Origin of the sequence: Pseudomonas sp. 58 R 3 (assembly GCF_900006605.1) — a bacterium.
Lineage (GTDB): Bacteria > Pseudomonadota > Gammaproteobacteria > Pseudomonadales > Pseudomonadaceae > Aquipseudomonas > Aquipseudomonas salomonii.
This window is the reverse complement of the sequence record NZ_CVTT01000068.1, coordinates 1-56,652: the sequence shown is the minus strand read 5'-3', so window position 1 is coordinate 56,652 and position 56,652 is coordinate 1. Positions and strand designations below refer to the sequence as shown.

Below are 56,652 nucleotides of genomic sequence, written 5' to 3'. Positions count from 1 at the left end.
GTGGTGCGTTGGGGCCATTCCAGATTTCCGGCCAGCCGAAAATCGTCAGGGCCGCGCCCGACAAGCGCCCGCGTGCCGCCTTGGCGAGGTCAAACTGGCCGCTGCCATCCTTGTCGGCTTCGTTGCCGGCCGTGCCGAAATCCATGGGCACGGTGATATGGCTGTCGAACGACAACAAGCGGTCCTGCATTTCATTGGCCTGCTTGATCACCTCCAGCGGGTAGCCGGCATTGCCTTTGAACCAGTGATCCCAGACCAGGAAACCGGCCCCGGCGCCGATGGCCAGTGCCAGCGGCAGGCCGATATACAGCGCCTTTTTCGAACGTGGTTTTGTCATTGCCATCTCAGTCAGTTGAGGCCTTTGCTATCAGGGAAGAACGAGCCATGGCCGGGGAAATTTAGGCCTGGGCGCGGCACCGCTAAATTTCTCGCGGCCGTCAACGTTCTAGCTCTGATCAAGCTGTTTCCTAAGGTAGACAATGACCCTCTCTCGACGTGGCTTCATCGCCGGCCTGGCGCTGACCGGCGCTGCCGTGCCCGCGGCCCTTTATGCCCACCGCGAGCTGACGCGTGAAGCATTCCCGATCACGCCGGGCGAGGCCACGGTGGACCTGGCCGACACCGCCGGCCAACACCTGGCCAATACCCTGCGCGGTGTGTGGAGCCTGCGCCTGGAGGGCCGCGATGCAGGCCTTAAAGGCTTGCCGCTGCAAGGCCTGGAGCTGTTGCTCGACATCGCCCCGCGCGGCCGTGGCTTGCGTGGCTATCTGGACACCGCTGCAAACCTGCGTGCCGAGGGCGAGCCGCGTTACCGCGTGCTCGGTGATCTGCTGACGGGCGAGGGCGCCGTGCTCTACTGGCGCCTGATCGACCGCGACGCCGCGGATGGCGCACCGGCCTATGAGTTCAAGATGACCCTCGACGAAGTCTGGGCCGACTTCGCCAATGCCGGCAGCAGCACCCTGAGCGGGCAGGTTCTCGACCTTGAGCGCCCCCTTGCCCTGACCGAGCGCGACAACCGCTTTATCGCCCACAAGCAGCTGTTCCCCGAAGCGCGCCAGCGTATCGGCCTTGACCCGACCCTGCTGGCGTGGCTGATCGCCCCCGAACACCGGCTGTTTCATCAGCTGTGGCATGCCACCCGCGACCAATGGCACAAGCTGTCCGAGGAAAAACGTGATGCCCTGCGCGGTATCGGCTGGCAACCAGGCCCACGCGGCCAGGAGCGCGACGCACGGGGCAAACGCAAAGACCGCAACGGTTCGGGTATCGACTTCTTTTTCATGCACCGGCATATGCTCGGCACTGCGCGCTCCCTGCAAGAGCTGCCATCCTGGCCGCAATTCCCGGAGCCACAGCCGGCGCTGGAGCGCGACCGCCTGGGGTTTTTGCGTTATTTCGACAACCACGACGGCTTTGCGCTGCCGCCCTGTTGGTCGGCACCCGATGACAGCGACTACACCCAATGGGTCAGCGATATCAAGGCAGCCGAGACCTACCACAGCAACTTCCAGGTGTGGGAGTCGCAGTACCGTGACCCGCGTTACCTGGCCAAGCTGACCTTGGGCCAGTTGGGCTCCGAGATGGAGCTGGGCCTGCACGACTGGTTGCACATGCGCTGGGCATCGGTGCCCCGCGACCCGTCCAACGGCGCGCCGGTGCCGTTCGCCCGTGACCCGGCGGACTTTGCCGCGCGTTGGTACGCGCCGGAGAACGACTTCCTAGGCGACCCGTTCTCATCCCATGTAAACCCGGTGTTCTGGCACTTTCACGGCTGGATCGATGATCGCATCGAGGACTGGTTTCGCGCCCATGAGCGGTTCAATCCAGGCGAGGTCAGCCGGCTGCAGGTCAACGGGGTCAACTGGTTTGCCCAGGGCCGCTGGGTGGAAGTCGCTGACCCGTGGCTGGGGCCGGACACCCACGGTTGCAGCACCACGCCGGGCCTGCAGATGGGGCGGTCGATGGAGATGGACCCGGAGACCATGAAGCTGGCGCTGCGCATCACCTTCGCCGAAGACGAAGGATTGCAGGCCTTGTTCAAGCGCGTGCCGAAACGGCCCTGGTATGCACGCCACTTGAAGCTCAAGTAATGCCCGGGACGTTTGGCCACAGGTCTGCAACGAGGAACAAACGTTCGGCTTCTTCCCAGTCTTCTCCCGTCTGCACCAGTCGCACCAGCAACTGGGCCGGTGCCATCGGGTCCAGGTCTGCCAGCCAGGCTTGCATCTGGTCCGCGCGCCACACTTGATCCGCCGGGTAATGCGCCGGCGCCAGCCAGGCATGCCGAGGCAGGGGTTGCCAGCGCCCCGGCGGGCTCTGGCTGACGAAATCGCGCCAGTCACGCTGATGCAGCCAGCGCCCGCGCAGGTGCTGTGGGTCGACGCCCAGCGGGGATTCGGCGGTGCCGGGCCATGGATAGAGCAAATACCCGCCCAGCCACAAATGTGCATCGAACTGCACAATATCCAGCGCCGCCAGGGCTTCGCGGCTTTCCGGGCGGGCCGAAATCGGCAATTGATGCTGGGCCAGGTGCGCGAGCTTGCGGTCCAGCCGGTCATGGCAGCCGGGGCCGAGCCATTGCGCGGCGTCCTGGCCGTTGCCGTCCTGCGGCCCCAGATACAGTTTGATCGCCAGTTCCAGGTGGTGCACGCCATCGCGGTCGCGTATCAGCATATCCAGCTCACCCAGCGTATGCCCGGCGCGGCGGATCGGCAGGTTGGCGGCCAGCAGCTCCACACCCGGCGCATGCTGCACCGCAAATTGCCACAGGCGTTCGTAGTACAGCCCCAGGCGCCGCGTGCGCGACAGGCTGAGCCAGTGCTGCAAGGCGCTGCTGTCCTGGTCGAGGGTGCGTAACCACTGTTCGAGCCGGTGCGGCGCCTGCACCCAGTCGCTGCCGGCCAGCGGATGGCGCTGGGGCCAGGGCGTTTGCGCAAGCATCGGCGGGGCGAGCATCACCCACGCCAGGTCGCGCACCTCGGGGTGCCGTAATTGGCGGGGCAGGTTGAGCAGGGCGGGGAACACAGTCATGGTCCGAGCATAGCCTTTTAGAGTGCCTACGGGTGGCTGAGAACCATTGTCATCAAGGCCTTGAGGCGACAAAGGGTTTTGCCTGACGCGGCCTTTCGCCCATAATCGTTCTTTTTGCCAGACCCCACATCCCGCAGGAGCCCCATGGAGCAATTTCGCAATATCGGCATTATCGGTCGCCTGGGCAGTACTCAGGTGCTGGACACCGTCCGCCGACTGAAAAAGTTCCTGCTGGAACGCCACCTGCATGTGATCCTCGAAGACACCATCGCCGAAATCCTCCCCGGCCACGGCCTGCAAACTTCCTCGCGCAAGATGCTCGGCGAAGTTTGTGACATGGTGATTGTGGTCGGCGGCGACGGCAGCCTGCTGGGCGCCGCCCGTGCTCTGGCGCGGCACAACGTGCCGGTGCTGGGGATCAACCGTGGCAGTTTGGGGTTCCTCACGGATATCCGTCCGGATGACCTGGAAGTCGAAGTCGCCAAGGTGCTCGACGGCCATTACCTGGTGGAAAACCGCTTCCTGCTGCAAGCCGAAGTGCGCCGCCATGGCGAGGCCATCGGCCAGGGCGACGCGCTCAATGACGTGGTGCTGCACCCCGGCAAATCCACGCGGATGATCGAGTTCGAGTTGTATATCGACGGCCAGTTTGTGTGCAGCCAGAAGGCCGACGGGCTGATCGTGGCCACGCCGACCGGCTCCACTGCGTACGCGCTGTCGGCCGGCGGCCCGATCATGCACCCCAAGCTCGACGCCATTGTGATCGTGCCGATGTACCCCCATATGTTGTCCAGCCGGCCTATTGTGGTCGATGGCAACAGTGAGCTGAAAATTGTGGTGTCCAAAGATATGCAGATCTACCCGCAAGTCTCCTGCGACGGGCAGAACCATTTCACCTGCGCCCCCGGTGACACCATCACCGTGAGCAAAAAGGCACAGAAGTTGCGGTTGATCCACCCGCTGGACCACAACTACTACGAAGTGTGCCGCACCAAGCTGGGCTGGGGCAGCCGCTTGGGGGGTGGAGGCGACTGATGCTCGATCCCGCGCGTAGCTATGACCTGATCGGTGACGTGCACGGTTGCGCTCATACCCTTGAGCACTTGCTCGACCGGCTGGGCTACCAAAAACAGGCTGGAACCTGGCGCCATCCGACGCGTATGGCGGTGTTCCTCGGCGATATCATCGACCGTGGGCCGCGCATCCGCGAAGCGCTGCATATCGTCCACGATATGACCGAGGCCGGCCAGGCGCTGTGCATCATGGGCAACCACGAGTTCAATGCGCTGGGCTGGACCACACCGGCGCCGCCGGGCAGTGGCAAGCAGTTCGTGCGCGAGCACAACCCACGCCATGCGCGGTTGATCCACGAAACCCTGACCCAGTTCGAGCACCATCCGGCTGACTGGCACGACTTCCTCGGCTGGTTCTACGACATGCCGCTGTTTGTCGACGCCGGGCGGTTTCGCGTGGTGCATGCGTGCTGGGACGAAGGCTTTATCCAGCCGCTGCGCGCAACGTTCCCGGATGGCTGCATCGACCAGCACTTTTTGCAGGCGGCCGCCGTGCCGGGCAGCTTTGCCTGTAACGCCTTCGACCGCCTGCTGCGCGGCACCGACATGCGCCTGCCGGACGGCCTGACGCTGACCGGTGGCGATGGCCTGACGCGCTCATTTTTCCGCACCAAGTTCTGGGAAGACGACCCGAAAACCTACGGCGATATCGTGTTTCAACCCGATGCACTGCCGGAGCCGGTGGCGCGCACGCCGTTGTCGTCGACCGAAAAAAATGCCCTGCTGCGTTATGGCGTCGACGAACCGTTGCTGTTCGTCGGCCATTACTGGCGCAGCGGCAAACCGGCGCCGATCCGTGACAACCTGGCCTGCCTGGACTACAGCGCGGTGCTGTACGGCAAGCTGGTGGCGTACCGACTGGACCAGGAAACACGCCTGGATCCGCGTAAATTTGTATGGGTCGACGTTGAGCGGCCTGAGGTGATTGCATGAGTTCCGTAGCTGTATTGCGCTTGCCGCTGAGTGTCGACCTGGGCGGTTTCGTCAAACTGCTGCAACGCATGCAAGTGCCCCATCGCGTCAGTGAAGAAGCAGGCGAGCAAGTATTGTGGGTGCCCGAGAACATCAGTGCCGACGTACAAGTGTTGTATCAACGCTTTCCCGCCGGTGATCCGGACCAGCAACTGGATATTCCCGAGCAGGCGCCGGTTAAGCGGCCAAGCTTTGTTCAGCAAGTGCGTTTCAGCCCGGTGACGGCGCTGGTGCTGCTGGCGAGCATGATTGTCGGCGCAGTGACCTTGCTGGGTGAAAACCTGCAGACCATGAGCTGGCTGACCTTCCTGCCGTTTCACGTGATGGGCGACTACATCCAGTTCACCCCGTTTGCCGAGACCATGGCGTCGGGGCAGTGGTGGCGGCTGGTCACGCCGATGCTGATCCACTTCGGCATCCTGCACCTGGCCATGAACGGCATGTGGTACTGGGAGCTGGGGCGGCGCATTGAAGTGCGCCAGGGCAGTATCAACCTGCTGGGCCTGACCCTGTTGTTCAGCCTGGTGTCCAATTATGCGCAATACGCCTATGGCGGCCCGAGCCTGTTTGGCGGCCTGTCCGGCGTGTTGTATGGCTTGCTCGGACATTGCTGGATCTTCCAATTGTTGTCGCCCAACCCGGCTTATCGCCTGCCGCGCGGCGTGCTGGCGATGATGCTGATATGGCTGGTGCTGTGCATGTCGGGGCTGATCTCGATGATCGGTTTCGGCGAAATCGCCAACGCGGCTCACGTGAGTGGCTTGGTCATCGGTTGCCTGACGGGTTTGCTGGGTGGGTTGTACAACCGCCGCAAAGCCTCTATTTGATAAGGAAGAGCCTTATGTCCTCTTTTGCTGAAATGATCGAAAACATCACCCCGGACATCTACGAGAGCCTCAAGCTGGCCGTGGAAATCGGCAAGTGGTCCGATGGCCGCAAGCTCACCGCCGAACAGCGTGAGCTGTCCTTGCAAGCGGTGATCGCCTGGGAAATCCAGAATCTGCCCGAAGAGCAGCGTACCGGCTACATGGGCCCGCAGGAATGCGCGTCGAAGTCGGCGCCGGTGCCGAACATTCTGTTCAAGTCGGATGCGATCCATTGATTGAAATTGGTCGCGGTGCAGTCAGCAAAATGTCGGCGCAACTCGGTGAGCCGACTGTTCAATATGCGTTTCGCCTGGGCGACACCGAGGTGCCGGTCAACCCGTTGATCGGTACCCACGTGCGCCTGGAGTATCTCGGTGCCATCCATTGCAGCCATTGCGGCCGCAAGACCAAGACCAGTTTCAGCCAGGGTTATTGCTACCCGTGCATGACCAAACTGGCCCAGTGTGACCTGTGCATCATGAGCCCCGAGCGTTGCCATTACGACGCCGGCACCTGCCGTGATCCGGGCTGGGGCGAACAATTCTGCATGACCGACCACGTGGTGTATCTGGCCAATTCGTCGGGCATCAAGGTCGGCATCACCCGCGCTACCCAGTTGCCGACCCGCTGGCTCGACCAGGGCGCCAGCCAGGCGCTGCCGATCATGCGCGTGGCGACCCGTCAGCAATCCGGTTTCGTTGAAGACCTGTTTCGCAGCCAAGTGGCCGATAAAACCAACTGGCGTGCTTTACTCAAGGGCGATGCGCAATCGGTGGACCTCAAGCAGGTACGCGATGAGCTGTTCGCCAGCTGCGCCGACGGCCTGCTGGGGTTGCAGGAACGCTTTGGCTTGCAGGCCATCCAACCGGTAACCGACATCGAGCCGATCGAAATCCGTTACCCGGTCGAGCAATACCCGGCCAAGATCGTCAGCTTCAACCTGGACAAGAACCCGATTGCCGAAGGCACGTTGCTGGGGATCAAGGGCCAATACCTGATCTTCGACACCGGCGTTATCAACATTCGTAAGTACACGGCCTACCAGCTCGCCGTGCATCAGTAAAAAGGATGCTATCCATGCGCACCGAACAACCGAAGATGATCTACCTGAAGGACTATCAGGCGCCGGACTACCTGATCGAAGAGACGCACCTGACCTTCGAGTTGTTCGAGGACCACAGCCTGGTCCATGCGCAGCTGGTGATGCGCCGCAACCCTGAGCGCGGGCCCGGCCTGCCGCCGCTGGTGCTCGATGGCCAGCAGTTGGAGCTGCTGACGGTCAACCTGGGTGACAAGGAGCTGACCGAGGCCGACTACCAGTTGACCGACAGCCACCTGACCCTGCACCCGACCCGCGAAACCTTCACGGTCGACACCAGCGTGCGTATCCACCCGGAAACCAACACGGCCCTGGAAGGCCTGTACAAATCCGGCGGCATGTTCTGCACCCAGTGCGAGGCCGAAGGTTTCCGCAAGATCACGTACTACCTCGACCGCCCGGACGTGATGAGCACCTTCACCACCACGGTGATCGCCGAGCAACACCGCTACCCGGTGCTGCTGTCCAACGGCAACCCGATTGCCAGCGGCCCTGGTGAAGACGGCCGCCACTGGGCGACCTGGGAAGACCCGTTCAAGAAACCGGCCTATCTGTTCGCGTTGGTGGCCGGCGATTTGTGGTGCGTTGAAGACAGCTTCACCACCATGACCAACCGCGAAGTGGCACTGCGCATCTACGTCGAGCCGGAAAACATCGACAAGTGCCAGCACGCCATGACCAGCCTGAAAAAATCCATGCGCTGGGACGAAGAAACCTACGGCCGCGAGTATGACCTCGATATCTTCATGATCGTCGCCGTGAATGACTTCAACATGGGCGCCATGGAGAACAAGGGCCTCAATATCTTCAACTCCAGCGCCGTGCTGGCCCGCGCCGAAACCGCCACCGACGCCGCGCACCAGCGCGTCGAGGCGATTGTTGCCCACGAATATTTCCACAACTGGTCGGGCAACCGCGTGACCTGCCGCGACTGGTTCCAGCTGTCGCTCAAGGAAGGCTTCACCGTGTTCCGTGACTCGGGCTTCTCCGCCGACATGAACTCGGCCACGGTCAAGCGCATCCAGGATGTGGCGTACCTGCGCACCCATCAGTTCGCCGAAGACGCCGGCCCGATGGCCCACGCGGTACGCCCGGAAAGCTTTATCGAAATCTCCAACTTCTACACCCTGACCGTGTACGAAAAGGGCTCGGAAGTGGTCGGCATGATCCACACCTTGCTCGGCGCTGAAGGCTTCCGTAAAGGCAGCGACCTGTACTTCGAGCGCCATGACGGCCAGGCCGTGACCTGCGACGACTTCATCAAGGCCATGGAAGACGCCAATGGCGCCGACCTCAGCCAGTTCAAACGCTGGTACAGCCAGGCCGGTACGCCGCGTCTGGCGGTGAGCGAGTCGTTTGATGCCGCCGCCAAGACCTACAGCCTGACGTTCCGTCAAAGCTGCCCGGAAACGCCGGACAAGGTTGAGAAACTGCCGTTCGTGATTCCGGTGGAGTTGGGCTTGTTGGACGGGCAGGGCGCCGCTGTCGCCTTGCGCCTGGCCGGTGAAGCGGCAGCTGGCGGCACGTCACGGGTGATTTCGGTGACAGAGGCCGAGCAGACTTTCACCTTCGTCGATATCGCCGAAAAGCCGTTGCCTTCGCTGCTGCGTGGCTTCTCCGCGCCGGTGAAACTGAGCTTCCCGTACAACCGCGACCAACTGATGTTCCTGATGCAGCACGACAGCGATGGTTTCAATCGCTGGGATGCCGGCCAGCAATTGTCGGTGCAAGTGTTGCAGGAGCTGATCGCCCAGCACCAGGCGGGGCAGGCGTTGAAGCTCGACCAGCGCCTGATCGACGCACTGCGCACGGTCTTGAGCGATGAAAGCCTGGACCAGGCCATGGTCGCCGAAATGCTCTCGCTGCCAAGCGAAGCCTACCTCACGGAAATCAGCGAAGTGGCGGATGTGGAGGCTATCCACGCCGCCCGTGAGTACGCCCGCAAGCAACTGGCCGACAACCTGTTCGAAGCGCTGTGGCTGCGTTACCAGGCCAATCGCGAGCTATCCAAGCAGACGCCTTATGTGGCGGCGGCCGAGCACTTTGCCCGGCGCGCCTTGCAGAACATTGCGCTGTCGTACCTGATGCTCAGCGGCAAACCCGAAGTGTTGGCCGCCACCCTGGATCAGTTCGACACCAGCGACAACATGACCGAGCGCCTCACGGCATTGGCGGTGTTGGTGAACTCGCCGTTCGAAGCGGAAAAAGCCCAGGCGTTGGCGGTGTTTGCCGAGAACTTCAAGGATAACCCGCTGGTGATGGACCAGTGGTTCAGCGTGCAGGCGGGCAGCACGTTGCCGGGCGGGTTGGCGCGGGTCAAGGCGCTGATGGAGCATTCGGCGTTCAACATCAAGAACCCGAACAAGGTGCGTGCACTGGTGGGTGCCTTTGCCGGGCAGAACCTGATCAACTTCCATGCGGCGGACGGCTCGGGTTATCGCTTCCTGGCGGACCTGGTGATCCAGCTCAATGGCTTCAACCCGCAGATCGCTTCGCGCCAGTTGGCGCCGTTGACCCGCTGGCGTAAATACGACAGCGCCCGTCAGGCGCTGATGAAGGCGGAGCTGGAGCGCATTCGCGCCTCCGGCGAGCTGTCGAGCGATGTGTTCGAGGTGGTCAGCAAGAGCCTTGCATAAAAGTTGGGCGCATAAAAAAAACGGCCTGTTCAGGCCGTTTTTTTTGTCTCAAATAACCGGTGGTCGCGGTATGTCTGCGCCTTGGTCGAGTGCGAAGCGCTCCGAGATAAATACTGCTGACGTTTTCTGACAGGAGGCTCTGCTAAGCTGCGGCACTTTTGGCTGTTTCAGCGGGGTCCACGTGTCGCGCACTACTCGTTTACTGACCTTGTTGCAGGCCCTGCGGGGCAAGAAGCGCCCGGTAACCGCGGCCGTACTGGCTGAGCAACTGGAAGTGTCCGAGCGCACGCTGTATCGCGATATCGCTGAGTTGACGGCCCTCGGCGCGCCGATTTTTGGTGAGGCCGGGGTGGGCTATGTGTTGCGCAGTGGGCTGTTCCTGCCGCCATTGATGCTCAACGCTGAGGAAACCGAAGCCATCGTGCTGGGCTTGCGTTATGTGGACCAGCGCGGCGATGACGTGCTCAGCCGTGCGGCGGCCAATGCCTTGGCAAAAATTGCCGATGTGCTCGACCCGGCGGCGCAGGAAGCCTTGCGTAACCCCACGCTGCTGCCAGGGCCGCCGGGGTTTGGCTACCCGGAAAACCGCGTGCCGCTGAATGTGTTTCGTGAGGCGATTCGCAACCAGGCCAAGCTGCATATCGATTATGCCGACGCCAGCCAAACCCAGAGCCAGCGGCTGATCTGGCCGCTGGCATTGGGGTTTCTCAATGAGGTGCGTGTGATCGTGGCCTGGTGCGAGTTGCGTGGTGCCTATCGTACGTTTCGCACCGACCGGGTGGCCGCAGCTGACGCCCACGGTGAGCGTTACCCTGGCCGGCGCAGCGACCTGCTGCGCGGCTGGCGCAAGTTGATGGAACACAACGATTCAGGACCCTTTACTCCTGACAAAAACTGACACAGGGCTGGCTTAGCATGGCGCCATACATCACTAAAAAGGAGCTGTGCCATGTCTTTTCCAGCGTTGGCCCCTGCCATTGCAGCCTACATAACCGCGACCAATACCGGCGACATCTCAGCGATTGCCCAGTGTTTTGCCGACGATGCCAACGTGTTCGATGAGGGTCAACATCAGGTCGGCCCTGCAGCCATCGCTCGCTGGATGGAAGACACCGGGCGGCGTTATCAGCCGCGCGTCGAAGTGATCAACGTGCAGCAGCGCACCGGCAAGGTATTGGTCAGCAATAGGGTCTCCGGCAATTTCCCCGCAAGCCCGCTGGAGCTGCGCTATACCTTTCGCCTGAACGAGCAGGGCAAGATTTCACGGCTGGATATCTCGCTGTAAGTCATACTGGCAGGCATGACTTTCGACTCGCCGCTCGCCGCTTACCAACACGCCATCGCCCAGCAAGGCTTCGTGCCCGACGACGCCCAGCGCCGCGCGGTACAAGCCCTGCAAACCTGCTTTGAGGCCCTGCACCAAGGCCGCTCGCCGATTCCCGGGGTATACCTGTGGGGGCCGGTGGGCCGGGGCAAGACCTGGCTGATGGACCAGTTTTATCAGAGCCTGCGCGTTCCCGCGCGGCGCCAGCATTTTCATCACTTCATGGGCTGGGTGCATCAGCGGTCTTTCCAGCTCAGCGGCATCCAGGATCCCTTGCAGGCTTTGGCGCGGGAACTCAGCCGGGAGGTGCGCGTGCTGTGTTTCGACGAGCTGTTCGTCAACGACATTGGTGATGCGATCATTCTCGGTCGACTGTTCCAGGTGATGTTCGAGGAAGGCGTGGTCATGGTCTGCACCTCCAACCAACCGCCGGACGAGCTGTACGCGGGCGGCTTCAACCGCGAGCGATTCGTGCCGGGCATCGAGGCTATCAAGCGGCATATGCACGTGGTGGCGGTAGACGGCGGTGAAGATCACCGTTTGCACCCTGGTGTGGGGTTGCAGCGCTATTGGGTGAATCAACCGGAGGCACTCGCTTCGGTGTTCAAGCAATTGAGTCAAGGGCAGGTGGTCAGCAGCGGGGCGGTCGCCGTCGGTTTTCGCTCGATCACGGCGGTACAGTCCTGCGATTCGGTACTCTGGTGTCGTTACGCCGATCTGTGCGAGCAGCCTTTGGCGGCGATGGACTTTATGCTGCTGTGCGATCGCTACAAGGCGATCCTGCTGGGCGAGGTGCCCAACCTGAGCGCACAAAAACGCCCGGCGCGGATTGCCCGTGGCACCGAGGATGCGGCTCAACGTGTGGTGGCGGGGGATCGAGAGCTGCCTGAATTGTCGGTACACGATGACAGTGTGCGACGCTTCATCGCACTGGTCGATGAATGCTATGACCGCAAGGTGCCGTTGTTTATCGAGGCCCAGGTGCCGTTGGCAAGCCTTTACACCGAGGGTTATCTGGAGTTTGCGTTCCGGCGCACCCTGAGCCGTTTACAAGAAATGCAACTGCAGCGGTTCGGCGCCTAGGAAATATCCCAGGCCAGAAGCGCTTGTTGGGCGGCACAAGCCTCGTCATTTCCGTCAGGTATTTGTAGCTAATCTCCTTCATCTGCGACTGGCTCCCCGCTTACAATCATCCTCTCAAAGGGAACAGACTCCCTTGTTGTCGTGATTGAGGAAGGAAATGGATACCCCAGACATCCTGGTGCTGCAAGCCAGCTACACCAACCCTGTGCACGCTGACGCCATTGGCTTGGTGCTCAACCATTACGCTGAAGACCCAATGGGCGGCGGCCACGCGCTGCCGGCCGATCTGTTGCTGCAACTGCCAGCCGAACTGGCCAAGCGCCCCCACGCATTCAGCGTATTGGCGTTTGTCGGCGGGGAGCCGGCGGGTCTGGTCAATTGCTTCGAAGGGTTCTCGACGTTTGCCTGCCGCCCGTTGATCAACGTGCACGATGTAGCGGTGATGAATCAGTTTCGTGGCCTGGGGCTTAGCCAGAAAATGCTGCTCAAGGTCGAGGAGATCGCCCGTCAGCGCGGTTGCTGCAAGATCACCCTGGAGGTGCTCGAAGGCAATGACGTGGCGCAAGCGGCCTATCGCAAGTTCGGTTTCGATGATTCGATTTTTGATCCCGCCCATGGTCGCATGCTGTTTTGGAGCAAAGCGCTTTAATCACGGCGATTAATATCGGCGGCATAAAAAAAGGCGCCATTAACTGGCGCCAAATTAACCTTTGCCAAAGGAGCGGATTGGCACAGGGGCATGCGGATTAACTAAAGATTAAATCAGCTGTTAGGTTGTTGCTCCGCGCGGGACTGTTCGGTCTTAACACTCTTGCCGTCGGCCAGTGCGGTTTTATCCGTGGTCCCGTGAATTTGCTGCTGGGTGAAGGCGAAGTTGTTATAAAACTCCTTGGAGCGCTCTGAACCGCCCTCTGCGAAGGCCGCTACGGAGGTCAGGCTCATCAGGCCGGCAAGCATCAAGGTCGAAAGTTTCATGGCAGTATTCCCATTAAGAGTGATTGGTGTCTGATCGCTCCGTGATCCGATTCATGGCGCGACTATGCCGCCATCTTATTAAGTGGGAATTAACATGGAACTGCCCCGAAGTTAACGTTTTTGTTAACTTCGGGGTTGCAGTTTATAGCTGCCAATCCAGTGCCAGTGTGATGGAGCGTGGGTCTCCCCAATACACGCCATTATAAAAACCGACGCGCTCGTAATATTTTTTATCAAATAGATTATTGACGTTAACTGACGCGGAAACATGCTCGTCGAATTGATAGCGCGACATCAGGTTGACCACGGTGTAGGCCTGCTGGGTGATCCTGGCTCGTGTGGTGATCAGGTTGCCCTTGTCGTCCCGGGCGCCCGTCGGCCGATTGCTGAGGCCGTAGAAATCGCTCTGCCAGTTCACCGCACCACCCACGGTAAGGTTGCGCCATTCGCCTGGCAGCCGGTAGGCGCTGGAGACTTTCAGCAGGTTGAGGGGCTGTTCGGTATTGTTGCGTTTGCCCGTGCCGTACGTTGAGTGGGTGTAGGTGTAGCCGGCCGTCACATTCCAATCGGGCATGATTTCACCGGCGGCCTCCAGTTCGAAGCCCTTGACCTTGTTACCTTTTCCACCGGTTTTGTAGTACTCCTCACCCGTGACTGGATTGGGTGGCACCGAGTCGTCCAGCTCTGCGACATTGTCCTGACTGCTCCAGAAATACGCCGCCGCCAGGTTCAAGCGTTCGTCCAGCACGCTGCCTTTGAGTCCCACCTCATAGTTGCTGCCCACCACAGGCTCGAGGTATTTCTTGTTGGCATCCCGGTTGCTTTGTGGCTTGAATATATCCGTGTAGCTGGCGTAGACCGTGTAGTGCGGCGTCAGGTCATAAAGCAGCCCGGCGTAGGGGGTCCACATATCATTGTGGGTCTGGCGGGTTTTGTTGGCAGCAGTCAGTTGATCATTGGCGTTGTAGGCCGGTTCTGCGCTTTCCAGCGACCAGCTGCCGTAGCGGCTGCCGAGTACGGCGTGCAAACGATCTGTCAGGCTCAGGCGCGTGGCCAGGTAGCCAGCTTTCTGTTCCTTACTGCTGTGCTCACCCTTGAGGCCCGTGACGGTGTCGGGAAATTTGCCGATTCCGCCCATGTATTTCCAATCTGGAATAGTTTCGTAACCCGCAGGGTTTTGGCCTCTACGCAGAAAGGGTGATACATCGCGTTGGGCGGCTTCGCCATACCCCACCATCAGCGCGTGTTCGCGGCCCAATAGCGTGTAGCTGCCGGCGAGATTGAGGTCGATGGCTTCCATGGTTGATTTGCCGAGCATATGGCTGGACCAGGAATACATGCCGCTGCGATCTTCATTCGGGAAGCCCGCACCGCCGTAGTAGACCTTGCCGTCAGTGTCGCTTTGCCGATGGGTGTAGGCCGCCTTCAAATGCCAGTCACCGGCCAACCGATGGTCCAGTGTCGCGAAGGCGGTTTTGTCCGTCAGCGGCCACGAACTCCAGTCTGCCGCCATGTTGGTTGAGCGCGAGAGACCGGCCTTGCCGCCCTGGCTGTTCCAGTAGGGCACAGTGCCCCAGGAGGTGCCTTGCACATGCTTGTCCTGGTAATCAAACCCTACAGCCAGCACGGTATCGTCTGAAAGGTCGCCTTCCAGAATGCCGTAGCCCACCGACCGTTGCAGCCCGTAGTTGTCTCGGAACGATTTGCTGTCGCGGTAAGCCAGTACGGTGCGTCCGCGCAATCGCCCGTCAAATGCCAGCGGCCCGCCGACATCCACGTAGCTGTAATAGTTGTCATGGCTGCCGCCACTCACGCCGGTTCGCGCCTGCCATTGGGCGGTGGGGCGCTTGCGCACCATATTGACGGTGGCCGAAGGGTCGCCTGCACCCGTGGTCAACCCCGTGGCGCCGCGTACCACTTCAATGTGGTCGTAAATGATGGTGTCCGAATCCGACTTCATGTAGCCGAAGGTATTGAGCATCCCGTCAATCTGGTAGTTATTGATGCCGTAGCCACGGGCGGAATAGTAGACACGGTCGGAATCATAATGCTGGACGTTGACACCTGTGGTCTGGCGCAGCACTTCGGTGAGGGTATTGAGGTTGAAGTCATCCATCTGCTGACGGGTAATCACCGAAACCGACTGCGGGGTTTCCTTGATGGACAGGTTCAGCTTGGTGGCCGTGTTCATCGAGCCGGTGGTGTAGGCGCCAGTGTGTTCGGTGGTCGCGCCCAGGCCTTCGGCGGTGATGCTGGTGGCACCCAGCTCAAGGGCGCGTGGCGGGGCACGCTCGGGGTCGGTTTCAGCCAGCAGGTCCGGGCTCAGCGCGACGCTGAACAGGCCAAGGGTGAGGGTCATGGAACGGGTAAAGGGCGCGAACATCGCAGCAGACTCCTTGTCGTCTTTGCGGCCTTCCAAAAGGGAAGGCCATGGCTCAAAGACGAAAGGAGGCGCGGGACTTTAGGCTTAAACGAGAATGATTGTTATCTTTCTGTTACAAGGCTCAGTCTATTTGGCAACCACTTCGGCGGTGTCCGACTTCTTCGGTTTGATCAGGCTGAAATCAATCAAACCCTTTTTCTGGCCGATGTAAGGGTCACCAATCAGTAACGGGCGCGGCTTGAAGCTGTCGTTGACCAGGCTCTTGCTGCGGTCCCATTCATCGAAGCTCAGCCCGGCCAGGTCGGCCCAGGTGTGGATCAACTGCGAACTGCTGTAAGGCCGTTGCAGGTCGCCGGCAAAGCTCCAGTCGTGGGTTTGACGCCACTTCGGCGAGGCGTAGGCCATGAACGGGATGGTGTACATCGGCGCCGTCGGCTTGCCTTCGTTACGGCCCAAGGTACTGTGGCCGGCCGAGTCGAACACATCTTCGCCGTGGTCCGAGAGGTACAGCAAAAAGCCGTTCGGGTCGGTCTTGGCGTAATCCTTGATCAGGCTCGACACCACGAAATCGTTGTACAGCACCGCATTGTCGTAGCTGTTGTAGGTCGGCAACTGATCATCGCTGATGCCGGCCGGTACGCCCTGGCGATCGGTGAATTTGTCGAAGGTCGGCGGGTAACGGTACTGGTAGCTCATGTGAGTGCCCAGCAGGTGCACCACGATGAACTTGCGCTCGGCGGGCTCGGCCAGGGCCTTGGCGAACGGCGCCAGCACATCACCGTCGTATTGGCGGGCGTTCTGGTTGCGGTTGTTGTTGAGGTACACCTGCTCGTCAGCCTGCTCGGAAAAGGTCGTGAGCATGGTGTTGCGCTTGGTCATGGTCTGCTGGTTGGTGATCCAGTAGGTCTTGTAGCCGGCCTGTTTCATCACGCTGACGATCGACGGCGTCTTCAAGTACAGGTCCGGGTTTTCTTCGTCGGCAAACGTCAGCACCTGTTGCAGCGCTTCGATGGTGTAGGGGCGCGGGGTGATGACGTTGTCGAACACCGCCAACTGGTCGCGCAGCTTGTCCAGTTCCGGCGTGGTGTTACGCGGGTAGCCGTAGAGGCTCATGCGCTGACGGTTGGTGGATTCGCCGATCACCAGCACCAGGGTCGACGGCTGGTCGACCATGGTGTCCTTGAGGTTCTTCAAGGGCGGAATTTTGCTGGCGCTGGTGAGCATGCCCTGCATGCTGTTGAGCTGTTCGGTGTAGCGGCGGTAGGCAACGATCATCTGCCATGGCACGGCCGGTTCGACGCGGCTTTCGAAGCCGTCGATGGCCAGTTCCATGGTCGGGTTGGTCGCAATCTGCTTGACCAGCGGGTAACCGACCACCGCCAGCACAATCGCGGTGGCTGCCAGCAGCGCCTGGCCACGCGGCAGGTAAACCGGGCGCAGGCGGGTCCACAGGAAAATGGCCACGGCGGTATGGGCGATGAACGCCAGCACGATCCACCACGCGAAGTACTGGGTCGCGTATTCGCCCGCTTCAGAGATGTTCGACTCGAACATAATGAAGATGACGCTTTGTGAAAATTCCTGCTGGTAGATAAAGAAATAACCCAGGCTGGCCATCGAGCAGGCCCATAGCACCACGCCGATCAAGCCCGCGAGCAAGCGTGTACGCTTTGGGAACAGCAGCATCGGCGCGAGCCAGAACGCACTCAGGAAGAAGGCTTGGCGAAAGCCACTGAAGCCGGAGGTGCCGGTCAGTTGGATCAGGAGTTGGGTAATACCCGAGAAATACCAGAAAAACAGGAACAACCAGCCAAGACCGGCCCAATCAAAGCCTTTCGCAGACTTGGTGCTGCGTTTGAACATCGCCATCCAGTACTCCAACCCGATAATTGCTCAGTCGCTGCGCAGGAATGCACGCGACAGTGGGCCGCCGCGTGTGCGTGGCCCTATTCGGCGGGAGTATCGGGAGGAGGATGTGAAAACTTTGTGAGTTATTTCTGAAGGCTTCGTTCAGCTCAGGTTCAGCAAAGCGCAGGATGGGTGCCGGATGCCTGATTGACCTGCGCTTGAAGGTGTGCGCGCAGACGCAGAACCTCCTGCTGCAGTTGATCGCGTTCTTCTTTTAATTGGCGCAACTCATCGCGACGGACGCTGACGTAGAGGGTCTGTGGCGGTCGGGTCATCTGTGCTGTGCTCATTGCTTACCTCGCAAATAGCCGGTAGATCGCGGTGCCGGAACGCGTCAATCGAAGTTCGCGGCAACAGTCGGAAGCAATTCTGAATTCTTTTTAAGGTCAATGGAACTTTTTTATTTTTGGTGGTCGCTGTGACTTTTTCGGCGGTGATGCTGAAACGATGGCATTTTTTTGTCATGAAACTACACGGATCCGCTCTGGACTAACCCTCATTAGCCTCATTGCGCTATAAACTATGTCACACATTTATTTAGTAGTTAGGAGCATCAGCACATGCAACTGGGGATTATCGGACTAGGCCGCATGGGCGGTAACATTGCGCGGCGCCTGATGCTCAATGGGCATACCACCGTTGTATACGACCGTAACGAAGCATTCGTCAAAGGCCTGAGCGAGGAGGGCGCCACCGGCGTCGCCGACCTTAAGGCCCTGGTAGCCGGCCTGCAAAAGCCGCGCGCTGTTTGGGTGATGTTGCCGGCTGGCGCGCCCACCGAAGACACCATCAATACACTCAGTGAGTTGCTCGAAGACGGTGACGTGATCATCGACGGCGGCAACACCATGTATAAAGATGACATCCGTCGTGCCAAGGCTCTGTCGGAAAAAGGCCTGCACTACGTCGACGTCGGCACCTCCGGCGGCGTCTGGGGCCTGGAGCGCGGCTACTGCATGATGATCGGCGGCGACGTCGAGACCGTGCAGCGCCTCGACCCGATTTTCGCCAGCCTGGCACCGGGCCTGGGCAGCATCCCGCGCACCAAGGACCGTTCGGCCTCTGCCGACAGCCGCGCCGAACACGGTTACATCCATGCAGGCCCAGCCGGTTCCGGGCACTTTGTGAAGATGATCCACAACGGCATCGAGTACGGAATGATGCAGGCCTTTGCTGAAGGCTTCGACATCCTCAAGACCAAAAACTCGGAGAACCTGCCGGAGCACGAGCGCTTCGATCTCAATGTTGCCGATATTGCCGAAGTCTGGCGCCGTGGCAGCGTGGTCTCGTCCTGGTTGCTGGACCTGACCGCCGACGCATTGGCCACCGACCCGAAACTGGACGGTTACTCCGGCTCCGTGGCCGACAGTGGCGAAGGCCGCTGGACCATCGAAGCCGCCATGGAGCAGGCCGTGCCGGTACCGGTGCTGTCCACCTCGTTGTTCGCCCGCTTCCGTTCCCGTCAGCAGAGCACCTACGGTGACAAAATGCTGTCTGCCATGCGCTTCGGCTTTGGTGGCCATGTGGAGACTTCCAAAAAATGACCGCTAACGGCAAGAAACCCAAGGCCGAACCCGCTCCACCCACTACCTTGTTTCTGTTTGGCGCCCATGGCGACTTGGTCAAGCGCCTGCTCATGCCGGCGCTGTACAACCTGAGTCGTGACGGGCTGCTGGGCGACGGCCTGCGTATTGTCGGCGTTGACCACAACGCCATCAGTGATGCCGATTTCGCCAAGAAACTTGAGGACTTCATCCGCACCGAGGCCGCCAGCAAAGTCCGGGGCAATGCCGAAAACGCCCTGGACCCCGAGCTGTGGGCGCAGTTGGCCAAAGGCATCAGCTACGTAGAGGGTGATTTCCTCGACGAAAGCACCTACGCCGACATCGGCAAGAAGATCGCCGACAGCGGCACCGGTAACGCGGTGTTCTATCTGGCCACGGCACCGCGCTTCTTCGGTGAAGTGGCGCAGCGCCTGGGCAGTGCCGGTTTGCTTAACGAAACCGATGACGGTTTCCGTCGTGTGGTGATCGAGAAACCGTTCGGGTCGGACCTTGCCACCGCCGAAGCGCTGAACGCGTGCCTGCTCAAGGTGATGAGCGAGAAGCAGATCTATCGCATCGACCATTACCTGGGCAAGGAGACGGTGCAGAACATCCTGATCAGCCGTTTCTCCAACGTGCTGTTCGAAGCGTTCTGGAACAACCATTACATCGACCACGTGCAAATCACTGCGGCGGAAACCGTCGGTGTCGAGACGCGGGGTAATTTCTTCGAGAAAACCGGCACCCTGCGCGACATGGTCCCCAACCACCTGTTCCAGCTCCTGGCGATGGTAGCCATGGAGCCGCCGGCGGCGTTTGGCGCTGATGCGGTGCGCGGTGAAAAGGCCAAGGTCGTGGGGGCTATCCGCCCGTGGTCGTTGGAAGATGCGCGCGCCAACTCGGTACGCGGCCAGTACAGCGCTGGCGAAATCGGCGGCAAGTCGTTGCCCGGTTATCGTGAAGAAGCCAACGTTGCGCCCGACAGCAGCACCGAGACGTTTGTCGCCCTCAAGGTGATGATCGACAACTGGCGTTGGGTCGGCGTGCCGTTCTACCTGCGTACTGGCAAGCGCATGAGCATTCGCGACACCGAAATCGTGATCTGCTTCAAGCACGCGCCGTATGCGCAGTTTCGCGACACGGACGTGGATGAGCTCAAGCCTACTTACCTTAAAATCCAGATCCAGCCGAACGAAGGCATGTGGTTCGACCTGTTGGCCAAAAAGCCCGGGCCGGCCCTGGAAATGGCCAATATCGAATTGGGTTTCGACTACAAGGACTTCTTCGAAATGCAGCCGTCGACCGGGTATGAAACCCTGATCTACGACTGCATGACCGGTGACCAGACCTTGTTCCAGCGCGCCGACAACATTGAAAACGGCTGGCGTGCGGTGCAGCCGTTCCTGGATGCCTGGAAGCAGGATGACGCGATCCAGACCTACAAGGCCGGTGAAGACGGCCCGGCGGCCGCCGACGAATTGCTGGCCCGCGATGGCCGCAGCTGGCATAGCCTCGGATGAGTGATGCAGCGATTCATCCCATCCAGTTGGTGCTCAGTGATGTAGACGGGACCTTGTTGCATCCTGACCACAGTCTTAGTCAGCGCACCGCCGATACGGTCCGGGCGTTGCGTGACGCCGGGGTGTTTTTCAGCCTGGCCAGCGGGCGCCCGCCCAAAGCCATGCTGCACCTTATCGAAACGTTCGGTATTGATGTGCCGGTCGCAGGTTTTAATGGCGGTACGTTGATCAACCCGGATGGCAGCATCCTGGTTGCTCATCACCTGCCGGCAGAAGCCGCGCTGGTGGCCCTGGCGCTGTTTTCGGCCGAGCCGGACGTGGAAGTCTGGGTGTTCGCCGATGGCGATTGGCTGCGCCGTGACCCGCCTGGGCCGATGATGCAGCGCGAAGCCGATGGCCTGGGCTACGGGCCAGTGGTGGTGGAGAGTTTTGAGCCGTACCTGGACCGGGTCGACAAGATTGTCGCGGCGAGCAACAACACGCAGTTGTTGATCGAGCTGGAAGCGCAGTTGCAGCCCAAGGTGCAAGGGCTCGCACAGGTATCGCGGTCGCAGCCGGTGTACCTGGACGTCACGGCCATGCTCGCCAACAAGGGCGAGGCCTTGAAAACCCTGGCTGCGCACCTCGGCGTGCCGATGCAGCAAACGGCGGCTATCGGTGATGGCGGCAATGATCCGGCGATGTTTGCCGTGGCGGGTTTGTCGATCGCGATGGGGCAGGCGGAAGAAACCGTCAAGCGCCAAGCCAGTGTGGTCACCGGCAGCAATGTCGAGGACGGCGCAGCCGAAGCGATCGAGCGCTTTATTCTTGCGCCGCGATAAGTCGCTTAAGTTGTGATGCTCAACTTCCGATCATTGTCAGGCAATGATCGGAAGTTACTGCCGCGTTTTACTTGGGCATGGCCCACGACAACAACTGATGGCCATCTTTGTCGAGTTCGGCGCGCGCCTGCAACAACAAATCTTCCAGTTGAGCCGGATCGGTGTAGGTACTCGAAGACAGCTGTTTGCTGCCGATACGGGTGTTGGTACGGTCGATGACGCTCAGGCTCAGGGCGCCATTGCCATCGTGCCAGGCCACGCACTGAAAGGGCTGGAAGGCACGGTCTGCAATCAAAAGAGCTTCGTTGATGCGCAGCGGGGCGTTCATGTGGGTCTTCTCTCTAAATGCCCAGTCAGTTAAGTCCCGTCGGTTGGGCGAGCCAGACGGTGAGTTACTTGTACTGATGCACGATGGCAGGGTACGGGTCACATCTTAGAGCAAGAAATTTCAACTTTTGGTGATTGGCGTCATGTAAGCGGCTGTTTTGAAAGCGCATTGAGTGTGCGGGTGGTTGCGGATTTTTTTGTCCGCAGCGACGCCGAGGTGGCTTTGTGCCCAGACTTATAGCGAAACGATACAAAGGCTGCGTCAATAACTTGCTAGTGTGAGCGACAGGCTGCACAAACCGTTGTTTATAAATAACTTTAATAATTTGGCGCCAAGGAATAGTCATGGTTGTTACACCTGTCCAACGACGCTTGCTCGTAGTCGACCCGTGCGACGACTGCCACCAGCTATTGCCTGGGCTGCACGGTGCAGGGTGGGAAGTGGACAGCTGCGCGCTCGGCGCCGTGGGCGACAGATCGTGTGATGTGGGCTTGTTGCGCCTGCAGCCTTATCATCTGGAGCGCCCCGAGGCGGTGAAGGAGTTGATCAGCCGCAGCGGCACCGAATGGATTGCCGTGCTCAGCCAGGACGTTTTACGCCTGCAAAATGTCGGTGATTTTGTCTGCGAATGGTTTTTTGACTTCCACACGTTGCCGTTTGATGTGGCTCGCGTGCAGGTAACCCTGGGCCGTGCATTCGGCATGGCGCGTTTGCGCGGCAAAGGCCATGCGCTGATCGACGCGCAGGAACATGAACTGCTGGGCGACAGCCGGCCCATTCGTGAACTGCGTAAATTGCTCGCCAAGCTGGCCCCTACAGAGTCGCCGGTGCTGATTCGCGGCGACAGCGGCACCGGCAAAGAGCTGGTGGCCAAGACCCTGCATCGCCAATCCCAGCGTCATGCCAAGCCCTTTGTCGCGATCAACTGTGGCGCCATTCCCGAGCACCTGATCCAGTCCGAGCTGTTCGGCCATGAAAAAGGCGCCTTCACCGGCGCTCACCAGCGCAAGGTCGGGCGTATCGAGGCGGCCCACGGTGGCACGCTGTTTCTCGATGAGATTGGCGATCTGCCGATGGAACTGCAAGCCAACTTGCTGCGCTTCCTGCAGGAAAAGCAGATCGAGCGCGTCGGTGGTAGCCAGCCCATCCCGGTGGATGTGCGGGTGCTGGCGGCGACACACGTTGACCTTGAAGCGGCGGTTGAGAAGGGCACGTTTCGCGAAGACTTGTATTACCGGCTGAATGTCCTGCAGGTGATCACCGCGCCACTGCGCGAGCGGCATGGCGACGTGGCGATGCTGGCCAACCATTTCTCGCGCTTCTACAGCCAGGAAACCGGGCGCAGGCCGCGCAGCTTCAGCGAGGATGCACTGGTTGCCCTGGGCCAACACCCGTGGCCGGGCAATGTGCGCGAATTGGCGAACCGCGTGCGACGAGGCCTGGTGCTGGCAGAAGGGCGCCAGATCGAAGCCGGTGACCTGGGGTTGCAGGGGCAGCAGGCAATTGCGCCGCCAATGGCTACACTGGAAGATTACAAGCACCGCGCCGAACGCCAGGCGTTGTGCGATGTGCTCAACCGGCACAGCGATAACCTGAGTATCGCGGCCCGCGTGCTGGGCGTGTCCCGGCCGACCTTCTACCGGTTGCTGCACAAACACCAGATCCGCTAGGGCGGGTAAACCGAAAAGCCCCGCAACGACCCTTATCGTTGCGGGGCTGATCGTTCCCACGCTCCGCGTGGTAATGCCTCCAGGGACGCTCCGCGTCCCCATACCACTAAAAGTAATACGGGAATTTCAAGCTGAACGTAAAGTCCGGCGCATCATCCGTCATCCCAATCGACAGGTTCGGCACGATCGTCAGGTTATCCGACGCCGCAATCGTCATACCCACGTTGAAATACCCGGCGTTGGCATCGCTGGATACCACCGATTGCCAGTCCTGGCCGCTCTGCTTGACCTTGCTTTTGCGTTGCACCAGATCGGACACCGAGAACGACATACTCATCTTCTCGTTGAGCGCGAAGGCCACCCCGACACCAAGCTGGAAGCTGTCACCCAGGCTGACTTTGCCAGGGATCTTCTGATTGAGGTTGGGGCTGATATCGCTGAACGAGTCTTCGAAGTTGTGGGTGTAGGAGAGCGAGCCGAACAGCACCGCCGGGTCGAAGGTCTTGACCAGGGAAATACCTGGCGTTACCGACCACACCCCATTACCGGTCGGCAGGCTTTCCGGCACGGCGAGGTTGTTGTTGCTGGCTTGCTCGATCAGCTTGATGCCGTAGGGTTCCTTGCCGGTGGGTGCCTTGACCCGCAGCGACACCACCGCATCCGGCAGGCTGGCGCTCTCATCGAGGAACTTGTAGGCGATGCCGAAGTTGACATCACCAATGGTCGGGTCGCGGCTGACGGAGGCTTCCGACGTATTCTTGGCATCGCCGCCGGCACCACCGGATTGGTACGTTGCTTCGCGATACACCACCGGCACGTTCAGGTCGAACTGCCAACGGTTGTCCAGGTTGTAGCGGCCGGTGAGGTCCAGGGTCCAGCTGTCCGACTTGATCCGGTCCAGGTTGATATTGCCGAGGAAGATCGAGTCCAGCGCCAGAAAGCCGTTGAGGGACAATTGCCGCGCGTCGTAGCGGGCATAGGTGAGCCCGGTTTCAAAGCTGAACTTGCCATTGCCAAAAAAGCCACTGGCCTCGTTGTACAAGTTGCTCACACTTTGTGCTGGGGCGGAATCGTCCTTCAGGCTTTGCCCGTAGGAACTGCTGCCCGCCGCGCCACCGGATGCAGCTGCTGCGCCCACGCCGGCCACCGCCGTACCGCCTTTTTGGAAGTCGGCAGGGGATTTGGCCAGGCGTTTGGGCGTTGGTGTTGCGGGCTGATCTTCGACTTGCCTTACACGTTGCTCCAAGACGGCCAGTGCTTTTTGCTGCACTTCATAACGTTGCTTGAGCTCCAGCAGTTCCTGTTTCAGTGTTTCGATATCGGCATCCGGCGCGGCGTACAGCACCGACGCGGGCAGGAGTGTACTCAAACAAATCACGGCACGTAACGATAAAGATCGATGCATGAAATAAGCCGTCCCTTTCTAATGCGTAAGTGTCGAGGCTCAGCGTAGTTCAATAACCGGAGGGGCGTAGGCCTTTGAGTTGATCCAGGTTGAGGTTCTGCGTGATGTTGTTCAAACCGTTGTTGCCCATGACCACATTAAGTTGGGTCATGTTGTTCACGAAGTTGCTGTTGCCTTGAATAACCGTGCCTTGCAGCACATTGCCGGCACCGATTTGCTGCACCACATTGCCTTGATTGTTATTGGCCTGGAGGGCCATTTGCAGTCCGCCGTTTTTAGCCGTGACCGTGACCTGGCCGGCGGCAGTACCACCCGTGATCGGCTGGCCGGCAATCAGTGCCTGGCCCGACTGCACGTAATTGGCCGGTGCCAGGCCGTTTTTCGTCACGTTGATATCCACGCCGTTGTTGGCCGTGTTGCCATCGCCCGCTGCGCGCACGCTTTGCGTCACACCCTGGCCAGTGCCGAGGCCGGCGCCGCCGACGACGGTGCCCTTGCCGTCAGGCTGTTTGATCACCCCGGTGCCGTCGTTACCGGTGATTTGCACGTAAAACTGTGGCGTGACGGTGGAGGCGTTGACTTGCATGTTGGCGCTGCCGGTCACGCTCGCACCGGCGGCATTGGTCCAGGTGCTGCTCATCACAATGCCAAAGCTGATAATCCGCCCGGGCATCACATAGCGCCCGCGCAACTCGGCCATTTCCGCGTCCTTGAGCTCGATCGGCTTGAATGCCGAAGAAGCATAGGCAGGTGCTGCGGCTGCCAGGCATATCACCGTCAGCCAGCGTCGAGTGTTCATCGTTTGCTCCTGGAGCGTCCTGCTCCTTATTGCGCTTCTAGAAGAAGTCGCTCTGGATAAAACCGAAGTCCATCAATTCACTGTCGCGTACCGGGCTGAACTCGTTGAACTGGTTCTTGGCCGTCAGCGGCGCGCGGGGTGTGAGCAAGGCGTTGGCCTTGTCGTAACCCTCACCAATCACCGCGAACACGATGCCGTTCCAGCCCTTGACGAAATCGTCCTTGGCATAGCGCTTGTTGCCCAGTACGGGGTCGCCGATATACACCCAGTCGTTGTCGGCCCGTTGCAGCACCACGAAGTGCTTGTAGCCGCGAATGTCCAGCAGCACCACCACCGGCACTTTCACGGTGACCAGCACTTCAGGCGTAATCCGGTAGCCCTTGGCGCGCATGTGGATGCTTTCCAGGTAGCGCTTCATGTCGAGCATCGAGAAGCCTTGGGTGCGCACCAGGTCCTGGTTGGCGTTGACCAGCATGCCCTTGATCACGTGGTCTTCATCCACGTCCATCCAATAGGCTTGGCGCAGGATGGTCGCCAGCGCGGCGGCGCCGCAGCTGAAATCGGTTTTCTGTTCCACCAGGTTGGCGAATTTGCGCTCGCGGATGCTTTCGACCTTCTTGTAGACCACTGCACCGTTAGGCATGACAACGGCCATTTGCGCCGCCCAGGTTGGGCCGGTGAGTGCGAACAAGAGGAGGGCAGCTGTGAGGCGCATGATCGTATGACCTGCTGGACTCTGGAAATAAAAAGGGCCTTGTTGCCAAGGCCCGATCTGGATCAGAAGCGAGTGATTGCTACGTTGTTCTGACCCTGGTTGTTGCTGCCCGACAGAACGTTGGAGTTCGAGACCCCGGAGCTGTAGTTCATCGAGTTGTTCACGCTGGCGTTGTTGACCACCGGTTTGGTGCTGCCCCAGCCGTGGCCGCTGGCCAGGTTGAGGGTCAGGTTGCCCGACACATCCTGCACGCCAGTGACGGCAGCAGCACCGCTGTCGCCATTCCCCGAAGCAATTGCAACGCTGTTGCTGCCTTGGTTGGAGGTGCCCGATGCGGCGTTCAACTGAATCACGCCTGAAGCGTGGTTGCCGCTGTCGTTAAGGGACGCGTTGTTTTTAGTGCCGCTGTTGGCCACAAAGTTACCGGTGTTCGATTGAGCGGTGCCGGTGGTGGCGAACACGAAATCCGCATCCCCGGAAACGATGGCAACGTCGTTTTTGCCTTGGTTGTTGTCGCCGCTCAGCACGTTGCCGTTGGCCACGCCACTGATGTTGTTGTAGGAGTCATTAGCCGAGGCGTTGTTTTTGGTTTTGTCATTGAGCACCACGTTGCCATGGTTGCTTTGACCGTCCAGTGTGGTCGCGGCAGCTGTGGTAGGCGCGTGATAACCGCCCGCTTGAGCAGCAACAGCCATGAGCGCAGCCAGAGCAAAAGCCAGTGGTTTAAGAGCCATTGAAGTTTTCATGGTGTATCTCCTTGCTTCTAATTAGTTGGTTAAGTGTTGGTACGGTCTAGCTATGGACTCAGCTCCATCAGTTGAGTCGTAAGTTCAGGGTGTTAGCCACTCGGTTCCCCACCCCGGCGCTCTGGTTGACCTGAACCACTCCACGGCTGCCGGTGAAGGCCTGGTCGCTGGTAACGACCTGGCGGCTGCCAGTGGTAGGGGTCAACCCTGAGTCGGTTGCAAGCGCAACGTTCTGTTGCGACATGACGCTGTCGTCGATGCTTTGCGGGCCAGCATTCACGCTGATGCGCACGGCATTGATCATCTGGTTCTGGGCCCCGGCGGACTGGTTGACACTCAGTGCACCGTTGCCATTAGTGAAGGAGTTGCCCTGGATCGCCGCGTTGGCGTTCAGGGAACGGTCGGCGGGCGCGCCGCTGATTTTTTGCGTGACGGCGATGTTTGCCTGGGCGTTGTGGCCCACTGCGATGGCAACGTTGTTGCTCAGTTGTTGCTGGTCACCGGCGGCCTGGTTGATCGTCACTACACCGTTGTACTGCTGGCCCGAGTTCTCAAGGGTTGCGTTGTTGCTGTCGGCCATCGCCGCGGTGCAACCGAACGCTGCAAGCAACATCCAGGAGTGGTTCATTTCATTGCCCCCCCGACCATGCCGCTGATGTTGTTCAGCGGCGCGAGGCCGCTGGAGATCGCGCCGTTGACCGTGCCGGCGATGCTGCTGCCGCTGCTGCCGTGGCCGGCTGCACCCGCTGCGCCGAGGTTGTTGGCGCCACCGAGATTGTTCAGCCCGGGAACGCCGCCATTGGGCATGATGCTGCGAGTAATGCTTAAGCCACTGCTGATACCGGCGATGTCGTTGTCGCTGAGCTCATTGTTCATGGCGCGGTTGACTTGAGCCGACGGGTTGGCATTCACCGTGGTGGGGTAAGGGTCGACGCCGCGTGGGCGACCTATTGCATAAGGTTGAACCTGGCGTTCAACCACGATCACGCCATCACCTGCCGCGAACACCGGAGCGCTCACGCTGGCACTCAGTGCACAGCCGATCAGCAGGAGGCTCAGTGAGCCTGGATTGTGTGTGTCCATGGCAGTGTTCCTTATTCTTAACGCTGACCCTAAACAGCGTTGTCAGGAACAGAGCAGAACCCGTGCCGCTTTTTATTTATTGTTTGTATTCAGAGGGTTGAAGTTAAATCGAGGCAAAGTGCTGGCGATACTGTTTCATGGTTGAAACAGTGCCGCCATCAAGGGACATGCCCGGCCCCGCCTCAAGGCTGTCTCAGCGATGAAACACTGCGCATGACAAACTCATGAATGCGCACCCGGCGGGCGATTCAGGCGAGGGCGGTGTTTCAAAAATGGACACATTGAGCGCGAGCGAACCTGCTGTTGCAGGCAGGCTCAGCCCTTGGGCGTTTTACGCGGGATGGAATTGAGTACCGGGTTGCCGTCCTGGTTCTGGGTCAGGTAGACCGGCAGCACCTTGGGCAGGGAAGGCACGAGGTTGTTGACCTCGTTGATGTTGTAGATGCCGCCGATGCGAATCGCGCCGGTGCTGGCATCTGCCAGCATCACCGGTTTGCTCAGGTAGCGGTTGATCAGCGGCAACGCGTCGGTCAATGCCAGGTTGTCGAGTACCAGTTTGCCCTGGCGCCAGGCCAGGGCCGAGTCATTGGGGTTAATCGCAGCGACTCGCGGGGTGGCGTCGCCCAGGTTGTAACTGGCCTGCATGCCTGGGGTCAGGGGCACGCTGGCGTGCTCCTTGTCGCTGGAAATCTGCACCGAGCCTTCCAGCAACATCACCCGCACCTGGTCTTCGTATTTCCAGACGTTGAACTGAGTGCCGGTGACCCGAACCTGGCCTTCGCCCGCCTTGACGATAAACGGGTGAAGGCTGTCATGGCTGACCTTGAAAAACGCTTCGCCCTTGTTCAAGGTCACGCGGCGCTGGTCCTTGTAACGGCTGTAGACCAGTTCGGTGCCCAGGTTCAATTCAACCTGGCTGCCGTCGCCGAGGGTGACCTTGCGCAAGCCAGTGCCGGCTTCGAAATGCTCATAGGCGCTGGGCAACCAGCCCGCTTCCCAGCCGGTAAAGGCGGCCAGCGGCAGGGCGGCGAGGCATATCGCGGCGGCCACCGCGTAAGTGCGCAAGCGGCTGCGCGGTTTGAACGGCAGCACCACCGCAGCAGGCTCACTGCGCGGCAGGTGGTCGGCCACGTCCCAGATTTCCAGCATGGCCGCATACTCAAAGGCATGCAGCGGATGGGCGTCGTGCCATTGTTCAAAAGCCCGACGTTCGCCCGCCGTGCAATCACTGGCGTGCAGACGCATGCACCAATGCGCGGCGGCATCGGTGATCGCGTCATATTCGTCTTCTGAAAGGGGCTGTTGAGTCATTAAACCGTCCTGATTTCCAACATTCTAACCTCCCGAGGCGGATGACGAGAACAGTCGTCATGGCGATTGCACATCAATTGGAACTTATTCTCGTTTGAAAACATCAGAAACCACAGGACACGAGTCCGTCATTCCCACAATGGAGAACGAATATGTTGAAGAAAACCTTAGCCGCCCTGTGTGCAACCACCGCGCTGCTCAGCGCCGGCGCCGCCCTGGCCGACAAGCCGGGTGCGGGCTGGATCACCATCGAAAAGGCCATTGAAACCGCCAAGACCAAGGCCGGCTATGTCGAGGTCTACAGCGCCGAAGCCGATGACAATGGTTACTGGGAAGTCAAAGGGCGCAAGTCCGATGGCATCGTGTATGAAGCGCGTATCGACGGCGCTTCCGGCAACGTTTTGCGCGATCAGAAAGACTGATGCACCTGACGGGGGCTGCTCAAGCCCCCGTATCCAAAACACGGCCCAGCTGCGTAATCAAGTAAGTCACCGAGTCGGCATTGGCCAAAATCGTGTCAATGCGTTTGTCGGCGTTACTCATGAAGACGTCGCGGGCATCCTTGAGGTCCTTGGTGCCGGTGGTGTTCAGGACTTTTTGTCGCACGTGAGCCGTTGCAGTGTCAGGCCCGTAGTCTTCCCATTGCGCCGAGTAATCATCCCAGGTCTTGAACAACATCGTTGCGGGCGTCAGGGTGGAGAGCGCCGTACTTTGCAGGTCCTCCAGGGTTGTTTTGAGGATACGGGCGCCCGGTTTGGCCGCGTTGATCAGGTCATGGAAAGGCCGCATCGAATCGAGGTAGGCGATGTCCTCGGTATCGAGCTTCAAGTGGGTCAATTCGTGGATAAGGGTACTGGCTCTGGCGTGGGCCGATATGTCGAAGGGGGAGTTCAAGCGGTTCTGGTAGTTATCCATACACGGGTCGAAGAACCGGTTGAGCAGATACAGCTTGCGCTCCCTGTCTTCAGGAATGATAAAGGCGTACTGGCGCGCTGCGCTGATACGGCTGGTCCCGCTGACAAAACGTTTGGAGTCGGGACTGGTCAGGGTGGGGTCGCTTAACTCATCCAATATCAGGTCGACTATTCTCTCGATTTTGCTTACGTGACCCGGCGTCAAACGGATGACCCCGAACAGCTCACCCAAAAACCGGCCGACTCGGCTATCGGGAGCGCGCTGTTTTGCAAACTCAACGATGTTGCGCTTGCACGTGACGGTGTAATACGTCGCAACATTCAGCGCTTCGTTGATAACCTGCGCTTTCCAGCTGGACAGTGCGGCAATTTCCCTTATGCCCGTTGCCTCAATGTTGATCGCCTCCCGTTCGCCGGCCCGCGTCTGCATGCGCGACATGACTTTACCAAACCGCGGGTTGTGCAGGCTGAGGTCCAGCACCCATTTGCCCTGTGTGTTACGGCCCACGTAGGCGCCCACGTGTTCATCCTTGGCCAGTCGCCAGCGATCGCGGGTTTTCTTCACTGAGTACACCTTGCCTGCCAGCGGCACATAGTCTTTCAAGGTCGTCTTGTCCGTGTAAACATGGCTGAAAGTACTTCGCTGCAAGTCCTTCAGCGCGACATCATGCTCTTCGAAAGCCTGCAAACGAGTGCGCGAGGGCGCGGTGATATCCAGGGCAGCCAGGCTCGTGGCGGCAGGCAAAGTCTCATCTGAAAGGTCAGCCTCCGGCACTTCGGTTTCGGTGGGTGGCGCGGCTTCGGTGCCCTCAAGCTCACTGCGCAACGCGGCCATTTGCGCCACGCCCTTGATAAAGTGCTTCAGACCGGCCTTCCATTGGTGCAACTGCAATTCATCGGCTGAGCGCTTGAACAGCGTGTAGCTGCGCCACACCATCAGCGGGTACGCGAGTTTTCCGGCCATGAACTGCACAGCCGTAGGGATGCCCTCGCCCAAAAGAACCCTGATTCGGTCCCAGAGTGATTTGGCGCCTTCCTCGAACTGCCCGGCCAGCATCTTGAGCAATAGCAGGGTGTTGTCATTGAACAAGAAGTGAAGGGCATTGCCGGTGACGGCGTTAAAGGCTGTGCGGATATCGACGGGGCGATGACGGTTGTCTTGCAGTAGATTGCGGTAGGTAGCTTGATGCGGCGCCTCCAGGTGCAGGATGATCCACTCCTGAAGCGCTCCCGGCCTGCCCAATTCATCCAGCAAGGCTTGCTCGTTCGTGTACTCCTTGAGGGCATGGTTGTCGCTATAAGGTGCATACATCACCAACGGGCCAGCGTTGCCGGTCGTTGGACCTATCAGGTAAACGCCCGGCACCCTGGCGGGCGTGGCGCCTTCGGTTGCAATCAACTCCAAAGGTCGAAGCGTGGCCGCTGCACTGTCCAGCTCAGCTCGGGCCAGGGCGTCGGGCATGTCAAACACCTGTTGCACGTAACTCAGCCCTTGGGCTGTCAGCCGTTCCTGCAGCCTTTGCTCATGGGCAAATTGCAACGTTTGCCAGGGCAGCTGTCGGCAAAACAAACGCCGGCGCTTGAGGCCCTCATCCGTGTTGGTGTCCAGCTGCGTTTGCAACAGCTTTTGGTAAGCCGTTTTCAGGTCCAGCTGGCGGACCATTTGCACCACGGCGCTGGCATCGAGTGCAGCTGGCAGGGCGGTGGCGGTCCGTGAGCGTAAACGGATGTTTTCGGCATCCAGATCCGGCCAATGCCGCAAGGCAAAATCGGTCAGGCTGAAGACGTGCACGTCGAGGGCCTGATGCACCGGGATCAGCACGTTATCGGGGTCCAGCGTGTGATCGGGGAAGCGCGCCTTAAGCAATTTCAGCAGTGCCGCGTGCGTGTGTGCGCGCATCGACGTGATGCCATGCAGGTAGTCTTCTGTGTCTGGGGCGCTGTTGTGATATTGCTCAAGCAGTTCGGCTTGATGGATCTGCTCCTTGGGCGACGCCATGCCCAGCCAGACCGGCAGGGCCTGTTGATGGGCCATGGCACTCGCCACCGCCGTGGCGCGTGCCAGGTTGGTGGGGGCAGGCTGCTCCAGAGCCGTTTCAATGCAGTCTTGCAGGGGGCGAGCGGCCAATGGGGTCGAAAGCAACTGATCGATACTGTGCATGACCTGGTCGTTGTAAGTTTTCAGGCGATTGTCCAGCAGGTTGTCGTCAATGCGTTGCAGGGGGCCAAGCCGATATGCCTGGTGGGGCGCGCGCAACGAAATCGGCAGGTTTTCCAGCAGGACCAGGCGTTTGATCGGGTGCTGCAGGCGCCCGGTCATCGCCTTGTGCAAGGCCTGCACCGAAGCAAATACCTCATACCCGCGCCGCGGCGTCCAGAGCACGGCCTGCCCCGAACGCTGCGGGTCGATACCACCGCGCTCAGTCAGTACAAACAGATTGGCAAGGGGTTGGGCGGTGTCGCAGGTGCCGAGGTTCAGGGTCAAGGCGTAGGCATCCGGCAGAAAGCCGTTGAGGCCATGTCGGGTCAGGCGCACAAGGCTCTCGGTGCGTAGCAGGGTATCCACCACCGCGTGGCTGCCGGACAACAGTGTTTTCCCTAACAGCCTCAGTTCGGCTTCACTGCGCAGGCCGAGCAGCATCGAGTGCGCCTGTTTGTTGCTCATGTTGCTGAGGAACAGCCTTGGAAGCCGGCGCATCTCGTGGTTGGCAAATACCTTCAAGACCTGGTTATTGATCATATTGAAGGTACTTAAGGTCATGCTGGGCAACTTCAGGGCCACGTGTGGTTCGAGCTTCCTGTAAAACCCGGTTGTGGGGACGTGGGGAGCGGGAGGTGCTTCACCGCTCAGGCGCTCGATGAAGTGGTCAACCATGCTCACCGACCTCAATGGCGGGCGCTCTTCACGCTCCTGGGCATGCGTTGGGTAAGTATTGATATAGACCTCTTCGGCCTTGAGCGGCAGGCGCTGTGATTGCAGCTCTGCATTCAAGGCGACAGCGACCATTGAGCGCAATGTCGGCTGGTGCTTGCGCTCGTTGGCCAGCGCATCCTCGGCGGCGCGCAAGCGCTTGAGATGTAGTTTTGCGTGTTCGGCCTGCACGGTGGAGGGCCTGTCGTTGCCGCTGGTAACGAGGTGCGTCGTCCAGCGCCCGGCGGTTTCCATTGCCGCCAGGCGACTGTCGAGCATCGTGCGTATGTCCAGGGCGCAATCGAGCAGCGCGTCCAGGTTGATCTGGCCATCACTGCGCCGGTAAAGGTCCAGTGCGTGGTTCATATTGCTGATTTGCTTGGTCGCAATGCCTTCGAGCATGCCGCCTAAAACCTTGCCCGTAACGGGCAGGGCGGTGATGTTTATCTGGTCCAGGCCTGTAAACGTGTCGCGCTCGTCCAGAGACAGAAAATTGAGCAGCTCATCTTCGTGGCCGGCGGCCTTGAGCATGCTCAACAACGTATCTTTGAGCGCCTGCATGTCCTTGAGCACCTGCACCCCACGCGATTGCGTGTACAGGTAGGCGTGGCTCTCGCTGATCAACAGTGTGCTGGCCAGTTCCACGTAGTGCTGATAGGGCGCATGCAGGCGTACGGTTTCCACGCTCAGTTTTCTGGCGTGAGCATTACGGGCGTGATGGTCTGGCAGGAACAAGGCTTGAAGGGTGTGGCTTTCGTCGGCACTGAGGATTTGCTCCTGGCGCTTGAGCAACACATCCAGGCGAAATTTATCCGCCATCACCTGGGTAAAGAGTTCCAGGCGTGAGGTTTCATTGCCGATGTCTTCGTTCCAATAGGTTTTCAGCAGGCTGTCCAGCAGTTTCGAGAGGCTACCGGAGGTTTCCTTGATCAGGGTTTCCCAATACTGCTGATCTTGTTCGCGTTCTGCCGAGGTGAAGGTACTGGTGATGTGTTTCGGATTGAAATACTCACGGGTCTGGTCCTTGGGCCAGGCATGTTTCACATAAAACTGCAGCAACGCCTCGCTCAGCGGCAGGGAATTGGCCCAGCGTCGCTGACCGCCCGCCGGGTCCTGGATAAAAAAATTCACCCGTGTATCGCGTTGATCCAGGTTGGGGAAATACGAGCGCGCCATGATGCCGAGCAGCGTGTCGAGCATGCCGTACAACGTCGGGGTCTTTTGCAGGTGCTCGAGTACGGTGCGCACGTTATCCAGCTGGCAGGCCTCAAGGGCTTGCTCCTGGTCTTGCATGACGGCGCCTTCGACAACCGTGGTGGTCAGCGTTATCGGCGTGCCGGCGGGCAAGGCGTTGCGCTGCGCAACCGACAGAAAGCTCATCAATTGGACACGCTGCACCGTATCCGCCAATTGCTCGGCGACATCGACAAGCAGGCTGGCAGGGTCGTCAAACACCTGAATACCGCCATAAGGCGTGTAAAGCAGTGCTTTGCCGGCGTCCGGGGTGGGGCTCATCACAAAGGCGCCGGCCAGTGGAAAGGGCGCCTGGCCCGACACATTGATCATTAGCCTTTCGACACTCATGGGGTAGGTTTGCCGTTCGGGGTCCTTACGCGCGGCATCGTTGGCCTGATACACCGTATGCAGCCAATCAAGGTCTTTGACGGTCAGCCCCAGCGCACGCTCGCGTGCGCTCGGCGAGTTTCTTTTAATCGGCAGTAAAAATTCGTCAAAAAAATACGCCGGGGTAACGCCGGTCATGGGCTTGCTCCAAAGGGCAGGGGAATGACAGGCTAAGGCCATATGAGCGGCGGGCGGGGGTAACTATTGAGGCCCGTCGCAAGTTGACAGCAGGCACAGTGCGTGGTGTTTAATCGGGCACTTGAATGTCCATTCGTTGCCTCTCCTAATCATAAAAACGCAATCATAAAAACGGAGCTTCAAATGTCTGCGCAGTCTCCGACAGTTGCCAAGGCTTCAACCGCAATCGGCTTCACCGAGTTAGTCGCGCTGCTGCAACAGGTCTTTGTGCGGCACGGCACATCCGCGCAGGTGGCGGCGATCCTTGCGCACAACTGCGCCAGCGCCGAACGTGACGGCGCCCATAGTCACGGCGTGTTCCGCATTCCGGGGTATGTATCGACGCTCAACAGCGGCTGGGTCAATGGCAAGGCTGTGCCCGTGGTCGAGGACGTCGCCGCAGGCTTTGTACGTGTAGATGCCGATAACGGGTTTGCCCAACCGGCGCTCGACGCCGCGCGCTCGCTGTTGGTAGAGAAGGCGCGCAGCGCCGGGATCGCGCTACTGGCGATTCGCAATTCTCATCACTTTGCGGCGTTATGGCCTGATGTCGAGCCCTTCGCCGAAGAAGGCCTGGTGGCCTTGAGCGTGGTCAACAGCATGACCTGCGTGGTGCCCCACGGTGCGGATCGCCCCTTGTTCGGCACCAACCCCATTGCCTTTGCCGCGCCGCGTGCCGATGGGCCGCCCATCGTGTTTGACCTGGCTACCAGCGCGATCGCCCATGGCGACGTGCAAATCGCGGCGCGCAAGGGCGAGCGCCTGCCACCGGGCATGGGCGTGGACAGCCTGGGCCAACCGACCCAGGACCCCAAAGCGATTCTTGAAGGGGGCGCACTGCTGCCATTTGGCGGGCACAAGGGCTCAGCGCTGTCGATGATGGTCGAGTTGCTGGCGGCGGCACTCACGGGCGGCAATTTCTCATTCGAGTTCAATTGGGCCGATCATCCAGGGGCGCGCACACCCTGGACCGGCCAATTGCTGATCGTGATCGACCCGAGCAAAACCGCCGGGCAAGGCTTTGCCGAGCGCAGCCAGGAACTGGTGCGGCAGATGCATGCGGCGGGGTTGCGGCGGTTGCCGGGGGATCGGCGCCATCGCACGCGGGTAAAGTCGCAGGAAACCGGCATCGAGATCGATGCGCAGGAGCTCAAGCAGTTACAGGCACTGGCCGAAGGGTAAAAGAAAAGGCTGCGCCAGTGGCGCAGCCTTTATCACGCAGCCTCGATGGGTTGGTCTCGATGGCGTAATCTCGATGGTTTAGTTACGACGACCCAGCAACAGGCCGACCACCAGGCCAAAACCTGCAGAAATCGCCACGGTCTGCCATGGGTGGCCACCGATATAGTTTTCGGTGGCATCCACCACCGGCTTGCTGCGCTCACGCACGTTGGACACCGAGTCCAGCGCTTGCTTGAGCTTGATTGCAACCTGCTCGCGCAGCGTCTCACCTTCTTCGCCTACCAGCGAAGCGCTGCTTTTGAGCAGCTTGTCCGACTCTTCGATCAAGGCCGTCAGTTCACTGAAAGCTTGATCCTTGATTTGATCTTCGACAGCTTGGGCGGCAGTTTTGCGGGCCATTGTGTGACTCCTTGCGAGTGAATGTGACAGTGAACAATGGAGTGTCGGGCTTGGCTAAAAGTTGCAGTTTTTTTGCCGTGAGCGGTTTGCAGGTAAAATCCGGATCAGGATGGTTCGACCTACAGTGTAAGATGTCACCTATTTGTGCAGCAGGTAATTCAACATGAGCTTCAATCTGGCCAACAAAACCCTCGCCGAACGCGCCGAGCTGGAAGATGAAAAGTCCCGCCTCTACGACCTGTGGCAAACCAATCTGGGCAAGGCCAAGGGCGAAGCGGCGCGTTTGTTCGGCGAGCGTGCCAAGCGCAAAGGCAAGTGGGCTGAGTGGGTACGTGCCGAGCTTGATGGCATGTCGCCGCCGGAGTTTTCCAACATGGTGCGCAGCGAAGTCAACAAACTGATGGCCGCTGCTAAGTAAAGCTGGCCACAATCGCTTCGCGCACTTTGAGCAACAGCGGATCCAGCTGCGCCTGGGTGCGCCAGCCCAACTCCACCGGGTAGCGCGGCAGCGCCAGTGGGCAGGGCAACACACGCAAGCCGGTCATCTGCGCAATCGCTTCGGCGGCATGCCCGGGAATCGTCGCCACTGCCGCGCTGCCCTTGAGCAAAAACGGCAGCCCGGCAAAGTGACTGGTGGACGCACACACCTGGCGGCTCAACCCGTGCGCCGCCAACCCTTCATCGGTAATCCCGATAAACCCGCCCGACGACACCAGCACATGCTCGCGTGCCACGAACTCCGCAAGGCTGATGCCGTGTTGCCCCGGCGCCAGGCTGTGCGGGTCGACCAGGCAGCGGTAGTCGCCTTCGCCCAGCACGTGCCGGCTCAACCTGCGCTCGGCAAAGCCGCCGGCGGCGATCGCCAGGTCCAGGCTGCGCTCGAGCAGGGCGCCTGCCACGATCTGGCTGTGGGTCTGGCGGAAGATCACCCGCAGTTTCGGCGCGCGCCGGGCAATTTCTGCCATCAGCCGCCGCCCATGGGCAATCTCGAAGTCATCGGACAAGCCCAGCACCACCGAGCGGCCCTGATAGTTCGGGTTGGCCGGGTTGATCATTTCCAGGCTCTGCCGACAACGGTCCAGCGCCTCGCTGATCACCGGTTTCAACTGATTGGCGCGCAAGGTCGGCGCCAGCCCACGCCCGGTGCGCACAAACAGTGGGTCGTCGTACACGTCACGTAAACGTCGCAGGCCGGCGCTGATCGCCGATTGCGTGACGCCCAGGCGCAAGGCTGCGCGGCTGGCGCTGGACTCGTCGTGCAAGGCTTCGAAGGTTTTCAGCAGGTTCAGGTCAACCTGGGCGATATTCATTTGGCTCATATCATTTAGCACTGAAGTGGGCTTTATTCATGATTGCCCCTCGCCGGAGAATGGGCAACCCCCTTTCTCTGGAGAGAACCTGATGCCCATTTCTACCGTAGCGGCGTTACAGATCGGAGCCTTGCCGGGTGGCAAGGCTGACACCCTGGCCCAGATCCTCACCTACGAGGGCGCGATTGTGCGCAGTGGCGCGCAATTGGTGGTGATGCCCGAAGCATTGCTCGGCGGGTATCCGAAGGGCGAAACCTTCGGCACGCAGTTGGGCTACCGCTTGCCGGAAGGCCGTGAAGCCTTTGCGCGCTATTTTGCCAATGCCATCGATGTACCGGGCGCCGAGACCGAGGCGCTGGCGGGGCTATCCGCGCGCACCGGTGCCAGCCTGGTACTCGGCGTGATCGAGCGCAATGCCAGCACGTTGTATTGCACCGTGTTGTATTTCGAACCCACCGGCGGCCTGGTGGCCAAGCACCGCAAACTGATGCCCACCGGCACTGAACGACTTATATGGGGCACGGGCGATGGCTCGACCTTGCCGGTGATCGACGCTGCCGTCGGGCGCTTGGGCGGCGCGGTGTGCTGGGAAAACATGATGCCGCTGCTGCGCACGGCGATGTACGCCAAAGGTGTGCAAGTGTGGTGCGCGCCGACGGTGGATGAGCGCGAGATGTGGCAAGTGAGCATGCGCCACATCGCCCATGAAGGCCGCTGCTTTGTGGTGAGCGCCTGCCAGGTGCAGGCTTCGCCGGCGGCGTTGGGCACGCAGGTTGCCAATTGGCCGTCAGAGCGCCCGTTGATCGCGGGCGGCAGTGTGATTGTCGGGCCGATGGGTGACATCCTGGCCGGGCCACTGGTGGGGGAAGAAGGGTTGCTGACTGCGCAGATCAACACCGATGATCTGGTGCGGGCGCGCTATGACTATGACGTGGTGGGGCATTACGCGCGGCCCGACATATTCGAGTTGGTGGTGGATGAACGCGCCAAACCGGGTGTGCGCACACTGACAGATTAAACACGGTAAAAATGTGGGAGCGGGCTTGCTCGCGAAAGCGGTGGGTCAGTCACCTTGGATACTGGCTGAAAAACCGTCTTCGCGAGCAAGCCCGCTCCCACATTGGACTTTCACTGTTTGGGAGATCTGAATGCCAACCACTCCTGGCGGGTAATCTCCCAAATGTCGCGTGGGAAGGTGCCTTCTACAAACTCACCCATCTGCGTGCGGATCCAGCGCATCCCCGTGCGCTCGGAGATCCGCCGCGATGCCAGATTGGGCGCAGCCTTGGGCACGCGCATCCGCGGGCGCTTGAGCACTTCGAACCAGTAGTGCGTCACCGCCGCACTGGCTTCGGTCATAAAGCCCTGGCCTTGCCATTGCGGGCCCAGCCAGAAGCCTCGGTTATCGTCTTCCTCGTCCGTCAGGTTGATATTGCCGATCATCGGTTGCGGCGCACTTTTAAGGCGGATCGACCAATGCCATTGGTCGCCACGGGCCATGCCCGGCAAGGCTACCTGTTCCAGGTAGCGGCGCGCGCCATCGGCCGGGTACGGCCAGGGCACCTCGGCAGTCAGGTAACGCACCACATCCCAATGCGCGAATTGCGCCTGGATGTCCTCGGCATCGTCCAGGGTCAGCGGGCGCAGGATCAGTCTTTGGGTAAACAACGTCGGTTGCATGGCCATTACCAGGTTGCGGTGTTGGGCAGGTTCAGGGTGCCACGCTCCACAAAGCGCATGGTGCCGAACAGGCCACCCGCCAGTTTGCCGCGCAGTGTGTAGGGCAGGTTGTTCAGGCTTTGGGTCTGGCTCAGCCCCAAGGTCTGACGCAACACGGAGAACGCCGAAACACTCACCGGCACCATCAGCACCCTCTCGGAAAACCGTGGGATGCTGCCGGCCTGGTCGCTTACCCCGGACGCCAAGGGGCGCCCATTGACGTCCAGGTCCAGGGCCACACCACTGTAGTCGATCGCCGTTTCATTGGGGTTTTGTACCCGCAACTTTACGGCGAAACGCACTTCCAGGTCCTGGCTTTGCAGCGGTTCGATGCCCACCACGCTGATATTGACCGGGTCGCGATTGGGGAACAGCGCGCAGGCGCTCAAGGTCAGCAACAGCAGCGATAGAACCATGAGCTTGCGCATACCAAAGGTGCTCCTATTTCGTGACGTCCGGATCCTGCATGACCTTGAGAGTAGAGGACTCCGGATCAAATTCATCCTCTTCCAGCTCTAAGAACTCCTCGGGCAGGAAAATGTTCAGCACGATTGCACAGAACGCGCCCACGGTGATCGGCGATTCAAAGATGTTGTGCAGCGCCTTGGGCAGGTCGCGCAGCACCTCCGGTACGGCGGCCACACCCAGGCCCATGCCCAATGAGATCGCCACGATCAGCACATTGCGGCGGTGCAGCCCGGCTTCGGCGAGGATCTTGATCCCGGCCACGGCCACGGTGCCGAACATGATCAGCGTGGCGCCGCCCAATACCGGCTTGGGCATCAGTTGCAGCACTGCGCCGATCATCGGGAACAGCCCCAGCAGCACCAGCAGGCCGGCGATAAAATACGCAACGTAGCGGCTGGCCACACCGGTCAGCTGGATCACGCCGTTGTTTTGAGCGAAGGTCACCATGGGCAGGCTGTTGAACGTCGCCGCCATCGCCGAGTTGAGGCCGTCGGCCAGCAGGCCGGACTTGATGCGCTTGATGTACAGCGGGCCCTTGACCGGTTGCTGGGAAATCATCGAGTTGGCCGTCAGGTCACCGGCGGCTTCCAGCGGTGAAATCAGGAAGATCACCGCCACCGGGATAAACGCCACCCAGTCGAACGAAAAACCATACTTGAACGGCACCGGCACACTGATCAGCGGCACCTGGGGCAGCGCGGCCATGTCGACGCGGCCCATCCACCAGGCCACCACAAAACCCAGGGTCAGGCCGATCACGATCGAACCCAGGCGCACGAACGGGTTACTGAAGCGGTTGAGCACCACGATGGTCAACAGCACCAGCGCGGCCAGCCCCATATTGCCCGCGGCACCCAGGTCGCTGGCCCCGAAGCCGCCGGCCATGTCGGTGACCGCTACCTTGATCAGCGACAAACCCATCAAGGTAATGATGGTGCCGGTGACCACCGGAGTGATCAGCTTGCGCAGTTTGCCGATGAACTGGCTGAGCACCACCTCGATAAACGCGGCGAAAAAGCAGATGCCGAAAATCGTCGAGAGGATCTCATCGGTACCGCCGCCCCGGGCCTTGACCATGAACCCGGCGCTGAGGATCACGCTGATAAACGAAAAGCTCGTCCCCTGCAGGCACAACAGGCCGGAACCGATCGGGCCGAAGGTACGCGCCTGCACAAAGGTGCCGAGCCCGGACACGAACAGCGCCATGCTTACCAGGTAAGGCACCTCGCTTTCCAGGCCGAGCACGCCGCCGACGATCAACGTCGGGGTGATGATGCCGACGAAGCTGGCAAGCACATGTTGCAGCGCGGCAAAGATCGCTGCGGTGAAATGCGGGCGGTCTTCCAGGCCATAGATCAGGTCGGATTTATAGCGCGGGCGGGGGGCTTGAGCGTCAGACAAAGTACGGGCTCGGGTCAGAAAATGGAGGCGCAGGATGCCAGAAAGTGCCAGCCCTCAGAAGTGTAAAAAAATATTTATAAAAGCCCTGCGCAAAACCTCAGGATCTGCCGATATCTCGTATAGGCCCACATTCCAACCATAACAGTGGTGACCAAAGATCAGAGCGGCGCGTTGACGCCCACTGATCGTTTCGCGGCATGGACGCTCGCAAACACTCCTTCTGAGAGCAACCCCTATGTCCCTACGTCATTTGAATATTGCCCCTCGCGCGTTTCTCGGTTTCGCATTCATTGCGTTGTTAGTGGTGGTGTTGGGGGTGTTTGCGGTCAGCCGCATGACGCAGATCCGTCAGTCGTCGGTGGAGATGACCTCCACGCAACTGCCCAGCGTCACGTACCTGGGCAACATCACCGAAAACGTGCTGCGCTTGCGCATCCTCTCTTTTCGCGTGTTGGTCAACCGCGAGCCTGTCGGCCTGCAGGAAGCCGAAACCCGCATGGGCGTCCTGACCGACAAAGTAAAAACCGCCCAGGCCGGGTATGCGCCGCTGCCGGCGGGGCCGGAGGAAGCAGCGTTGTACAAGGCATTTGTGAGTACGCTGGACAACTACCTCAAGGCACAGGCCGAAATGCTGGCCTTGTCCAAACAAAACAAAGTCGAGGAGATGCGTGCGTTAATTAACACGCGTATCAAGGACGGTACTGACCAGATGGGTGAGCAGCTCAACAAGCTGATCGCCATCAATGCCGCCGATGCCAGGGATGCCGACACCTTGGCCGGGTCGAGTTATCAAGGCGCGATTACCGGCGTAATTGTCTTCTCAGTCGCTGCCGCCGTGCTGACGGTCCTGCTCGCCTGGCTGCTGACCCGCAGCATCGTCACGCCGCTGCGCAAAGCGTTGGAAGTGGCCCAGACCATTGCCGGCGGTAACCTGACAACCGTTATCGAAGACGCCGGCAAGGATGAGCCTGCGCGCCTGCTGGGCGCCTTGTCGGCGATGCAAACCAACCTGCGCCAGACCATCCAGCACATCGCCGGCTCGGCCACGCAACTGGCCTCGGCCGCCGAAGAATTGAGCGCGGTGACCGAAGAAGCCTCCAAAGGCCTGCAACAGCAGAACAACGAAATCGACCAGGCCGCCACGGCCGTCAACGAAATGACCGCCGCCGTCGAAGAAGTGGCGCGTAATGCGGTGTCTACTTCAGAAGCTTCCAGCCAGTCCAACCAGGCGGCGCGGGAAGGGCGTGACCGTGTGGTGGAAACCGTCGGCGCCATTCAGACCATGACCCAGGATGTGCAAAACACCGCACGGATGATTGAAGGCCTGGCGACCCAGGGCCGTGATATCGGCAAGGTCCTCGACGTGATCCGCGCGATTGCCGAACAGACCAACCTGCTGGCACTTAATGCTGCGATTGAAGCCGCACGCGCCGGTGAAGCCGGGCGTGGGTTTGCCGTGGTGGCCGATGAAGTCCGCGCCCTGGCGCACCGCACCGCGCAATCGACCCAGGAAATTGAAAAAATGGTCGCCGGCATCCAGAGTGGCACCGGCGACGCCGTGCAGTCGATGCAGCAGAGCAACCAGCGCACCCAGACCACCCTGGAACTGGCGCGCGCTGCCGGTGTGGCCCTGGAACAGATCACCGAATCGATCAGCCTGATCAACGAGCGCAACCTGGTGATCGCCAGCGCCTCGGAAGAACAGGCCCAGGTGTCCCGTGAAGTGGATCGCAACCTGGTCAATATCCGCGACCTCGCGACTCAATCGGCGGCAGGCGCCAACCAGACCAGCGCGGCCAGCCATGAACTGTCGCGCCTGGCGGTGGATTTGAATGGGATGGTCGCGCGGTTCGTTATCTGAATCGAGCACACGGGGGAGCGCGCCGCTCCCCTTGATCAGACCTCACCTACGTTGACCCAGCGCTCCTCGCGGGCGGCCAGACGAATCGCCGTGGCCAGCCGCTCGACCGCCCACGCGGCTTCAAAGTCAGTACCCGCAGCGCCTTGCCCCGCCAGCGCCATGACCAGCTCCTGAACTTCCAGGGTCTTCAACTCGTTGTATCCCAACTGATGCCCGGCGGCAGGGCTGAATGCGGCATAGCCGGGCAGGGCGGGACCGGCGAGCACACGCTGGAAACCGTCCTGACCGGCGCGGCATACGCGCAGTTCATTCAAACGTTCCTGATCGAATGCCAAGGTGCCTTGAGTGCCGCTGATTTCAAAACTCAAGTGATTTTTGTAGCCCTGCTTGAGCCAACTGCTGCTCACGGTGCCACGGGCGCCGTTGGCAAAGCGCAGCAGGGCATGCACCTGGTCGTCCACCGCGATCGATTTCAGGTCGCTGCCGCCTTTGACGGCCGGGCGTTGCGCATGCACGGTGTGGGTGTCGGCACACACGCTCACCACATCGCCCACCAGATAACGCGCCATCGACAGCAAGTGGCTGCCCAGATCCGCCAGTGCGCCGCCGGCATGTTCCACTTCACAGCGCCACGACCAGGGCGAGGCCGGGTCGGCCATGAAGTCTTCGCTGAATTCGCCCTGGAAGCTGATGATCTCGCCCAGTTCGCCGTCGATAATCATCTGCCTGGCCAGGCCAATCATCGGGTTGTGCTGGTAGTTGTAACCGACACGCGTGACTACGCCGGCCGCATGTGCGGCGCGGCGCATGGCGTCGGCCTGCTCTAGGCTGACCGCCAAGGGTTTTTCGCAATACACCGCTTTGCCCGCCGCAATGGCCGCCATGGCCATGGGGTAGTGCAAGTGATTGGGCGTGGTGATGGCCACTACATCGACATTAGGGTCATTGACCAGCGCCTGCCAGTCACCGTGGGCCTGGGCAAAGCCCCAGGCCGTGGCGCAACGCTTGGCGCGTTCGGTGTCGGCATCGGCCAGCGCTGCCAGCTTGAGGTGTACCGGCAGTTCGAATACTGCGCGGGCATTGTTGAACGCCAACGCATGGGCGCGGCCCATGAAGCCTGTGCCGATCAAGCCGATTCCGAGTTCACGCATCGCCGTGGTCCTTTGGATTATTGTTGTCAGGAAGGTTATTAATGGAATAAAAATTCGCTAAATTCAATAGATAGAATAAAAATTCATTAAGCTCGCTCGTTCCCACGCTCCGCGTGGGAACGCAGCCAAGGACGCTCTGCGTTCGCTCTTGAAGTCGTGACGCGGAGCGTCACAGGCCGCATTCCCACGCGGAGCGTGGGAACGCGCATCAAACGGGCATCAGTCTGCGTAATGCAGACATATTCAGGCCAACGCCAAACACCCTCAGTTAACAAAAGATAACGTAGCGCCGATTGTCAGACGATTCCAAAGCCCGATAGGATGGCCCCTGCTTCCTCCAGGCGCTCTAGATTGCAGGTTTCAGAGCCCGGGAAGGCGAGACCACCTAACAATAATAAATGGGGAGAAAGGTCTATGAGTGAGCCTGTCATGGGTTGGGCTGTTTGCCGCCCGCGCGCCGCACGCAAGGTTGCGATGCTGGCCACAGCGCTCTCGCTGCTTGGGGTGTTGTCGACACCCGCGCTGGCAGCCGGCGACACCAGCGGCGCACAGCCGGTATTTGCAATTGAATCCCCCAAGGCCGCCAAGGGCCTGATGATCGATGTGGTGCATGCCGGCAAGCGCCTGGTGGCGGTCGGCGATCGCGGGCACATCCTGTATTCCGATGACCAGGGCCGTTCCTGGGCCCAAGCCAAAGTGCCGACCCGGCAACTGCTCACGGCGGTGTATTTCGTCGACGATAAACACGGTTGGGCGGTGGGCCATGACGCGCAGATCCTCGCCACCACCGACGGTGGCGCCACCTGGGCCCAGCAGTTTCAGGACCTCAAGCGCGAAGCGCCATTGCTCGATGTGTGGTTCAAGGACGCCGCGCATGGCCTGGCCGTGGGTGCCTACGGTGCGCTGATCGAAACCACCGACGGCGGCAAAACCTGGGACGATGTGAGCGATCGCCTCGACAACGAAGACCAGTTTCACCTCAATGCCATCGCCTCCATCAAGGGGGCCGGGCTGTTTATCGTCGGCGAGCAGGGCAGCATGTTTCGTTCCCGCGACGACGGCCAGACCTGGGAAAAACTCGAAGGCCCGTATGAAGGCTCGCTGTTCGGTGTGATCGGCACCGCCCAGCCGCAGACGCTGTTGGCCTATGGCCTGCGCGGCAATCTGTACCGCTCCAGCGATTTTGGCAGCACATGGGAGCAGGTCCAGTTGAATGCGGCCCGTGGTGCCCTGGAATTTGGCTTGTCGGGCGCGGCGTTGCTCGATGACGGCGCCATCGTGGTGGTCGGCAACGGCGGCAGCGTGGTGGTCAGCCACGACGACGGCCAGACCTTCAGCGTGTTCAACCGCCCGGACCGCATTTCACTGTCCTCGGTCACGGCGGCGGGCAATGGCAACTTGATTCTGGCGGGGCAGGGCGGCGTTCGTGTTGCCCAGCCGACCGGCGCTGAACTCGAAAAACAATAAGAAGGCGGGGAAAGAATGAGCAGTCATCACAACGATAAAGCGACCTTTCTTGAGCGCCTGATCTTCAACAACCGCCCGGCAGTGATCGTTATCTGCCTGCTGGTGAGTATTTTCCTGTTCTGGCAGGCGACCTTGATCCGCCCGTCCACCAGCTTTGAAAAGATGATCCCGCTCAAGCACCCCTTCATCGAAAAGATGATGGAGCACCGTAACGACCTGGCGAACCTGGGCAACACGGTGCGTATCTCGGTGGAGGCCAAGGACGGCGACATCTTCTCGAAGGAATACATGGAGACCCTGCGGCAGATCAACGACGAGGTGTTCTACATCTCCGGCGTCGACCGCTCGGGCCTCAAGTCGCTGTGGAGCCCCAGCGTGCGCTGGACCGAAGTCACCGAAGAGGGCTTTGCCGGCGGTGAAGTGATCCCGCAAAGCTACAACGGCTCGCCGCAAAGCCTCGACCAACTGCGCAACAACGTGCTCAAGTCCGGCCAGGTCGGGCGTCTGGTGGCCAACGATTTCAAGTCGAGCATCGTCGATATTCCGTTGTTGGAGTCCTACCCGGACCCGCAGGACCAAGGCAAGTTGCTGGCCCTGGATTACCGCAAGTTTTCCCATGAACTCGAAGACAAGATCCGCGACAAATTCGAAGCCCAGAACCCCAACGTCAAGATCCACATCGTCGGGTTTGCCAAGAAGGTCGGTGACCTGATCGACGGCCTGGTGATGGTGGTGATGTTCTTCGGCATCGCGTTTGTCATCACCTTGATCCTGCTGCTGTGGTTCACCAACTGCCTGCGCAGCACCGTCGCGGTGTTGAGTACCACCCTGGTGGCGGTGATCTGGCAATTGGGGCTGATGCACTTTTTCGGCTTCGGCCTCGATCCCTATTCGATGCTGGTGCCGTTCCTGATCTTTGCCATCGGTATTTCCCACGGCGTGCAGAAGATCAACGGTATCGCCCTGCAATCGAGTGAGGCGGACAACGCACTGACCGCGGCGCGGCGCACCTTCCGGCAATTATTCCTGCCCGGCATGATTGCGATCCTCGCCGACGCCGTGGGCTTTATCACGCTGCTGATCATCGACATCGGCGTGATCCGCGAGCTGGCCATCGGCGCGTCCATCGGCGTGGCGGTGATTGTGTTCACCAACCTGATCCTGCTGCCGGTGGCGATCTCCTATGTCGGCATCAGCAAGCGTGCCATCGCCAGGAGCAAGAAGGACGCGCACCGCGAACACCCGTTCTGGCGCCTGCTGTCCAAATTCGCCAGCGCGAAGGTTGCGCCCGTCTCGATCCTGCTCGCGCTGGTCGCCTTCGGCGGCGGCCTCTGGTACAGCCAGAACCTCAAGATCGGCGACCTGGACCAGGGCGCACCGGAACTGCGCCCGGATTCGCGCTACAACAAAGACAACAACTTCATCATCAGCAACTACTCCACCAGCTCCGATGTGCTGGTGGTGATGGTCAAGACCAAGGCCGAGGGCTGTTCGCGTTATGAAGCCATGGCGCCCATCGACCAGTTGATGTGGAAGATGCAGAACACCGAGGGCGTGCAGTCGGCGATTTCGCTGGTGACCGTGTCCAAGCAGATGATCAAGGGCATGAACGAGGGCAACCTCAAATGGGAAACCCTGTCGCGCAACCCCGACGTGCTGAACAACTCCATTGCCCGCGCCGACGGCCTGTACAACAACAATTGCTCACTGGCGCCGGTGCTGGTGTTCCTCAACGACCACAAGGCCGAAACCCTCGACCGCGCCGTGCATGCGGTGCAGGACTTCGCCAAGGAAAACAACCGGGACGGCCTGGAATTTATCCTCGCCGCCGGTAACGCCGGGATCGAGGCCGCCACCAACGAGGTAATCAAGGAGTCGGAGCTGACCATCCTGATCCTGGTGTACCTGTGCGTGGCGACCATGTGCATGATCACCTTCCGCTCTTGGGCGGCGACCCTGTGCATCGTGTTGCCGCTGGTGCTGACCTCGGTGCTGGGCAACGCCCTGATGGCGTTCATGGGCATCGGCGTCAAGGTCGCGACCTTGCCAGTGGTGGCGCTGGGCGTGGGGATAGGCGTGGACTACGGCATCTACATCTACAGCCGTCTGGAAAGCTTCCTGCGCGCCGGCCTGCCGTTGCAAGAAGCCTACTACCAGACGCTCAAGTCCACCGGTAAGGCCGTGCTGTTCACCGGTTTGTGCCTGGCCATCGGTGTGTGTACCTGGATCTTCTCGGCCATCAAGTTCCAGGCCGACATGGGCCTGATGCTCACCTTCATGCTGCTCTGGAACATGTTCGGTGCGCTGTGGCTGTTGCCGGCACTGGCGCGGTTCCTGATCAAGCCCGAGAAGCTGGCGGGGCAGAAGGGCAATTCGCTGTTTGCACACTAACGGTCTAACGGTTTTACTCGGTTAACCGGTGGGAGCGGGCTTGCTCGCGAATGCGGTGTATCAGTCGCCAGATGCATAGACTGAACGACCGCATTCGCGAGCAAGCCCGCTCCCACATTAATTCCAGGTCCAACCTATAGGTTACGGCGTGGGCTATCATGGGCACTTTCCCCAAATGATTGACTGCCATGACTGCCGACACCGCTACCTTGCTCGATGCTTTTAAAGACTGCCAGATGGTCGAAATCGATGGGCTGCACACCTTCGATTTCAGCCTGGATGACCAGAAACTGTTGATCATTTGCATGGACGGTCGCGCCGAAAAGCGCTGGAGTTTCAGCCTGGAGCAAGTCAACGCGGCGGTGTTTGATCCAACCTTGCAAAGCTGGACCCTTACCGGTGACTCGGGCGAGCATCGCCTGGTGTGCATGAGTGGCATCACCGGCAACAATAACGACGAGGACGAAGCGGATGATAATGCGTAAATTCTGGCCCCTGCTGATGGCGGGCAGTGTTGGTGCGATGTCGGTGCAAGCCGCGCCGGCCGACACCTATGAACTGTTGGTGGGCAGCTACACCGCCGGCACCAGCGAAGGTATTTACCGCCTGCAATTTGACAGCCGCACCGGCCAGTTCAGTGGCAAGCCCGTGCTGGCGGCCAAGGCGGCCAACCCGTCGTGGCTGACGATATCGAAAGACCAGAAGCACCTGTTTGTGGTCAACGAAAACGGCCCAGGGCAAAAAGACCCGGTCGGCCGCGTCAGCAGTTACAGCATCAACCCGCAGAATCATCAGCTCAGCCTGATCAACCAGGTCCAAAGCCTGGGCAACGAACCGACCCATTCCAGCCTGGCCGCTGATGGCCGTTACCTGTTTGTCGCCAACTATTCGGTGCTGGAAGATCCGGGCGGCAGCCTGGCGGTTTTGCCGGTTGATGCCAATGGCAAGCTCTCGGCGCCGGTGCAACTGAGCGGGCACCCGGCCAGCCGCGTGAACCCGGAGCGTCAGGCCTCCAACCACGTACATTCGGTGGTGTCGTCGCCGGACGGCAAGTATGTGTTTGTGCAGGACCTGGGCGCCGACAAGGTGTTTGCCTACCACTACGACCCCAAGGCCAACCACGAACTGCCCTTGACCCCGGCCGATCCCGCCTTTGTGCAATTGCCACCGGGCAGCGGCCCGCGCCACCTGTTGTTCAGCGCCGATGGCAAGCATGCCTGGCTGACCACCGAAATGAGCGCCCAGATCGCGGTGTTCGATTACAACGACGGCAAACTCAGCCAGACCCAGTTGGTCGATTTTGCCGCCGGGCAGCCGGTGTCCGACAAGGCCGGAGCAGCGGTACATGCCTCAAACGACGGCAAATTCCTGTATGTGAGCAACCGCGGCACGGCCAACCAGATGCTGGTGTTCAGCGTCGACCCGGCCACCGCGCACCTCAAGGAACTGCAACGGCGTTCCGTTGAAGGTGACCACCCGCGCGAGTTCAGCCTGGACCCGAGCGGCAAGTTTTTGCTGATCGCCAACCAGAAAAGCAATGAAATCGTGGTGGTCGAGCGTGACCCCAAGACCGGCCTGCTGGGTAAAACCGTGCAGAAACAGTCGATCGATGCGCCCAGCGACCTCAAGTTCCTGGTGCGTCAATAAGCCACAGGCCCCGCAGTGCGGGGCCTGACCCTTTGTATTAATTCTATTGATAGCGGCTACTGTTTCAAAGCATTTCTAAGGTTCAACCCTCGGGCGTAAGTTTGGTTCCAAGGCCTTCCCGGCCACCTGACCAAACGAACACAAGGGTTACCGCCATGAACTTGAACCTCTTCTCCATCATCGCCGCTTCCGCCGTTTCCGCCACCGTGGCCCTGCCAGCTGCCGCCAGCGTGGAAGTCTCCGGCAAAAAATCCAACACCACCGCCTACACCCAGAAATACCTGCAACAAAGCGCCAACTTCTATGCCGCACTGGATCACAAAGCCCAGCACTGAGCTTGAGCCAAGCGACGGTCAAATGTGGGAGCTGGCTTGCCTGCGATGAAATCAACTCGGTGTATCAGTTGGACCGAGTCGTCGGCATCGCAGGCAAGCCAGCGCCCACATTTGATTGTGTGGATCTCAGGGTTTTGCCATTACCGCCACAAAAAGCGGCGATTCCAGAAAGCGCTGCAACCAATGCTGCAAGCGCTTGTACGGCGTCTGAGCAAACCACTCGCGATCCACATGCGCAAACTGGCGCACAAATGGCGCCAGTGCCGCATCTGCCAGGCTCAAATGCTCGGCCAGCAAGTAGTCATTTCCCGCCAGCAAACCTTCCAGCTTCTGCAAAAACACCTCGCCCTCGGCCCGATAGTGTTCCATCGGCTGCTCAGGGTAGCGCTCGGCGTACTTGTATCGATTCAAATGATGTTTGAACACCTGGTCGTTCTCAGCAATCAGTGCCTGAACCCTCGGGTCGCCCTGTAGCAACCAGTTATCAGGGTCGTGCTGCGCCAGCGCCCATTGCATGATCTCCAGGCTTTCCTCGATCACCCGGCCGTTCACGCAAAGCACCGGCACCGTGCCCTTGGGCGACAGCGCGAGCATCTCGGCCGGCTTGGCCTTGAGGCTCACTTCGATGATGTGCACGGGCACGCCCGAGTAACGCAAGGCCAGGCGCGCCCGCATCGCGTACGGGCAGCGCCGAAACGAATAGAGCAGCGCCTCGCTCACTTGACCTCCAGCGTACTCAAACCATTGCCCTGGCGCTTGACCTGGATCTGCACCGGGATGCGCTCATGCATTTCCTGCACGTGGGAGATCACCGCCACCTTGCGGCCCTGGGCCTGCAAACCGTCCAGCGCGTCCATTGCCAATTGCAGCGACTCGGGGTCGAGGCTGCCAAAACCTTCGTCGATAAACAGCGACTCGATCTTCAAGGTGCTCGACGCCATCGACGCCAGCCCCAACGCCAGCGCCAGCGACACCAGGAACGTCTCACCACCCGACAGCGAATGCACCGAGCGCAATTCGTCGCCCATCTCCGTGTCCATCACCAACAGCCCCAACATGCTGCCGCCGCGCTTGAGGCGATAGCGGCGCACCAGTTGGCGCAGTTGCACGTTGGCGTGGTGCACCAGCAGGTCGAGGTTGTAGGCCTGGGCGATCTTGCGGAACGTGTCGCCGGTGGCCGAGCCAATCAGCGCATTCAGGCGTGCCCAGCGCTGCCACTCGTCATAGGCCTTGGCGATATGCTCGCCCAGGACATGGTTGGCGTCCTGGCGACGTTGGTCTTCAGACTGACGCGCACGCAATTCGGCGCAGCGGCTGTCGCCCTCGGCCAGTTGCTGATTCAGCGCGGCGAGACTGCTGTCCAGCTGTTCGGCGTCCAGGTTGCCATTGTGCAAGGCCTGGTGTTCGGCCAGGCGCTGTTCGCGCTCTTGCAGCAACACCTTGGCTTGCTCCACGGCTTTTTCGCTGTGTTGCAACTGCTGGCGCAAGGCGCTGACCTGGCTGTCATCAAAGGCCAGCAAACGCGTCAGCCCGTCGTTATCGAGTTCTGGATGAAGCGCGCGCCATTCACCCAGGCGCGCGGCGAGGGTGTGTTGCTCGGCAGTCAGCGCCTGTTGGCGTTCCTGCAAGGCCTTGAGGTCGGCGGCCAATTGGATCAGAGCATCGCGGCTGTCTTGCAGCTGTTGGCTGGCGTCGCTGTCGCTGCGGCGTGATTGCGCCACGGCCTGATCCAGCTGCTGTTGCCACTGTTCGGCAGTGGCGTGCTCGCCCAGCAATGCGCTGAGCTGTGCCTGGGCGGCCTGTTGCTGCGTGGTCAGCTCGCTGACTTGCTGCTGCAAGGCTTCCAGCTGCTGCTGGCGATGCTGCTGATGGGTCTGTTCTTTCTCGATGGCCTGCTGGCGCTCTTGCTGTTCGGCCAACTCATCGCGCTGATGGCCCAACTGTTCCAGGCGCTGGCTGACGTGCTGGTCCAGTTGCATAAAGGTCGCTGCCGGTTCACGGCGCAAACCCTCGAGGGTGTCGGCCGGTAGCAGGCCGGCGAAGGCATGCAGTTCTTCGTCCAGGCGCTCACGGTCATTGGACAGTTCGCGCTGCTGGTCCACCAGCAACTGGCGGGCTTGCTGGCTGGCATCCTGGGCCGCTTGCAGTTGTTGCTGCAAACGCCCGGCATTTTGTTGCAGGTTGAGCAGGGCGCTTTGGCGTTGCTCATCCTGGGCAATGTTCTGCGTCAGCTGACTCAGCTGCTGGCCCAGCCAGGCGCTGCGTTTGGCGGCGTCCTGGTTGAACAGCGAGGCGGACAACGGGTGCGCTTGCAGGCTCGGCGTCAGGCTCTGCTGTTGCGCCGCCAACTGCTCCTGCTGGAGCAGGTACTCCTTTTGCTGGGCAATCAAGCCGCCCACTACGCCACGCAGTTCGGTGAGTTTTTCCTTGAGGGTGTCGACGGCCTTCTGCGCCGTGGCTTCTTCATTTTCATCATGGCGGCCAAGGCTTTGCAGCAAGGCTTCGGGCTGATGGTACGGATGCTCATGGCTGCCGCACACCGGGCACGGCTGGTCGTCCTGTAGCTGCTCGCGCAACTCCTCGACACTGGCACTGCGCGCCAGGCGCTGGCGTTCCAGCAGTTGCTTGGTGACCGACAGGGTTTGTTCGGCCACGGTGAGGTCGGCCTTGGTTTGCAGGCCGGTCTGGTTCAGCTGCTCGCGCTGTTGCTGCGCGTCTGCGAGTTTTTGCGTCAGCGCGGCGCTGTGTAGATCCAGCTGCTGTTGGCTGTCCCACAAACGGGTGAGGTCTTCAAAGGCGCGTTGCTGCTTGCGGTTGTCTTGCAAGAGGCCGGCGAGCAGTTGGATTTGTTCGGCCACGGCGTGCGGTTCGGCACCGGCTTCCTGGTACAGCAGGTCCAACGCCTCGCGTTGCTGGGTGAATTTTTCGGCCGCGGTGGTGGCTTTGTGTTCAAGCTGCGGCAGTTCGGCCTGGCCCTTGTTCAGGCGGTTGCCGATCTGCATCAGTTGCTGCAGGCGGTCGCGGTAGGCGGCCCAGGCGTCGCTGAGCGGTGCCAACGCGGCGCTGCGCTCAAGTTCAGCGGCCAGGCGTTGCAGGCGCCCGGTAACCTGGGCCTGCTTCTCCAGCAAGCCATTGAGCAACGATTGCCCTTCGGCGCAGGCGGTGTCCTGTTGCTGCTTGTCGTCGTTGCGTTTGGCCAGGTCTTTGCTCAGGTGGGCGAGGGTGCTCTGCTGTTCGAACGCCTGGCGCAGCAATGGCACGGCGTCGGCCTGGTGTTTCAAGGCGTCAGCCAAGGCGACCTGGGCGGCGGCCTGCTGCTGTTGCGCCTGCTCCTGGCGCGTTTGCAACGTGGTTTGCTGCTCGAGGTGCTGTTGAATCTGCACCGCCAGCGGCGTCAGCAGGGTGTCGAGTTCAGCCAGGCGCGCGAACTGATGGCGTTGTGGTGCTAACTGCTCCAGGCGGCTCAGGTCCTGACGTTGTGGGGCTTGGCTGTCCCAGACCTGTTGGGCTTGTTGCAACTGTTCGGTGGCACTGAGCTGGCGCTCCTGCCACTCACGCAGCTCCTTGAGCCAGGTGTGCTGCAATTCCAACTGCTTGAGTTGAGCCTGTTGGGTCTTGAGGTGCAGCTGCGCCTCGGCCAATTGCTGGTCGAGTTCGGCGCGGGCCTCAGGCGCCAGCGGCACCAGGCCGGTGGCCTGGTCTTGCAGCTGTTTATGCGCGTCCCGGGCATCCTTGGCCTTGTCGAAGGCGCGGCGGCCGAGCTGGGTGTACAGCGCGGTGTCGGTGAGCTTTTCCAGCAGTTCGCTGCGCTCATTGTCGTTGGCTTTGAGGAACGCGCTGAACTCACTTTGCGCCAGCAATACGGCACGGGTGAACTGCTCGAAGTTCAAGCCCAGGGCCAGTTCCAGCTGGGTTTTGTATTCGGTTTTCTGGCTGGCCAGCAGTTGGTCGCTGTCCAGGTCGATCAGGCTTTGGCGGCTGTTTTGCAACTTGCCGCTGGCCTTGTCGCGGGCGCGGTTGGCTTCCCAGCGCGCGCGGTAGCGGCGGCCGTTGACGCCGACAAAATCCACCTCGGCATACCCGCCGCCGGTGCCGCGGCGGATCAGGGTGCGCGGGTCGCCGATGGAGATATCGCTGTCGGCATCCGGCATCTTCGCCTGGCCGGTATCGCCCAGGCGCGGCACGGCGCCAAACAGGGCCAGGCACAAGGCATCCAGCAGGGTACTTTTACCCGCGCCGGTGGGGCCGGTAATTGCAAACAACCCGGCACTGGCCAGGGGCTCGGCGGTAAAGTCGATTTCAAACGGGCCGGCCAGTGAGGCGAGGTTTTTCAGGCGGATGGCGAGGATCTTCATGGCTGTTCGCCCTCCTGTTGCACTTCCTGGAGCAGCACGGCGAAGTCCTTCAAGGTCTGTTCATCCACCTCACTGCCGTAGTTGTCCTGCCAGGCGCGGCTGAACAGTTCCTGGGGCGTGAGCTGGTCCAGTTCGACCAGGCGCTCGTCGTCGGTGTCGTCGCTGCCGCGTTTGCCGGCGTATTCGGCGGCGATGCGCACCAGGCGCACGGCCTTGCCTTGCAGGGCGGTTTCGATTTGCTGGCGCAGGTCCGGTTGCGGCTCGTCGAGGCGCACACGCACTTCCAGCCAGGGGTGGCGCTGGGTTTCGGCGAGCAGGTCGATGTCGGGCAGGTCGGCCAGCTGCGCGAGGATATCCGCCAGTGGCGCGGCGTCCAGGCGTTGCAGGTTGACCGAGCGTGGGATCAGGCGCGGCTCGACACCCACCAGGCGTTGGCCTTGGAACGTCACATCGAGAATCTGGTGTTTGTAGCCGATTTCGGAAAAAGACAAGGGAATGGGCGAGCCGCTGTAGCGGATGCGCTCCTCGCCGTTGACCTGCTGCGGCTTGTGCAAATGGCCCAGTGCCACATAGCTCACACTGGCGTCGAACAGGCTGGCAGGCAGGGCTTCGGCATTGCCGATAATCAGGCTACGCTCGGAATCCTCGGACACCGAACCTCCGGCCATGTGCGCATGGCTGATGGCAATCAGCGCCTGGCCTTTTTTGCGTTTGGCATTGGCGGCCGCGATCAGCCATTCGTGTACCTGGCCGATGCCGCGCAAATAATCATCACCCAAGTGCGCACCGGTCACTTCCGCCGGGCGCAAAAACGGCAGCGCCAGGCACCAGGCGGCGATCTTGCCTTTGGCGTCGGGCAGCGGGATCAGCAAGCGCTCGGCGTCCAATTGGCCGTCATCCAGCCACAGCACGCGGCCCAGCGCGTGGGTGCGCAAACGGCGCATCAACGGCGCGGGCAGCTCGATCCGCGAGCCGGAATCGTGGTTGCCGGCGATCATCACAATGGTCAGTTTGGGGTTTTGTTCGTGAGCGCTGATGATGAAGTCATACAGGCGCTCCTGGGCCTTGAGCGGCGGGTTGACCGTGTCGAAGATATCGCCGGCGATCAGCAGCGCATCCGGTTGCTCGGCTTTGAGTTGGCCCAGCAGCCACTCGAGAAAACACGCGTGTTCGTAGTCGCGTTCCTGGCCGTGCAGGTTTTGGCCAAGGTGCCAGTCGGAGGTGTGGAACAGACGCAAGGCGAACTCCGTGGAGAAGATGAAAAGGAGGGGAGTTTACCTGTAAATCACCAACTCGGTGCTCGCGGGTGACCCAGGTCAAATGTGGGAGCGGGCTTGCTCGCGAATGCGGTGGTTCAGTCAGTACATGTGTGACTGACACACCGCATTCGCGAGCAAGCCCGCTCCCACAGGGGTTACGCGGCGTTCATGCACTCCAGTGCGCGGTCGGCAAGGGTTTTGGCCTGGTTGATCAAGTGCTCGGTGGCGCCGGCCATGTGGTGTTCATCGCCTGTCAGCGTTTGGCGCGTGCCTGCGGCAGTGGCGGCTGCACAGCGCAGCAAATCGCAGATTTGGGCGAGGGCGTCTTCGAAGCTGAGGTCGTGATGCACGGTGAAGGACGGCGGTGGGGCAGGTTGCAGGTAGTGGCGCAGGGCGCGCTCAAAGAGTTCGCGGTCGGGGGTGAAGCGGGGTGGGTCTGGGACGATTTTGGTCATGAATGAAACTCCTAAAAGGTTGGGAGCCATTCTTTTGCAGATCTCACTCAACAAAAGGTGGCAGCTATGTGCGGGGTGAGATAACCGGTCAGGAGCACCCGGCCAGACCTAAGTCTGCCCGCACACAGCCGCCATAGAGCATGTTGCTCGCGGTTGTGGCACTTGGCACTCCGTTCACAGGATCTCACTCCTGATCGCTGATATGCAGCGACGGAGCGAAGGCTAGCCAGTGAAGTGAGCAGGCGCAAGGCCGAAGGATTGTCTAGGAAACTTCCCGCAAATTAAAGGGATATGGACTGCTGGCCTTTAACAATGCATGTCGCCCAGGCAACA

At 60.5% G+C, this 56,652-nt stretch carries 50 protein-coding genes (1 of these 50 only partly in view); 25 read left to right on the top strand and 25 right to left on the bottom strand.

Annotated elements, in window-relative coordinates; all coding sequences use genetic code 11:
- A protein-coding gene (gene pvdM, locus BFP92_RS23245) for a pyoverdine-tailoring dipeptidase-like protein PvdM (RefSeq protein WP_065931288.1) crosses the window boundary here: on the bottom strand, window positions 1–337 show its 5' portion. It extends 1,013 nt beyond the left edge of the window; the window shows 337 of its 1,350 coding nt (coding positions 1–337); the start codon lies at window positions 335–337; its stop codon lies off the left edge, out of view.
- A gap of 142 nt (window positions 338–479) precedes the next feature.
- Between pvdM and BFP92_RS23240 the strand changes: the two genes are divergently transcribed.
- Complete coding sequence (locus tag BFP92_RS23240) at window positions 480–2,093, top strand: pyoverdine maturation tyrosinase PvdP (protein ID WP_065931287.1); 1,614 nt, start codon at window positions 480–482, stop codon at window positions 2,091–2,093.
- On the opposite strand, the gene BFP92_RS23235 is transcribed toward BFP92_RS23240, so the two are convergent.
- Window positions 2,086–3,033, bottom strand: coding sequence for a DUF1853 family protein (locus BFP92_RS23235; protein WP_065931286.1), 948 nt, complete (start codon window positions 3,031–3,033; stop codon window positions 2,086–2,088). The two genes, BFP92_RS23240 and BFP92_RS23235, sit on opposite strands and share 8 nt — an antisense overlap.
- Window positions 3,034–3,177: 144 nt before the next feature.
- Between BFP92_RS23235 and BFP92_RS23230 the strand changes: the two genes are divergently transcribed.
- The 10 genes from BFP92_RS23230 to BFP92_RS23185 all read left to right on the top strand — a co-directional run bounded on the left by BFP92_RS23230 (window position 3,178) and on the right by BFP92_RS23185 (window position 12,735).
- Window positions 3,178–4,068: an NAD(+) kinase gene (locus BFP92_RS23230; protein ID WP_010210870.1), complete on the top strand. Its 891-nt coding sequence runs from the start codon at window positions 3,178–3,180 to the stop codon at window positions 4,066–4,068.
- Window positions 4,068–5,039 (top strand): metallophosphoesterase, encoded by a 972-nt coding sequence (locus BFP92_RS23225; protein WP_065931285.1) that lies wholly within the window; start codon window positions 4,068–4,070, stop codon window positions 5,037–5,039. Before BFP92_RS23230 ends, BFP92_RS23225 begins: the two co-directional genes overlap by 1 nt.
- Window positions 5,036–5,905 (top strand): rhomboid family intramembrane serine protease, encoded by an 870-nt coding sequence (locus BFP92_RS23220; protein ID WP_065931284.1) that lies wholly within the window; start codon window positions 5,036–5,038, stop codon window positions 5,903–5,905. The genes BFP92_RS23225 and BFP92_RS23220 overlap by 4 nt, the downstream gene beginning before the upstream one ends.
- A gap of 14 nt (window positions 5,906–5,919) precedes the next feature.
- Window positions 5,920–6,180, top strand: coding sequence for a YeaC family protein (locus BFP92_RS23215; protein ID WP_017138108.1), 261 nt, complete (start codon window positions 5,920–5,922; stop codon window positions 6,178–6,180).
- Window positions 6,177–7,007 carry a DUF2797 domain-containing protein gene (locus tag BFP92_RS23210; protein ID WP_065931283.1) on the top strand — a complete coding sequence of 277 codons (831 nt, stop codon included), beginning with the start codon at window positions 6,177–6,179 and terminating at the stop codon, window positions 7,005–7,007. The genes BFP92_RS23215 and BFP92_RS23210 overlap by 4 nt, the downstream gene beginning before the upstream one ends.
- Before the next feature lie 14 nt (window positions 7,008–7,021).
- Window positions 7,022–9,679, top strand: coding sequence for an aminopeptidase N (gene pepN, locus BFP92_RS23205; protein ID WP_065931282.1), 2,658 nt, complete (start codon window positions 7,022–7,024; stop codon window positions 9,677–9,679).
- 181 nt (window positions 9,680–9,860) lie between these two features.
- Window positions 9,861–10,577, top strand: coding sequence for a helix-turn-helix transcriptional regulator (locus BFP92_RS23200; protein WP_065931281.1), 717 nt, complete (start codon window positions 9,861–9,863; stop codon window positions 10,575–10,577).
- A gap of 51 nt (window positions 10,578–10,628) precedes the next feature.
- Window positions 10,629–10,964, top strand: coding sequence for a nuclear transport factor 2 family protein (locus BFP92_RS23195; protein WP_065931280.1), 336 nt, complete (start codon window positions 10,629–10,631; stop codon window positions 10,962–10,964).
- 15 nt (window positions 10,965–10,979) lie between these two features.
- Window positions 10,980–12,086: a cell division protein ZapE gene (gene zapE / locus BFP92_RS23190; RefSeq protein WP_065931279.1), complete on the top strand. Its 1,107-nt coding sequence runs from the start codon at window positions 10,980–10,982 to the stop codon at window positions 12,084–12,086.
- Window positions 12,087–12,243: 157 nt separating this feature from the next.
- Window positions 12,244–12,735: a GNAT family N-acetyltransferase gene (locus BFP92_RS23185; RefSeq protein ID WP_065931278.1), complete on the top strand. Its 492-nt coding sequence runs from the start codon at window positions 12,244–12,246 to the stop codon at window positions 12,733–12,735.
- A gap of 113 nt (window positions 12,736–12,848) precedes the next feature.
- On the opposite strand, the gene BFP92_RS23180 is transcribed toward BFP92_RS23185, so the two are convergent.
- The 4 genes from BFP92_RS23180 to BFP92_RS31800 all read right to left on the bottom strand — a co-directional run bounded on the left by BFP92_RS23180 (window position 12,849) and on the right by BFP92_RS31800 (window position 17,642).
- Window positions 12,849–13,061 (bottom strand): hypothetical protein, encoded by a 213-nt coding sequence (locus BFP92_RS23180; protein WP_065931277.1) that lies wholly within the window; start codon window positions 13,059–13,061, stop codon window positions 12,849–12,851.
- Between the two features lie 142 nt (window positions 13,062–13,203).
- A complete protein-coding gene (locus BFP92_RS23175) occupies window positions 13,204–15,444 on the bottom strand; it encodes a TonB-dependent siderophore receptor (protein ID WP_065931276.1) in 2,241 nt (746 codons plus the stop codon).
- Window positions 15,445–15,570: 126 nt separating this feature from the next.
- On the bottom strand, window positions 15,571–17,313 hold the full coding sequence (locus BFP92_RS23170) for a phosphoethanolamine transferase CptA (protein ID WP_065931275.1): 1,743 nt from the start codon (window positions 17,311–17,313) through the stop codon (window positions 15,571–15,573).
- 152 nt (window positions 17,314–17,465) lie between these two features.
- Window positions 17,466–17,642, bottom strand: coding sequence for a DUF6026 family protein (locus BFP92_RS31800; RefSeq protein WP_256122271.1), 177 nt, complete (start codon window positions 17,640–17,642; stop codon window positions 17,466–17,468).
- Window positions 17,643–17,912: 270 nt separating this feature from the next.
- On the opposite strand from BFP92_RS31800, the gene gnd reads away from it, so the two are divergent.
- The 3 genes from gnd to BFP92_RS23155 are packed head-to-tail and all read left to right on the top strand — an operon-like array spanning window position 17,913 to window position 21,237.
- On the top strand, window positions 17,913–18,896 hold the full coding sequence (gene gnd / locus BFP92_RS23165; protein ID WP_017138121.1) for a phosphogluconate dehydrogenase (NAD(+)-dependent, decarboxylating): 984 nt from the start codon (window positions 17,913–17,915) through the stop codon (window positions 18,894–18,896).
- A complete protein-coding gene (gene zwf / locus BFP92_RS23160) occupies window positions 18,893–20,416 on the top strand; it encodes a glucose-6-phosphate dehydrogenase (RefSeq protein ID WP_065931274.1) in 1,524 nt (507 codons plus the stop codon). The genes gnd and zwf overlap by 4 nt, the downstream gene beginning before the upstream one ends.
- Entirely contained in the window at window positions 20,413–21,237 is an 825-nt protein-coding gene (locus tag BFP92_RS23155) for a Cof-type HAD-IIB family hydrolase (RefSeq protein WP_065931273.1), read from the top strand. Before zwf ends, BFP92_RS23155 begins: the two co-directional genes overlap by 4 nt.
- Window positions 21,238–21,304: 67 nt before the next feature.
- Here the strand turns inward: BFP92_RS23155 and BFP92_RS23150 are convergent, their stop codons facing one another.
- Entirely contained in the window at window positions 21,305–21,565 is a 261-nt protein-coding gene (locus BFP92_RS23150; protein ID WP_056860295.1) for a hypothetical protein, read from the bottom strand.
- 344 nt (window positions 21,566–21,909) lie between these two features.
- On the opposite strand from BFP92_RS23150, the gene BFP92_RS23145 reads away from it, so the two are divergent.
- Entirely contained in the window at window positions 21,910–23,235 is a 1,326-nt protein-coding gene (locus BFP92_RS23145; RefSeq protein WP_065931272.1) for a sigma-54 dependent transcriptional regulator, read from the top strand.
- Window positions 23,236–23,341: 106 nt separating this feature from the next.
- Here BFP92_RS23145 and BFP92_RS23140 read toward each other — a convergent pair whose 3' ends face one another.
- The 7 genes from BFP92_RS23140 to BFP92_RS23110 form a co-directional block, all read right to left on the bottom strand.
- Window positions 23,342–24,640, bottom strand: coding sequence for a transporter (locus tag BFP92_RS23140; protein ID WP_065931271.1), 1,299 nt, complete (start codon window positions 24,638–24,640; stop codon window positions 23,342–23,344).
- A 49-nt stretch (window positions 24,641–24,689) separates the two neighbouring features.
- On the bottom strand, window positions 24,690–25,439 hold the full coding sequence (locus BFP92_RS23135; protein ID WP_065931270.1) for a hypothetical protein: 750 nt from the start codon (window positions 25,437–25,439) through the stop codon (window positions 24,690–24,692).
- A gap of 37 nt (window positions 25,440–25,476) precedes the next feature.
- Window positions 25,477–26,154 carry a C39 family peptidase gene (locus BFP92_RS23130; protein WP_065931269.1) on the bottom strand — a complete coding sequence of 226 codons (678 nt, stop codon included), beginning with the start codon at window positions 26,152–26,154 and terminating at the stop codon, window positions 25,477–25,479.
- A 62-nt stretch (window positions 26,155–26,216) separates the two neighbouring features.
- A complete protein-coding gene (locus BFP92_RS23125; RefSeq protein WP_065931268.1) occupies window positions 26,217–26,900 on the bottom strand; it encodes a heme utilization protein in 684 nt (227 codons plus the stop codon).
- Between the two features lie 67 nt (window positions 26,901–26,967).
- Complete coding sequence (locus BFP92_RS23120; protein WP_065931267.1) at window positions 26,968–27,528, bottom strand: adhesin; 561 nt, start codon at window positions 27,526–27,528, stop codon at window positions 26,968–26,970.
- Window positions 27,525–27,983, bottom strand: a complete 459-nt coding sequence (locus BFP92_RS23115; RefSeq protein ID WP_065931266.1) for a hypothetical protein — start codon at window positions 27,981–27,983, stop codon at window positions 27,525–27,527. The genes BFP92_RS23120 and BFP92_RS23115 overlap by 4 nt, the downstream gene beginning before the upstream one ends.
- Window positions 27,984–28,298: 315 nt before the next feature.
- Complete coding sequence (locus BFP92_RS23110) at window positions 28,299–29,294, bottom strand: FecR family protein (protein ID WP_065931265.1); 996 nt, start codon at window positions 29,292–29,294, stop codon at window positions 28,299–28,301.
- Window positions 29,295–29,446: 152 nt separating this feature from the next.
- Here BFP92_RS23110 and BFP92_RS23105 point away from each other — a divergent pair, with 152 nt between their 5' ends.
- Window positions 29,447–29,716: a PepSY domain-containing protein gene (locus BFP92_RS23105; protein ID WP_065931264.1), complete on the top strand. Its 270-nt coding sequence runs from the start codon at window positions 29,447–29,449 to the stop codon at window positions 29,714–29,716.
- Between the two features lie 19 nt (window positions 29,717–29,735).
- On the opposite strand, the gene BFP92_RS23100 is transcribed toward BFP92_RS23105, so the two are convergent.
- Entirely contained in the window at window positions 29,736–34,880 is a 5,145-nt protein-coding gene (locus BFP92_RS23100; protein ID WP_065931263.1) for a dermonecrotic toxin domain-containing protein, read from the bottom strand.
- A 183-nt stretch (window positions 34,881–35,063) separates the two neighbouring features.
- Between BFP92_RS23100 and BFP92_RS23095 the strand changes: the two genes are divergently transcribed.
- Window positions 35,064–36,101: an Ldh family oxidoreductase gene (locus BFP92_RS23095; protein WP_065931262.1), complete on the top strand. Its 1,038-nt coding sequence runs from the start codon at window positions 35,064–35,066 to the stop codon at window positions 36,099–36,101.
- A 78-nt stretch (window positions 36,102–36,179) separates the two neighbouring features.
- Here the strand turns inward: BFP92_RS23095 and BFP92_RS23090 are convergent, their stop codons facing one another.
- Entirely contained in the window at window positions 36,180–36,500 is a 321-nt protein-coding gene (locus BFP92_RS23090; RefSeq protein WP_056860283.1) for an ElaB/YgaM/YqjD family protein, read from the bottom strand.
- A 163-nt stretch (window positions 36,501–36,663) separates the two neighbouring features.
- Here BFP92_RS23090 and BFP92_RS23085 point away from each other — a divergent pair, with 163 nt between their 5' ends.
- Complete coding sequence (locus tag BFP92_RS23085) at window positions 36,664–36,918, top strand: hypothetical protein (protein ID WP_003190904.1); 255 nt, start codon at window positions 36,664–36,666, stop codon at window positions 36,916–36,918.
- Here BFP92_RS23085 and BFP92_RS23080 read toward each other — a convergent pair.
- Entirely contained in the window at window positions 36,911–37,810 is a 900-nt protein-coding gene (locus tag BFP92_RS23080) for a LysR family transcriptional regulator (protein ID WP_065931261.1), read from the bottom strand. The genes BFP92_RS23085 and BFP92_RS23080 overlap by 8 nt on opposite strands.
- 91 nt (window positions 37,811–37,901) lie before the next feature.
- On the opposite strand from BFP92_RS23080, the gene BFP92_RS23075 reads away from it, so the two are divergent.
- A complete protein-coding gene (locus BFP92_RS23075; protein WP_065931260.1) occupies window positions 37,902–38,828 on the top strand; it encodes a carbon-nitrogen hydrolase family protein in 927 nt (308 codons plus the stop codon).
- 110 nt (window positions 38,829–38,938) lie between these two features.
- Here BFP92_RS23075 and BFP92_RS23070 read toward each other — a convergent pair whose 3' ends face one another.
- Genes BFP92_RS23070 through BFP92_RS23060 form a run of 3 tightly spaced genes read right to left on the bottom strand, consistent with a single transcriptional unit; the run spans window position 38,939 to window position 41,398 of the window.
- Window positions 38,939–39,496: a GNAT family N-acetyltransferase gene (locus BFP92_RS23070; protein WP_065931259.1), complete on the bottom strand. Its 558-nt coding sequence runs from the start codon at window positions 39,494–39,496 to the stop codon at window positions 38,939–38,941.
- A complete protein-coding gene (locus tag BFP92_RS23065) occupies window positions 39,496–39,957 on the bottom strand; it encodes an LEA/WHy family protein (protein WP_065931258.1) in 462 nt (153 codons plus the stop codon). Before BFP92_RS23065 ends, BFP92_RS23070 begins: the two co-directional genes overlap by 1 nt.
- Window positions 39,958–39,970: 13 nt before the next feature.
- Entirely contained in the window at window positions 39,971–41,398 is a 1,428-nt protein-coding gene (locus BFP92_RS23060) for a nucleobase:cation symporter-2 family protein (RefSeq protein ID WP_065931257.1), read from the bottom strand.
- 235 nt (window positions 41,399–41,633) lie between these two features.
- Here BFP92_RS23060 and BFP92_RS23055 point away from each other — a divergent pair, with 235 nt between their 5' ends.
- Window positions 41,634–43,259: a methyl-accepting chemotaxis protein gene (locus tag BFP92_RS23055; protein WP_065931256.1), complete on the top strand. Its 1,626-nt coding sequence runs from the start codon at window positions 41,634–41,636 to the stop codon at window positions 43,257–43,259.
- Between the two features lie 35 nt (window positions 43,260–43,294).
- Here the strand turns inward: BFP92_RS23055 and BFP92_RS23050 are convergent, their stop codons facing one another.
- Window positions 43,295–44,410: a Gfo/Idh/MocA family protein gene (locus BFP92_RS23050; RefSeq protein WP_065931255.1), complete on the bottom strand. Its 1,116-nt coding sequence runs from the start codon at window positions 44,408–44,410 to the stop codon at window positions 43,295–43,297.
- A gap of 429 nt (window positions 44,411–44,839) precedes the next feature.
- Here BFP92_RS23050 and BFP92_RS23045 point away from each other — a divergent pair, with 429 nt between their 5' ends.
- The 5 genes from BFP92_RS23045 to BFP92_RS23025 all read left to right on the top strand — a co-directional run bounded on the left by BFP92_RS23045 (window position 44,840) and on the right by BFP92_RS23025 (window position 50,250).
- On the top strand, window positions 44,840–45,877 hold the full coding sequence (locus BFP92_RS23045) for a WD40/YVTN/BNR-like repeat-containing protein (protein WP_170875859.1): 1,038 nt from the start codon (window positions 44,840–44,842) through the stop codon (window positions 45,875–45,877).
- 15 nt (window positions 45,878–45,892) lie between these two features.
- Window positions 45,893–48,268, top strand: coding sequence for an efflux RND transporter permease subunit (locus BFP92_RS23040; RefSeq protein ID WP_065931253.1), 2,376 nt, complete (start codon window positions 45,893–45,895; stop codon window positions 48,266–48,268).
- 188 nt (window positions 48,269–48,456) lie between these two features.
- Window positions 48,457–48,753 (top strand): DUF5629 family protein, encoded by a 297-nt coding sequence (locus BFP92_RS23035; protein WP_065931252.1) that lies wholly within the window; start codon window positions 48,457–48,459, stop codon window positions 48,751–48,753.
- Window positions 48,740–49,915, top strand: coding sequence for a lactonase family protein (locus BFP92_RS23030; RefSeq protein WP_065931251.1), 1,176 nt, complete (start codon window positions 48,740–48,742; stop codon window positions 49,913–49,915). Before BFP92_RS23035 ends, BFP92_RS23030 begins: the two co-directional genes overlap by 14 nt.
- A 155-nt stretch (window positions 49,916–50,070) precedes the next feature.
- A complete protein-coding gene (locus BFP92_RS23025; protein WP_065931250.1) occupies window positions 50,071–50,250 on the top strand; it encodes a hypothetical protein in 180 nt (59 codons plus the stop codon).
- Window positions 50,251–50,376: 126 nt separating this feature from the next.
- Here the strand turns inward: BFP92_RS23025 and BFP92_RS23020 are convergent, their stop codons facing one another.
- The 4 genes from BFP92_RS23020 to BFP92_RS23005 form a co-directional block, all read right to left on the bottom strand.
- A complete protein-coding gene (locus BFP92_RS23020) occupies window positions 50,377–50,970 on the bottom strand; it encodes a glutathione S-transferase (protein WP_065931249.1) in 594 nt (197 codons plus the stop codon).
- Window positions 50,967–54,605 (bottom strand): AAA family ATPase, encoded by a 3,639-nt coding sequence (locus tag BFP92_RS23015; RefSeq protein ID WP_065931248.1) that lies wholly within the window; start codon window positions 54,603–54,605, stop codon window positions 50,967–50,969. The genes BFP92_RS23020 and BFP92_RS23015 overlap by 4 nt, the downstream gene beginning before the upstream one ends.
- Window positions 54,602–55,843 carry an exonuclease SbcCD subunit D C-terminal domain-containing protein gene (locus tag BFP92_RS23010; protein WP_065931247.1) on the bottom strand — a complete coding sequence of 414 codons (1,242 nt, stop codon included), beginning with the start codon at window positions 55,841–55,843 and terminating at the stop codon, window positions 54,602–54,604. The genes BFP92_RS23015 and BFP92_RS23010 overlap by 4 nt, the downstream gene beginning before the upstream one ends.
- Window positions 55,844–56,019: 176 nt before the next feature.
- Window positions 56,020–56,319 (bottom strand): DUF6124 family protein, encoded by a 300-nt coding sequence (locus BFP92_RS23005; protein ID WP_083221788.1) that lies wholly within the window; start codon window positions 56,317–56,319, stop codon window positions 56,020–56,022.
- Window positions 56,320–56,652: the final 333 nt, after the last annotated feature.

What these genes read in the sequence shown, in the direction of transcription:
- BFP92_RS23140 (WP_065931271.1), bottom strand. Translation starts at nt 24,640, where the DNA reads ATGCATCGATCTTTATCGTTACGTGCCGTGATTTGTTTGAGTACACTC.
- BFP92_RS23080 (WP_065931261.1), bottom strand. Translation starts at nt 37,810, where the DNA reads ATGAATATCGCCCAGGTTGACCTGAACCTGCTGAAAACCTTCGAAGCC.
- gnd (WP_017138121.1), top strand. Translation starts at nt 17,913, where the DNA reads ATGCAACTGGGGATTATCGGACTAGGCCGCATGGGCGGTAACATTGCG.
- BFP92_RS23050 (WP_065931255.1), bottom strand. Translation starts at nt 44,410, where the DNA reads ATGCGTGAACTCGGAATCGGCTTGATCGGCACAGGCTTCATGGGCCGC.
- BFP92_RS23045 (WP_170875859.1), top strand. Translation starts at nt 44,840, where the DNA reads ATGGGTTGGGCTGTTTGCCGCCCGCGCGCCGCACGCAAGGTTGCGATG.
- BFP92_RS23235 (WP_065931286.1), bottom strand. Translation starts at nt 3,033, where the DNA reads ATGACTGTGTTCCCCGCCCTGCTCAACCTGCCCCGCCAATTACGGCAC.
- BFP92_RS23065 (WP_065931258.1), bottom strand. Translation starts at nt 39,957, where the DNA reads ATGCGCAAGCTCATGGTTCTATCGCTGCTGTTGCTGACCTTGAGCGCC.
- BFP92_RS23040 (WP_065931253.1), top strand. Translation starts at nt 45,893, where the DNA reads ATGAGCAGTCATCACAACGATAAAGCGACCTTTCTTGAGCGCCTGATC.
- BFP92_RS23095 (WP_065931262.1), top strand. Translation starts at nt 35,064, where the DNA reads ATGTCTGCGCAGTCTCCGACAGTTGCCAAGGCTTCAACCGCAATCGGC.
- BFP92_RS23110 (WP_065931265.1), bottom strand. Translation starts at nt 29,294, where the DNA reads ATGACTCAACAGCCCCTTTCAGAAGACGAATATGACGCGATCACCGAT.
- BFP92_RS31800 (WP_256122271.1), bottom strand. Translation starts at nt 17,642, where the DNA reads ATGAGCACAGCACAGATGACCCGACCGCCACAGACCCTCTACGTCAGC.
- zapE (WP_065931279.1), top strand. Translation starts at nt 10,980, where the DNA reads ATGACTTTCGACTCGCCGCTCGCCGCTTACCAACACGCCATCGCCCAG.
- BFP92_RS23085 (WP_003190904.1), top strand. Translation starts at nt 36,664, where the DNA reads ATGAGCTTCAATCTGGCCAACAAAACCCTCGCCGAACGCGCCGAGCTG.
- BFP92_RS23130 (WP_065931269.1), bottom strand. Translation starts at nt 26,154, where the DNA reads ATGCGCCTCACAGCTGCCCTCCTCTTGTTCGCACTCACCGGCCCAACC.
- BFP92_RS23135 (WP_065931270.1), bottom strand. Translation starts at nt 25,439, where the DNA reads ATGAACACTCGACGCTGGCTGACGGTGATATGCCTGGCAGCCGCAGCA.
- BFP92_RS23175 (WP_065931276.1), bottom strand. Translation starts at nt 15,444, where the DNA reads ATGTTCGCGCCCTTTACCCGTTCCATGACCCTCACCCTTGGCCTGTTC.
- BFP92_RS23070 (WP_065931259.1), bottom strand. Translation starts at nt 39,496, where the DNA reads ATGGCCATGCAACCGACGTTGTTTACCCAAAGACTGATCCTGCGCCCG.
- BFP92_RS23075 (WP_065931260.1), top strand. Translation starts at nt 37,902, where the DNA reads ATGCCCATTTCTACCGTAGCGGCGTTACAGATCGGAGCCTTGCCGGGT.
- BFP92_RS23150 (WP_056860295.1), bottom strand. Translation starts at nt 21,565, where the DNA reads ATGAACGCCCCGCTGCGCATCAACGAAGCTCTTTTGATTGCAGACCGT.
- BFP92_RS23025 (WP_065931250.1), top strand. Translation starts at nt 50,071, where the DNA reads ATGAACTTGAACCTCTTCTCCATCATCGCCGCTTCCGCCGTTTCCGCC.
- BFP92_RS23185 (WP_065931278.1), top strand. Translation starts at nt 12,244, where the DNA reads ATGGATACCCCAGACATCCTGGTGCTGCAAGCCAGCTACACCAACCCT.
- zwf (WP_065931274.1), top strand. Translation starts at nt 18,893, where the DNA reads ATGACCGCTAACGGCAAGAAACCCAAGGCCGAACCCGCTCCACCCACT.
- BFP92_RS23120 (WP_065931267.1), bottom strand. Translation starts at nt 27,528, where the DNA reads ATGAACCACTCCTGGATGTTGCTTGCAGCGTTCGGTTGCACCGCGGCG.
- BFP92_RS23195 (WP_065931280.1), top strand. Translation starts at nt 10,629, where the DNA reads ATGTCTTTTCCAGCGTTGGCCCCTGCCATTGCAGCCTACATAACCGCG.
- BFP92_RS23170 (WP_065931275.1), bottom strand. Translation starts at nt 17,313, where the DNA reads ATGGCGATGTTCAAACGCAGCACCAAGTCTGCGAAAGGCTTTGATTGG.
- BFP92_RS23220 (WP_065931284.1), top strand. Translation starts at nt 5,036, where the DNA reads ATGAGTTCCGTAGCTGTATTGCGCTTGCCGCTGAGTGTCGACCTGGGC.
- BFP92_RS23240 (WP_065931287.1), top strand. Translation starts at nt 480, where the DNA reads ATGACCCTCTCTCGACGTGGCTTCATCGCCGGCCTGGCGCTGACCGGC.
- BFP92_RS23055 (WP_065931256.1), top strand. Translation starts at nt 41,634, where the DNA reads ATGTCCCTACGTCATTTGAATATTGCCCCTCGCGCGTTTCTCGGTTTC.
- BFP92_RS23225 (WP_065931285.1), top strand. Translation starts at nt 4,068, where the DNA reads ATGCTCGATCCCGCGCGTAGCTATGACCTGATCGGTGACGTGCACGGT.
- BFP92_RS23215 (WP_017138108.1), top strand. Translation starts at nt 5,920, where the DNA reads ATGTCCTCTTTTGCTGAAATGATCGAAAACATCACCCCGGACATCTAC.
- BFP92_RS23015 (WP_065931248.1), bottom strand. Translation starts at nt 54,605, where the DNA reads ATGAAGATCCTCGCCATCCGCCTGAAAAACCTCGCCTCACTGGCCGGC.
- BFP92_RS23155 (WP_065931273.1), top strand. Translation starts at nt 20,413, where the DNA reads ATGAGTGATGCAGCGATTCATCCCATCCAGTTGGTGCTCAGTGATGTA.
- BFP92_RS23090 (WP_056860283.1), bottom strand. Translation starts at nt 36,500, where the DNA reads ATGGCCCGCAAAACTGCCGCCCAAGCTGTCGAAGATCAAATCAAGGAT.
- BFP92_RS23145 (WP_065931272.1), top strand. Translation starts at nt 21,910, where the DNA reads ATGGTTGTTACACCTGTCCAACGACGCTTGCTCGTAGTCGACCCGTGC.
- BFP92_RS23230 (WP_010210870.1), top strand. Translation starts at nt 3,178, where the DNA reads ATGGAGCAATTTCGCAATATCGGCATTATCGGTCGCCTGGGCAGTACT.
- BFP92_RS23180 (WP_065931277.1), bottom strand. Translation starts at nt 13,061, where the DNA reads ATGAAACTTTCGACCTTGATGCTTGCCGGCCTGATGAGCCTGACCTCC.
- BFP92_RS23005 (WP_083221788.1), bottom strand. Translation starts at nt 56,319, where the DNA reads ATGACCAAAATCGTCCCAGACCCACCCCGCTTCACCCCCGACCGCGAA.
- pepN (WP_065931282.1), top strand. Translation starts at nt 7,022, where the DNA reads ATGCGCACCGAACAACCGAAGATGATCTACCTGAAGGACTATCAGGCG.
- BFP92_RS23030 (WP_065931251.1), top strand. Translation starts at nt 48,740, where the DNA reads ATGATAATGCGTAAATTCTGGCCCCTGCTGATGGCGGGCAGTGTTGGT.
- BFP92_RS23100 (WP_065931263.1), bottom strand. Translation starts at nt 34,880, where the DNA reads ATGACCGGCGTTACCCCGGCGTATTTTTTTGACGAATTTTTACTGCCG.
- BFP92_RS23115 (WP_065931266.1), bottom strand. Translation starts at nt 27,983, where the DNA reads ATGGACACACACAATCCAGGCTCACTGAGCCTCCTGCTGATCGGCTGT.
- BFP92_RS23035 (WP_065931252.1), top strand. Translation starts at nt 48,457, where the DNA reads ATGACTGCCGACACCGCTACCTTGCTCGATGCTTTTAAAGACTGCCAG.
- BFP92_RS23125 (WP_065931268.1), bottom strand. Translation starts at nt 26,900, where the DNA reads ATGAAAACTTCAATGGCTCTTAAACCACTGGCTTTTGCTCTGGCTGCG.
- BFP92_RS23105 (WP_065931264.1), top strand. Translation starts at nt 29,447, where the DNA reads ATGTTGAAGAAAACCTTAGCCGCCCTGTGTGCAACCACCGCGCTGCTC.